The following is a 50,902-nucleotide window of genomic DNA, read 5'->3' on the forward strand; positions in this document are numbered from 1 at the left end:
CGGGCAGCCGCAGGACGTGCAGCGGCGGCAGCGGAGACGGCGGGACGGAACCCGCCGCGCGCCGGGCACGGGCGCGCGATGTGCCGAGGATGGACATGGGGCGGACCTCCTGGTGGGCGGGACCTCCGGGTGGGCGGGTCGGACCTCGTGGTGGGCCTTCCGGCTTGCGTCAGGCCGTGTAGGTGCTTCGCGTCAGGCCGTATAGGTGCCCAGCGGAGGGCGGCCGAAGCGCGGATCGCGCGGCGGCCCCGCCCCAGCCGGGCCGGATGACCGGAACGCGATATTCAGTGGCCGGTCGGCGACCGCCGGTCCAGGCTTGGCGCATGGCTTCCCGACCCGTCACCGCCCTGGACCTGCCGTGGCTCGGCACCCCGATCGACGCCCGCCCGCTCTTCGCCGCCGAGCACGCGGCACTGCTGGCGACGCTGCGCGCTCTGGAGCCCGCGGACTGGGGCCGGGAGGCCGTACCGGGCTGGACCGTGCGCGATCTCGCCGCGCACCTCGTCGGCGACTGCTACGGACGCCTCGCCCGCGACCGTGACCACCACGAGGGAGGGCCGCGCCCCGCGCCCGGCGAGAGCCTTGAAGCGTTCATCCACCGCGTCAACCAGGAGTGGGTCGACGCCTGGGCGCGCGTGAGCCCCGCCGCCCTCACCGACACCCTGGACCTGGTCGGCGCGCAGGTCACCCGCCTCTTCGAGACCGCGGACCCCGACGCCGCCTCGCTGGGGGTGTCCTGGGCGGGGGCCGACCCGGCGCCGATGTGGCTCGACTGCGCGCGGGAGTTCACCGAGTTCTGGACCCACCGCCAGCAGCTCCGCCACGCCGTGGGCCGGGACAGCGACTCCGACCCGCGGTTCCTCGGCGTGGTCCTCGACACCTTCATGCGGGCGCTGCCGCACACCTTGCGACACACGGAGGCGCCCGCCGGCACCCAGGTGCAGGTGCGTGTCGACGGTCCGTCCGGCGGCGCGTGGACGGCTACCGCCACGGGGGACCGCTGGTCCCTGGCCCTGCCGGACGCCGGACGGCCCGCCGCCGTCGTGGTGCTGGACGCGGAGGCCGCGTGGCGGCTGTGCACCCGCGGCACCTCCCCGGCCGCCGCCCTGGCCGGTGCCCGGACGAGCGGTGACCGCCGACTCGTCGAGGCAGTGGGCCGGATCGTGTCCGTCGTCCACTGAGTCCTCAGCCGAGGCGCGGCGCGGTCCTCAGTCGAGGCACGGTCAGTCGGTGGTCTCCGTCCGGGGCAGGGGCGGGTCCGTCGTCCCGTTCAGCACCTCCTCGGCGACCGCGGTGAGCAGCCGCCGCTGGGAGCGCGCGTGCCCGCGCAGCAGCGTGAACGCCTCGTCCACGCTGATCCGGTGGCGGTGCGACAGGGCGCCTTTGGCCTGCTCGATGACCACCCGGGAGTGCAGGGCCGTCTCCAGCTGGCTGACGATGACGCTCTGCCGGTGTGCGGCGCGCTGCTGGAGGATCCCGATGGTGGCCAGCCGCGCCAAGGCCTGGGCGAGCCGGAGCTGGGCGAGCGGCAGCGTCTCCGGCTGCCCGCGGAAGAGGCTGAGCGCGCCGATGGTCCGCCCTCGCAGCCGCAGGGGCGTGGCCGTGACGGAGGTGAAGCCGGACAGGAGCGCGTGCGGGGCGAACCGGGGCCAGCTCGCGTGCGGGCGGCCGTTCGCCAGGAGCGCGCCGTCGACCACCCGGCCGGAGCGGAAGCAGTCGAGCCCCGGCCCTTCGCCCCACTCGACGCCCAACCTCTCCAGGCGCCGGCTGTGTTCGTCGGACCCGGATGCCTCCAGGGACTCGCCCTCCGGCGCGGACAGGACGACGCCCGCGGCCGCGACGTCCAGGAGGTCGACGCAGCGCGTGGCGAGCAGTTGAAGGCAGCTGATGGCGTCGAAGTCGTCGACGAACGCGTCGGCGAGCTCGACGAAGGCGGCGGCGAGCCGTTCCTCACGCTCCTGCTCGGGCATCGCGGCTCAACGCTCCTTTCTCAGTCGGTCACCGGACCTGCGCACGGGAAGGGTGGCTGCGGAGGGAAGAGGAAGGGAGGAGAGGGGAGGGGAGAGGAACGGAGAGGAAGGGGAGGGAAGAGGGGGAGGGAAGGGGAAGGGGTGGCGGGAGATTTTGGGGACGAAAGCCGCAGAGCGGCTGCTTTCCTGACCACGCCTCATACGCAATGTAACCCTGGGGTGGATGCAGGGGAAAGCCCCCGGTCCGGTGCTGGTGAGGCCCGGAGCGTCAGCTGTTCGCTCCCGGGAGCCGGGCGGGCGCCGGCGGCAGACTGCCCGCGGACGGGGCAGGGACCATCGTGTACGGAGGGGTCCGCGGACGGCGTATGTCCTCCGCGTCGGCGAGGCCCTGGCTGCGCCGGACCTCGACACGGAAGTCGTGCAGCGCCTCCCTGAACCGCCCGTCGACCTCCTGGTACGCGCTCGTGTCCACGGTCAGGCCCCTGCCCACGGCGTCCCTGAGGTCCCGGAGTACGGCGAACGCGCGCTCACACGCCATCGTGACGTGCGACGGCGCGGTGACCAGCAGCAGCTGCCGCGAATCCGCGGTGCCCGCGTCGGCCATGAGGTCCCTGACGGTGCCGTAGTTCCTGTCGGCGGCCCGGTCCTCGCGACAGGCCACGTCGTAGAGCCCTTCGTAGGCGCGCATCAGCGCCCGGAGGAACTCCACGCAGACCTCCACCTGCCGGTCCCGCTGGTGGTCGGCCCGGTCCCGCTTCCACCGCACCCGATCAGCGACGACCGTCGAAGCGACACCGGCAGCCGTACCGCACAAGGTCGCCACAAGCGTGATCCACACACTGCCCCCCCGAACGAGCCATCGCTGTCGCACGGCCGAACTCCCGCACCAGCCAGGCGTATCCACACCCCTGAGCCCTGTCGGTGCCGTCGAGTACGGTGCCAAGAAGCACGACGCCGTGGCAACCGCGGCGCACGGCCGGGACGATCCCGGCCTCGGCCGCGCCCTGTGCATGCCGGGCGACACGGCGAACTCCTCGACCTACTTGATGCTCGATACGCGCGCTGCGCGCTCAGCTCGCGGCTGCCCCATGTCACGAATCAGGTACTTCTCCCTCGCGCCGCTCACGCAAGTCGCATCATGCGCAGACACAGCGCAACCGCCAAGGGGACACATGAGCAACACCACGCCACCGATGCCCTCACTCCCGCCGCAGCCGCAGCCGCCGCTTCAGAAGAAGAGTCGTACCAACGCCGTCATCATCGGGTCGGCCGCAGCAGTGATCGCGGCGGTCGTCGGCACAGGGGTCTTCGTCGTCAACAGCCGCGACGACGACAAGAAGTCGGAGAGCACGCGCACGACCGAATCGGAAGCGTCCGACGAGGTGTTCGCCGAGGACGAGGAACCGGCGGAGGACGAGCCGGAGCCGGAGGACGACGAGCCCCAGGTGTTCGGCCTGAACGACACCGTCACCTACAGCAACGACGTGGCGGTCAGCCTGTCCACGTTCTCGCGGGGCACGTCGAGTTCGACCGCCGCGCCGGAGAGCACGCCGTACCTGAAGTTCGATGTGCAGGTGGAGAACGGCGGTACGTCGACCGTCGACACGACGGCGTTCTCCGTGAACTGCGCGTACGGCGAGGACGGCAAGGAGGGCGAACTGGTCATCGACTCCGAGCGGGGACTGAACGGCGGCCCTTTGACGCGGCTCCTCGCGGGCCGGTCCCTCACCGTGACGTGGGCGTGCGCGGTGCCGAAGGCGGAGAGGACGGTGCAGATCGAGGTGTCGCCGGACTTCGAGACGGAGACGGCGATCTTCACGGGCGACGTGAAGTGAGGGCCCTGCGGCGAGCCCGCGGGCGCAGCGGTCCGGGCCCCTGGCGGCCGCTGCGGCGAGCCCCGGTCAGGCGGCCGCCACGACGTCCGCGCGCACCGCGGCTCCCCACTCGATCAACAGGCGCTCGTACACCACACGTTGGGCAGCCGAGAGCCTGACCCGGGGGTCTCCGCCCTGCCCTGCCCAGAGGGCACGGATGTCCTCGTTCACGACCGCGGCGGGGCGCACGGGGGCGGGGTTTTGGGAGCTGGGGGGCATGCTTGCCAGCGTAGGCGGTGGCACTGACAACCGGCACCGACCTCCTGCCAGGTTGCCCGCAATCGAGCCGGGTCAGCCTGCGTGAGCAATCGATCGCAATCCGCGAGCGTGCCTGCCGACTCGCGCGCATTCTGGTGTCTCAACCAGCGGAGACGGAGGGCCACATGACGCTCAGGCTCATCGGCACCACCAGTGACGACGGCGACTGCCCCACCCTCTACGAGATCGAGGGAACCGACGAGATCCTCGTCCAGGGCGACCGTGAGACCGACCCCCAGCACCTCGCCGCACTCCGCGACGTGAAGGAGTCCGAGACCTTCGTACGCGTGCCGCGCTCGCTGCTCAGCCGGTACGCCCCGCGCGCTGCTGTGCCTGAACTGGTGCCGTTCACGGAGATTTCCCATCTGTTCAGCGAGTTCCGCCACACCGCCTGGCGTCTGGAGACACGCCGGGGCTACGCCTCCGACCGCAAGAGCCCGAAGTGGCAGAGGTTCCTCGCGGGTGAGGACGTCGCGTCAGAGCCGGACAACGCCTGGCGGACGAACGTCCGCGAGCAGACCGCGCAGGGCAAACGATTCGAGCGAGTGCGGCTCGTCGACGAACCGCCCACCCAGGGGCAGCAGTTCCTCCTCGCCAGCGGACTCGGCAATGTCGCGGCAGGCGAGGACATCCGGAACCTCACGCGGGCCGAGGCCGCGCGCCTCCGGCTGCCGGACTTCGACTTCTGGCTGTTCGACTCGAAGGTCCTCGCGCGGTTCGCCTTCGACGACGAGGACACCACCCTGGGTGTGTACGTCACCGAACACCCGGCCGACGTCCTTGCCGCGTGTCAGGCCCGGGACGCGGCCTGGCACCACGCGATCCGTACCACCGAGTTCATCGAGAAGGTACGTTCGCCGACGTGAGCACGGACTTCCAGACAGCCAGAGAGGCCCTCGGCGCGCGCCTCCGAGAGCTGCGCGTCGAGGCTGGTATGGAAGGCAAGGAGATCGCCGCGCGGCTCGGGTGGCAGACATCGCGGGTCTCGCGGCTCCAGAACGGCAAACAGACCCCGACGCGCGAGGACCTCTCTGCGTGGGCCCGGACAGTCGGTCGACCTGATGTCACCGCGGAGTTGCACGGGCTGCTGGCCGCCCTGGGAATGAAGGAGCGACACCGATCCTGGCGGCGGCAGCTCGCAGGCGGGCACCGCGGGCGGCAGGAGGTCGGGGTCAAGCTGACCGACGCGACGAGACAGATCCGCGGCCTCGAAGTATCGCGGATCCCGGGCCTGTTCCAGACGCCGGAGTACGCACGTGTCGTCTTCGACGGACTCGCCGAGTTTCGTGGGATCCCGCCGACAACGGAGGACGCCGTAGAGGCGCGGATGCGTCGGCAGGAAACGCTTCGGGACCCGGCGAAGAGCTTCCACTTCGTGCTCTGCGAAGCCGCTCTCTACCATCGCCCCTGCCCGGCGGACGTGATGGCCGAACAGTTGGACCGCCTGTACAACCTCGTCGGCCAGCGGCGTATCGACCTGGGCATCATTCCGTTCGGCGCCCAGCTGCGCCGTACGGCCCCGCACGCTTTCTGGATCTACGACCGGCGCCTTGTCATCGTCGAGACCATCAGCGAGGAGCTGTGGCTCACGGGCGATGAGGACATCGCGGTGTACGAGCGGGCGTGGGACTGGCTGGCGGAGTCGGCCTCGGGCGGCCCTGCGGCCCGGCGACTGATCGGCCGTGCACGAGCTGCGCTCGACGTCTTCTGAGGAATCCGCCGCAAGCGGCCCGTCGGTATTCGCAATCACGTGCAATCGATCACCGGCGGCCTTCGCTGGCGTCCTAACGTGCTGGTCATGCACGCACCGACGCGCGCCGCACACTGCGGCACAGCCGACGCGTAGCTGGCCTCCAGTTCCCCGTGCTCCGAGAGCGTGCGCAAGGTCCGGGACATGGGCGGCCTCGTTCTCCCGCCAGCGGCACACACCGGCTCGCCACCGAGCCGGCCCTCGTGCTGGACGCTGCGGAGGAGTTCAGCGACGTACGCGCGCTCACCGTCCGCCCACCGGGCTGGATTCCCCACGTACCGCCCACGGGCTCCCCGCTCTGCGGCCGCTTCTGGCTGGAGCGCCCCGACGACAGACCGGCTCGCCCTGGGCGGCCCCAGACTTCCCGCGGAGGCATTCGGATGACCGTGCACCACGACCCCACACCACCCGCTCCCGCGCCCGTCGTGGAGCGCCTCCGGGCCTGGGGCGCCGGAGAGCTCGACCGCATCGCGGTGACGATGCTCATCGAGGAGCACGAACTCCTGGCGCGGCCCGCCATGCAACGCGTCCTGGTCGTACAGACCGAGGGCAGCGCGTACGCGGACTGGACCCACCTGTCCCTGCGCCTGGCGGAGATGGAGCTTTCTGATGGCGAGTACGCCTTCATGGAGGTGGTCCTCGCCATCGCACTGGGACGCCACGTCCTCCTCGACCGCGTCCTGCCCCTGGGCGAGCGCCGCCTGGCCGTCGTGTTGCGCGCGCTGGCCGCGTGGGCGGGCGTCGACTCCCTCGCGGTGGGGGTCCGGTCATGACGCTCACCCCGGACGGGACCGGGCTCGACGGCCTCTTGGAGGCGGCCATGTCCGCCTGCGGCACGCTGCCCTCTCCGGCGGAGACAGCCACGATCCACCGGCGCCTCGTCGCCGAGATCCGCCTCCGCCTGCCGGGCGCGGAACGGGCCATGGCCCGCGTGCCGGTGCGGAGCCGCGCCTGGTACGCGCATCAGCGAGTGATCGACGCGACCCGCGACGCACTGCTGTCGGGAGGCGTCGAGCCCGATCCGTCGGCCAGCCCGCTCGTCGCCGCGATGCGGGTGAGCGAGCTCGGCCGCCGCTTGCGGGATCTGTCGGTGTACCCGGCAGGAAGTGAGGACGCGTGAGCCAGGGATCGCGGCTGTGCTGGCGGTGCGACGAGCCGATCCGGCCGGGCGAGCGGACGGAGACGCTGCCGAAGGACTCGGCATCGGGCGCCGGAGCCGCGGCGGTCTGGCATGAGGCCCCGTGCCCGGTCGACGACCAGTACCCAGGGCCTTCGTGACGCTCGGGGGTGGACGGCTGGGAGCCGACTGGGAGCCGATCAAGGGCGACGGGCTCGTGGAGGCCCTGACCGGCTCCAGCGGCTAGTCGGCGGACTCGCCCGCGTGCGGGCTCAGCTCACCCATCCCCACCAGCACGAACAGCACGATGCCCAGCAGGATGCGGTAGTAGACGAAGGGCATGAAGCTCTTGGTCGTGATGAACTTCATGAACCACGCGATGACCGCGTAGCCGACGACGAAGGCGATGACCGTCGCGAAGATGGTCGGACCCCAGGAGACATGGCCCTCGCCCGCGTCCTTGAGTTCGTACGCGCCCGACGCGAGGACGGCCGGGATGGCGAGCAGGAAGGAGTAGCGGGCCGCGGCCTCGCGGGTGTAGCCCATGAGGAGGCCGCCGCTGATGGTCGCGCCGGAGCGGGAGACACCGGGGATCAGGGCCATGGCCTGGCACACCCCGTAGACGAGGCCGTCCTTGATGTTCAGCTGCTTGAGGTCCTTGCGGTCGCGCACGGCGCGGTGCTTCCCGCCGGCCTCGTCGCGGGCGGCGAGGCGGTCCGCGAAGCCGAGGACGATGCCCATCACGATCAGCGTCGTGGCGATGAGGCGCAGGTCCCGGAACGGGCCCTCGATCTGGTCCTTGAGCGTCACGCCGAGCACGCCGATCGGGATCGAACCGACGATCACGAGCCAGCCCATCTGCGCGTCGTGGTCGGACCGCGGCACCTTGCCCACCAGCGAGCCGAACCACGCGTGCAGGATGCGGCCGATGTCCTTGCGGAAGTAGATCAGGACGGCGGTCTCGGTGCCGATCTGCGTGATGGCCGTGAACGCGGCACCCGGGTCGTGCCAGCCCGCGAACGCCGCGGTCAGCCGCAGGTGCGCGCTGGAGGAGATCGGGAGGAACTCGGTCAGTCCCTGGACGAGTCCGAGGATGAACGATTCGAGCCAAGACATGAGAACTGCGCCGTCCAGTTACTGATCGTGCGCTGACCCGTGTGGTGGCGGTCAGAAGCGGTGAAGGGGGCCGGGGCGGCGAGGGGCGGTGCGGTGTGGTGCGGCCTGCGGGTGGTGGTCGGGCAGGAGGGGTGGAGCTGCATGGGGCTACGTGGAGCTAATACGTGGGGCTACAGGGGAACACGTGCCTCGCCGGGGGCAGCGTAGCGTCACAAAGTTACGCCCCCTCGCGAGGGCCGCGCCTTGACGGCCGAATGCCTTTGTCGAGCTGCGCCCGTGTGATTTGTGCACTGCGGCGCCCGTCATTCGTCACCTGTCGGCCGTCTGTCCGTCATCTGCCGCCCGTCAGCCGCCGCCATCCGTCGGCTGCCGGTCCGCCATCCGCTCGTTCGCCATCCGCTCGTTCGTCAGCCGTCAGCCGTCAGCCGTCAGCCGTCAGCCGTCAGCCGTCAGCCGTCAGCCGTCAGCCGTCAGCCGTCAGCCGTCGACGGGCTCGACCGTGGCCCGCCCGCCCGTCCGTCAGCCGCCCGAAGCCAGCCCCCGGCCCACCCTTCGCTCGGCGTCCCTCGTGCCCGACGCCCGCCCGGAGCCCTGCGTCCGCAGGCCCGCCCCGCCGTCACCGCCGCCGCGCCCGGCCCTGGCTCACACCCCCACAGGCCCCGTAACCGTCCACCCCGGCGCCTGCGGATGTGCCGTCAGGTCCTCGTGGTGGACCTCCGTGCCGCAGTGGGCGCAGGTGACCACGGGAGTGAGTGTCCGGCCGCAGGCGTGCTCGACGATCATCGGGGGGGCCTGGTCGGGGCGCAGATGGCGGTCGCCCCAGGCCATCAGGGTCATGAGGACGGACTCCAGTTCCAGGCCCGCCGGTGTCGGCCGGTACTCGAAGCGCTGGGGGCGTTCGCTGTAGCGGGCCTTCTCCAGGACGCCCGCTTCGACCAGGCGGCGCAGCCGGGCCGTCAGGACGTCGCGCGGGGCGCCCGTGTTGCGGGCCAGCTGGTCGAAGCGCCGGGCGCCGAGGAAGACCTCGCGCAGGACGAGCAGGGAGTACTTCTCGCCGACCAGGGCGAGCGTGTCGGCGATGGCGCAGGGGCGGGGGCCCTTCGTGGATGGCATGAAAGCCAGTCTACGGGTGGGTTGGAAAATCAAACTCGCTTGGTTACCGTGGAGTACGCAAGTGCGTCCAGTTTTCAAACTCATTCCACGGCCGCCGGGCTCACGGCCCGGCCTGTCCGAGAGGCACCCTCATGCGCGACGCCGTCATCGTCGAAGCGGTACGCACCCCGGTCGGCAAGGGGAAGCCGGGCGGCTCCCTCCACCACCTCCACCCCGTCCAGCTCCTCGCCCACACCCTGCGCACCCTCGTCGAGCGCAGCGGAGTCGACGCGGCGCGGATCGACGACGTGATCGGCGGCTGCGTCGACCAGGTCGCCGAGCAGGCCATGAACACCACCCGGTACGCCGCCCTGGCCGCGGGCTTCCCGGAGTCCGTGCCCGCCACCACCGTCGACCGCCAGTGCGGCTCGTCCCAGCAGGCCGTGCACTTCGCCGCGCAGGGCGTGATCGCGGGCGCGTACGACATGGCGATCGCCTGCGGCGTGGAGTCGATGAGCCGCGTACCGATGTGGTCGAACGTGCCCGCGGGCGCCGACCCCTTCGGCCCCGGCATCGCCGAGCGCTACCCCGAGGGGCTCGTCCCGCAGGGCGTCGGCGCCGAGCTCATCGCCGCGAAGTGGTCCATCAGCCGCGAGGAGATGGACGTCTTCGCCACCGGCTCGCACCAGAAGGCGGCCCGGGCCTGGGCGGGCGGCCTCTTCGACGCGGAGGTCGCGCCGCTCGGCCACGTCACCCGCGACGAGTCCATACGCCCCACCACCACGCCCGAGGTGCTCGCCGGGCTCAAGCCCGCCTACGAGGACCCGGCGTTCGCCGAGCGCTTCCCGCAGATCGACTGGTCCGTCACCGCGGGGAACACCAGCCCCCTCAACGACGGGGCGTCCGCCGTGCTCATCACCACCAGTGAGAACGCCGCCCGGCTCGGCCTGCGCCCGCTCGCCCGGCTGCACAGCTTCGCCGTCGCGGGCTCCGACCCGCTCCTGATGCTCACCGGCATCCTGCCCGCGACCGAGCAGGTGCTGCGCCGGGCCGGTCTGACGCTCGACGACATCGACCTGTTCGAGGTCAACGAGGCGTTCGCCAGCGTCGTCCTGTGCTGGCTGCGGGAGACCGGCGTCGACGAGCGGAAGGTGAACGCGCACGGCGGTGCCATCGCCCTCGGCCACCCGCTCGGCGCGAGCGGGACGCGCCTGATGACCACCCTCGTCCACGCCATGCGGGTCCGCGGGGCGCGGTACGCCCTGCAGACGATGTGCGAGGCAGGAGGCCTCGCCAACGCCACCATCCTCGAAGCCGTGTGACGTCCGGGGCCGCGCCCCTGCTGAGCCCGGTCAGTTCCCGCGCAGGCGGTGCCGCTTGCGCCAGGCCACGGCCGCGGCGCCGAGGCCCGACACCGCGATGAAGCCCATCGCGAGCAGGAACGCCGGGGAGGTCGGGGTGTCGGCGCGGGCGCCCGCTATCACGTACGCCGCCGTGTTCGGGACCGAACCGACGGCCGTGGCCAGGAGGAAGGGGAGCCAGCCCATGCGGGAGACGGCCGCGCAGTAGTTGGCCGCCGCGAACGGCACGCCGGGAAAGAGGCGCACCGCGAGCATCGAGCGGAAGCCGTGGCGGCTGAGCTGGCCGTCGGCCGCCTTCAGCCAGCGGCCGCGCAGCAGCGGCCGCAGCGCGTCCTGGCCGAGGATCCGGCCGAGCCCGAAGGAGGCACCCGCCCCGAGCACCGTGCCCGCGACCGCCGCGGCGAGCCCCGCCTGCGAGCCGAACAGCGCGCCCGCCGCGAGGTTGAGCAGCGGCCGCGGCACGAAAGCCACCGTGCAGGTGCCGTACGCCACCGCGAACACGCACACCGCGGCCGTCCCCGTCAGCTCCGGCGGCCAGCCGTCGGCGAGCAGCCGCTGCGGCTCGAAGAGCAGCACGCACGTGGCGGCCGCGGCCAGCAGCAGGACGAGCAGGGACAGTCGCGACCACGGCGAGAGGAGCGCCCGGGTGCAGCGCACGGCGAGGCCCTGCGGCGGAGTGGCAGCGGTGTCGAGCATCCGGGGAGACTAACCGACGGATGCGTCTGATCGCCGTATGGTGCGTCTCATGAGCGTCACAGTGCCGCGCAGCGCCCTGGCCGACACGGTCCTGGACCGGCTCACCGCGAGCTATGCGGAGGCGGTCGATCCGGTCCGGGCCGCGGAGATGCGCGCGTACATGAAGGACGTCGCGCCGTTCCTCGGCCTCCCCTCCGGGGTGCGCAGGGACCTCGCGCGAGCCGTCCTCGTGGGCACCCCGCGCCCCGACGAGGCCGACTGCACGGCGCTCGCGCTGCGGTGCTGGCGGCTGCCCGAGCGCGAGTACCACTACTTCGCGGTCGACTACCTGCGGCGGTACGTGAAGCGCTGCTCGTCCGGCTTCCTGCCGGTGGCCCGGCACCTCGTGACGACCGTCCCTTGGTGGGACACCGTCGACCTGCTGGCCGCGCACGTCGTCGGTGGGCTCGTCGCCGCCGATCCGGAGCTGGCGGCCGACATGGACGCGTGGAGCGCCGACGACGACCTGTGGGTGGTCCGCACCGCGCTGCTCCACCAGCTGCGCTACAAGGAGCGGACGGACACCGACCGCCTCTTCGCGTACTGCGCGCGGCAGGCCGGACACCCCGACTTCTTCATCCGCAAGGCCGTCGGCTGGTGCCTGCGCGAGTACGCCAAGACCGATCCGGACGCGGTACGGGCCTTCGTCGAGCGGCACCGCGACGCGCTGTCGCCGCTCTCCGTGCGCGAGGCCCTGAAGAACATCGGCGGCTGACGGGCTGCGGGGGCGTTCAGGGCACGTGGGGCACAGGGGATGTGTGAGGCCCATGGGCCACAACTGCCGTACGTGACCGGTGCGTCGCAGAAAATCATTCGACGCGGCGCGTTGTGTCAGCCATGATCGTCGACATGTTCCGGCACGCCTCTCCCACAGCTCCGACCGCGGTCGCGGTCGCTGCGAAGGCTGCCGCTGTTCCCTTCGACGGCGCCCGAAGCTGACTCTCCCCGGACATTCCGGCGGACCCCTCAGGGGGAGGGTCGGCCAGGCCCCAGGGGTCCCCGCCCGACGGCCGCGCGCCGCGGGCCTCACCTTTTCGAGTTCCGGAGAAGGAACCGCCATGTCCAAGACCGCTTACGTCCGTACGAAGCCGCATCTGAACATCGGCACGATGGGCCACGTCGACCACGGCAAGACCACCCTGACCGCCGCCATCACCAAGGTGCTCAGCGAGCGCGGCACCGGCACGTTCGTGCCCTTCGACCGCATCGACCGCGCGCCCGAGGAGGCCCAGCGCGGCATCACCATCAACATCGCGCACGTCGAGTACGAGACCGACACGCGCCACTACGCACACGTGGACATGCCCGGTCACGCCGACTACGTCAAGAACATGGTGACGGGCGCGGCCCAGCTCGACGGCGCCATCCTCGTGGTCTCGGCGCTCGACGGGATCATGCCGCAGACCGCCGAGCACGTGCTCCTCGCCCGCCAGGTCGGCGTCGACCACATCGTCGTGGCCCTGAACAAGGCCGACGCGGGCGACGAGGAGCTCACCGACCTCGTGGAGCTGGAGGTGCGCGACCTGCTCTCCGCGCACGGGTACGGGGGCGAATCCGCGCCCGTGGTCCGGGTCTCGGGCCTCAAGGCGCTGGCGGGCGAGCCCCGTTGGACGGGGGCGATCGAGGCGCTGCTCGACGCCGTGGACACGTACGTACCGCTGCCGGAGCGCTATGTCGACGCGCCGTTCCTGCTGCCGGTGGAGAACGTCCTGACGATCACCGGTCGCGGCACGGTCGTCACGGGCGCCGTCGAGCGCGGCACGGTCCGCGTCGGCGACCGCGTCGACGTCCTCGGGGGCGTGGGCGCCGACACGGAGACGGTCGTCACCGGTCTGGAGACGTTCGGCAAATCCATGGAGTCCGCGCAGGCCGGTGACAACGTGGCGCTGCTGCTGCGCGGCGTGCCCCGCGACGCAGTCCGCCGCGGACACGTGGTCGCCGCCCCCGGCAGCGTCCGGCCGAGTCGCCGCTTCACCGCGCAGGTGTACGTCCTGTCGGCGCGCGAGGGCGGTCGTACGACGCCGGTGGTGACGGGCTACCGGCCGCAGTTCTACATCCGCACCGCGGACGTGGTCGGGGACATCGACCTCGGCGAGGCCGCCGTGGCCCGCCCCGGCGACACGGTCGCCATGACCGTGGAGCTCGGCCGTGACGTCCCGCTGGAGCCGGGGCTCGGCTTCGCGATCCGCGAGGGCGGGCGGACGGTGGGCGCCGGCACGGTGACGGCTGTCGCCTGAGGTTCCGGTGAGGGGGGGTTCGGCCCGAGGGGGCCGGGCCCTCCTTCCGTTCGGTCGCTTCCCTTTCGGCCGCTGGCCCGCTTCTGGCCAGTGGGGCCGCTTGGGGCTGGTGTCCGCTCGTGGCCGGTGGGACCGCTTCCGGTCGGTGGGGCCGCTTGGCCGGGAGGTCCGCTTCCGGTCGGTGGTCCGCTCCTGGTGGGTGCGTCCGTGTTCGGCGGGGGTCGTGAGGGGGCGGGGGCGGGCACAATGGGGCGGTGGAACAGCCCGCCGATGCCCCCGACCCCACGTCGATATCCGACGCCGAGCAGCGTTCCGTGCCGGAGCCGGAGCCGGAGCCGGAGCCGGAGCCGGAGCCGGAGCCGGATTCGGAGCCGGGGACGGAGTCCGGGCTCGTGGCCGAGCCCGAGCCCGTGCCCGTCACGCGCGTCGTCGACCACGGCACCGCGAAGCTGCTGCCGGACGTGGACCGGCCCCGTGCCTGGCTCCTGACCGTCGACGGTGCCCCGCAGTCGTACGTCGACCTGGACGCGCCGACCCACTTGGAGTTCGAGTACGCGCGCAGGCTCGCCCACGTCCTGGACACGCGCGCCCTGCCGGGCCGCCCGCTGGACGCCGTCCACCTCGGCGGCGGCGCCCTCACCCTGCCCCGCTACCTCGCCGCGACCCGCCCCGGCTCCGGGCAGGACGTCGTCGAGGCCGACCTGGCGCTGCTGGAACTCGTCGCCGAGCACCTGCCGCTGCCCGCCGAATCGGGGATCCGCCTGCACGGCACGGACGCCCGGGCCTGGCTGGAGGCGGCTCCCGCCGACAGCGCGGACGTGATCGTGGGGGACGTCTTCGGCGGTTCGCGCGTGCCCGCGCACCTCACGTCCGACGCGTACGCCCGTGGTGTCGACCGGGTCCTGCGCGCGGACGGCGTCTACGCGGCCAACCTCGCCGACGGCGCCCCTTTCGACTTCCTGCGCTCCCAACTGGCGACGTTCGCCGCGTGCTTCGTCGAGCTGGCCCTGATCGCCGAGCCCGCGATGCTGCGCGGGCGCCGCTTCGGCAACGCCGTGCTCGTCGCCTCGCACGCGCCGCTGGACGTCGAGGCGCTGGTGCGGCGGGCCCGGGCCGACGCGTTTCCCGCGCGGGTCGTGCACGGGGGTGAGCTGCGGAGCCTGGTGGGTTCGGCGCGGGTGGTGCGCGACGGGGACGCGGTGGCTTCGCCGGAGCCGCCGGGCGGGGCCTTCAGCGTGGGCTGACCCGTACCGCTCCGGTGCCTGCGCGGGGAGAGGGGAGACGGGGAGACGCCGTCCCGCGGGACCGGCGGAGCCCCTCTGCCCTGGTGACGGCCTGCGTGCACCCTGGGCAGAGAGGCCGCGGCCCGTCACACCCGGGTGTCGTCGAAGTAGGTGCGGCGCGAGGCGATGAGGACGGTGCCCGCCTCTTCGGTCAGGTCGAAGAAGTCGCTGAAGGACAGGTCGGCCTGCGAGCCGCCGCGGAGGGTGCCGGTGAAGCGCCCCTCGACCGCCACCTGGCGGTCCGAGTGGAACAGCACTTCGATGGAGTGCTGGCCCTTCGCGATGACGCGACGGCTGGTGTAGAACTCGCGGAGCTCGGACATCCCCTCGATCACGGGGTAGCCGGGCCGCTTGTAGCGTATCGCCGGGTGGAACAGGTCGAACATTGCCGGGTCTTGGCGGTCGACGCACTCGTAGTAGCGGCGGATCAGACTTTCCGGCGTGCTGGCGGGAGCCGTCATATCAGGGTGTCTCCGTCCTTGGTTTCGTCAACTGGGGCAGCCTGGTTCTCGGGCAGCTCTAACGAAAGATGACGCGGTTCTCCAGTGCGGCGTCGATCTCGCACCTGGCCCGTACAAGTACGCGGAAGGCTAACAGGGGGGTGCTGCCCCATTCGGCGAGGTCGCTCTATTGCGTCGATGGGGCCTGGCCCAAAACCGGCAGTCGCCGTATGGCCGCTGGTGGCGCGGAAGTTGCCCGCATGTCACCGCGCTCGGATGCCGGGTCCGGCAGCTGTTTTCCGTGAACACTCGGATTTCTCACGGCGGTTCGCGCCGGTCAATCGAGTGCGTTGGCATGATCGCGCCATTCGGATGCGCTGATTCCCCCTTGTGTCGTTCTTCGGGAGCAGGTGAGCCCAAACCGACGAGCATAAGAGGGTTCTGCAATTTCGACTCCGCGTGACACCGAAAGGGAGAGGGCCCAGACGGAATTCTAACGGGCCTGCTCGATCGAGCTCGGATGGCGCGGGGCATTCCTGGATGGCCGGAAAGAGGCCGATGTTCGCTGCCGGTAACCGTGCTCGTGCGAAGGGGGCGCCTTGTCGCCGCCGGGCGGTGGTCCGGGCGTCCTCGTCGTCGCGGGCGCCCGGACTCGGGCAGGCCGGATCCCGTGCCGGGCTGTCCCGTCACGCAGGACATTTCTCATGGGGCGCCCGCCCTGGTGGATCATGTCATTTGCCCGTCAATTCGGGCGTAATACTTGGAAAGCGGGATGAATCTCCCGGACTCGATGCCTCGCGGATCGGCGCTTCGTGGATCAGCGGCGCGTGGATCAGCGGCTCGTGGATCGGCGGCTCGCGGCCGGGCGGTGAACGGACTCCGCCCACCTGCCCCGAAGCGGGGAGGTGGGCGGAGGGTGGAGAACAGCGGGCCCGGGGCCGGGGGCGTCAGGACTCGTTGGGCGCGCCGTGCAGGCGCACCGTGGCGAGGATCTGCTTCACCAGAGAGTCGGGCACCTCGCCCTTCACGCCCTTCGCGCCGTGCAGCGTCCATGCGACGTAGTCGCCGGCGTCGTTCTTGAAGGAGAAGGTCGTGGCCTTGCCGTTGGAGTCGCACTTGCCCGAGCCGGGGTCGCCGACCGACGTCGTGGTGACGACGCTGCCCTGGACGCCCGACTTGGTGGTGTAGGACTCCACCTTGCCGATCTTGATGTTCTTCTTGTCGGCCTTCTTCTGGCTGGTGTAGCCGCCGAAGACCCACCACGCGGAGTCGTTGCGGGCGACTTCCTTGGTGCTCTTGGCGCCGTTCTGGCCCTTGGTGCCGACGCTGGCGAGCGAGGAGTCGTTCACGCGCCCGTCCTTGTCCTCGTCGGACGAGCACCACTTCTCTTTGTAGAAGGCCGGGGCGGACATGATGATCAGCGGCTTGGAGCCGTCGCCCTTGTTGTGGTCCTCGTAGCCGACGAATGTGTCGGGGGTCTTGACCGTCCAGTCGGGCGGCACGTCGAAGGCGGTGCCCCACTTGGGGTTCACCACGACCTGCCAGCCGGGGACGGTCGGCTTGGGGTCGTTGCCTGTGCCGCGCGGGTTGTCGTCGTCCGACGGCTTGGGGCTCGGCTTCTTGGTGGCCGACTTGGACGGCTTGGGGGCCGCCGTGTCGGACTCGCCGTCGTCGCCGCCGAAGACCAGGAAGCCGGTCACGCCCGCGGCCACGACGACGGCGCCCGCGGCGACGAGGGCCGTGACCTTCGTCCGGTTGCCGCCGCCGTTGCCCCCGCCGCCGCCCGCGTCCGGGCCGCCGGGCCGCGCCGTCCCCATCGGGAACGTCGGGGCGCCCCACTGGGGCTGCCCGGCGGTGGGCGGGCCCGCCGCCGGCTGCCCCCCGGTCGGCTGCTGATACGGGTTCGGCTGCTGGTAGCCGGGCTGCTGGTACGGGTTGGGCTGCTGGTACCCAGGCTGCTGATATGGGTTCGAACCCGGACTTTGCGGGTTCTGCTCGCCCCCGGGCGGCTGCTGTTCTGGCCACATGGCGAGTAACCATAGATGGGCTCGGGCCCCAGGTGCCACGCCCGGTCGGCGGGCGGACGGGCACCGGGCAGGACCTCGTACGAAGCCGTGACGAAGTGGTGAAGAAGCGGTGGACGGGCGTCGACGTACGGCGTGGTACGTCAATGAATGCCCGTTGCCTCCGCTAGTGCCCCGGTACGTCAGGGATCGGTGCGGTTCACGACTCCGTCGCGTCGCCGTGCAGACGTACCGTGCTGAGGATCTTCATGATCGTCTCGGTCGGGATCTCCTCCTTGACGCCCTTCGCGCCGTAGAGGCTCCACGCCACGTAGTCGCCCTCGGCGTTCTTGAAGCCGAACGTGATGGCCTTGCCGTCCGACGCGCACTTGCCCTTCTGGGGCGTGTTCTGCGAGCGGGACCAGGCGATGCTGCCCTTGATGCCCGCCTTCGTGGTGTACGGCTTCGCCTTCTCGTCGAAGGACAGGCTCTTCTTGTCCGGCTGGGTGTAGCCGCCGAACACCCACCAGGCGACCTGGTTCACCGCGACCTCGTCGGTGTTCTTGGCGCCGTTCGCCCCCTTGGTGCCGACCGCGCCGAGCGCCTTGTCCTCGGTCCTGCCGTCCTTGTCCTCGTCGGAGGTGCACCACTTCGACTTGAAGTACGCGGGCGCCGACATGGTCATCAGCGGCTTGCCGGTCTTGACGTCCTCGAACGCGACGATCGCGCCCGGCTTCCTGACGTCCCAGTCCGGCGGCACGTCGAAGGCGGTGCCCCACCGCGGGTTCACCACGACCTGCCAGCCGGGGACGGTCGGCTTCGGGTCGCCCGCCGTGCCGCGCTCGCTGTCGTCGCCGTCGGTCGCGCCGGAACCGGGCTTCGCGGCGGCGGACCTGGACGGCTTGCCGTCGGCCTGCGGGGACTTCCCGCCCTTGTCGTCGTCCTTGTCGCCCAGGAGCAGGAAGCCGGTCACGCCCGCGGCCACGACGACGGCCGTCGCCGCGACGATGGCGATGACCTTGGTCCTGTTCCCGCCACCGCCACCGCTGCCGCCGTCGCCCGCCGGCGCCTGCGGCACGCCCGAGGGGGCCGTCGGCGCGCTCCACTGGCCGGGCTGCCCGGCCTGCTGGTACGGCGAAGGCTGCTGGTACCCCGGCTGCTGATAGGGGTTGGGCTGTTGGTAACCCGGCTGCTGGTACGGGTTCTGCTGCTGCGGGTTCTGCTCGCCCCCGGGCGGCTGCTGTCCTTGCCACATGGCCGGTAACCCTACGTGTGCCTGGCTGACGTGTTCACAACCACCCCGGGAGCGGTCCGTCAGCCCTTCTCCTGTGACCGGTACTCGCGCACCGTGCGCAGGACGGCGCGCACCGTTCGGTCGGGGATCTCCTCCTTGACGCCCTTCACGCCGTGGAAGGACCAGGAGAGGAACTCGCCCTCGGAGTTCTTGAAGCCGAACGTGGTGGCCTTGCCGTCCGTGTCGCACGCGCCCTTCTTCTCGACGCCGGAGGAAGTGGCCGTCACCAGGCTGCCCTTGAGGCCCGACGCGGTGGTGTAGGACTCCGCGGGGCCGGTGGTCACCTTCTTCTTGTCGGGCTGCGCGTACCCGCCGTAGACCCAGGCCGTCGCGTTCGTACGGGCGATCTCCGCCGTGCTGCGGGCGGTCTTGTTGCGCTTGGTGCCCGCGAGGCCGAGCGGTGTGTGCTCCTTGCTGCCGTCCTTGTCGTCGTCCGACGCGCACCAGCGCTCCTTGAGGACGGCGGGGGCGAGCATGGCGACGAGGGGCGTGTCCGACGGGTCGTCCTCCTCCGAGACCCAGGTGGCGAAGTCCGCCGACTTCAGGTCCCACTGCGCCGGCACGTCGAAGGCGAGCCCGTCCCTGGGGTTCACGACGGTCTTCCAGCCCGGCACCGTCGGCTCGGGCGCGCCGTCCGTCCCGCGGTCGTCGGAGTCCTCGGGCTCGGCGGGGCGGGGCGCCTTGCCGGTGGACCGGGTCGGACCGGGCGCCGCCGAGTCGTCCTCGTCGCCGCCGAGGAGCACGGCGCCGGTGACGGCCGCGGCCACGACGACCGCCGCCGCGGCGGCGATGGCGATCACCTTGGTCCTGGGGCCGCCCCCGCCCGGCGGGACGGCGGACGCCGTCGGCGCGTTCCACGGCTCCTGTGGCGAGGGGGCGGGGCCTTGCTCCTGGTACGGGTTCGGCTGCTGGTAGCCGGGCTGTCGGTACGGGTTCGGGTCCTGGCCCCGGCCGGGGCTCGGCTGCTGGGGTCCATCGGGTCGATCTTGTCCTGGCCACATGGGCGTCCACGATAGGCCCGAAGGGAACGGCTGTTCGCGCAAGCCTGGTCAAGCTCGGCTACTCGTGGGTAACATCCCGGTCATGAGCGCAGACCAGATGTCGATCGGCGAGATGCTCGCCGCCACCGTGCCGATGGCCCGGACCCTCAACCTGGAGTTCCTCGAGACGACGGCCGAGCGCGCCGTGGTCGTCCTTCCGGACCAGGCGGACTACCACAACCACGTGGGCGGGCCGCACGCCGGCGCCATGTTCACCCTGGGGGAGTCCGCGAGCGGGGCCATCGTGCTCGCCGCGTTCGGGGACCAGCTCTCGCGGGCCGTGCCGCTCGCGGTGAGCGCCGACATCGCGTACAAGAAGCTCGCGATGGGAGTGGTCAAGGCCACCGCGACGCTGGGGCGGCCGGTCGCCGACGTCGTCGCCGAGCTGGATGCCGGGCAGCGCCCCGAGTTCCCGGTGGCCATCGCCATCACCCGCGAGGACGGTGCCGTGACCGGCGAGATGACCGTGACCTGGACCCTGCGGCCCAACGAGCCGAAGTAGCGGCGACTCCTGGACCGGCCGGGCTCCCCGACTGCCGGGCTCCCCGACTGCCGGGCCAGGCCGGGTACTTCTGAGTAGGAGTACTCAGGCGGCCCCCGGCCGGGGGCCGCGAGGATCGGCGGCATGGACCTGCCGATCGCGCCGCCCGCCTTCGACGCCTCCGCCCGCACCCGGGCCGACACCGGGCCCGACGTCGGCGCGGCCGTCGGGCTCCTCGTGGCCGAAGTGCTCGTCCTCGCGGGGATCCTGGCGGTGTGGATCGCGAGCGGACTCACCTTCGACCCCGTGGCCCGCGCCGAGTACGACCGCCTCGACGGCCATCTCGTCGCCTCCGCCTGCGTGGGCGGTCTCGCGCTGCTCGCCACCGCCGTGGCGATCCGCGTCCGGGCCCCGGTGACCGCGTGGAGCCAGGGGTTCATGGTGGCGGTGATCACCGTGGCCGTCCTCGCCGGGTTCTCGTACCAGCGGCACGAGGACGAGGTGCGGCGGCCCGCGCCCGCCTGGACGGGGCAGACCGGCTGCCGCAGCGGCGGGGACAGCGACGAGTGCGCGGCCACGGGGCGCTGAGGCGGCGCGCGGGGGCCGATGCGTGAGCGGGTAGGCTTCCCCGGCGTGCGCGATCATCGCGCACGCCGGGGGAGTCATCCGCACACGGAAGGAACCGGGGTTGCACGTCCAGGAGTGGCTGGAGCACGTACCCGCCGTCAGCGTCTACGCGCTCGTCGGCCTCGTCATCGGCCTGGAGTCACTGGGCATTCCGCTGCCGGGCGAGATCGTCCTCGTCTCCGCCGCGCTCCTGTCGTCGCAGCACGGCGACGTGAACCCGGTGGTGCTCGGCATCTGCGCCACCGCGGGGGCCGTGATCGGCGACTCCATCGGCTACGCCATCGGCCGCAAGGGCGGCAGACCGCTCCTTGGCTGGCTGGAGCGGAAGTTCCCCAAGCACTTCAGCGCGGCGAACGTCGGCAGCGCCGAGCGCTCCTTCCAGAAGTGGGGCATGTGGGCGGTCTTCTTCGGCCGCTTCGTCGCGCTCCTGCGCATCTTCGCGGGTCCGCTCGCGGGCGTCCTGCGCATGCCGTACTGGAAGTTCTTCACCGCCAACGTGCTCGGCGGCATCATCTGGGCGGGCGGCACCACCGCCGTCATCTACTACATCGGCGTGGTCGCCGAGGACTGGCTGAAGCGCTTCTCCTACGTCGGCCTCGGCATCGCGGTGCTCATCGGCATCGGCTCGATGCTGCTGGTCAAGCGGCGGGCCAAGAAGGCCGCCGAGGAGTACGCGGCGAGCGAGGCCGCGGCCACGTAGGCATTCCGCACGGGCGGCCGGGGGCGGGCTCCGCTTCCGGCCGCCCGTGCGTGCGGCCGCACGTGCTCAGTCCTCCTGGGCGTGCGCGGCGCGGTGGGCCTTCGCGAGCTCCACGTACATCGCGCCGTTGAGCGAGATGCCCGCGCGCTCCTCCTCGGTGAGCTGCCGCTTCACCTTGGCGGGGACGCCCGCCACGAGCGAACCCGGCGGCACCTCCATGCCCTGCGGCACCAGGGCCTGCGCGGCGACCAGCGAACCGGCGCCGATCACGGCGCCGTTGAGGATCGTCGCGCCCATGCCGACGAGGCAGTCGTCCTCGACGGTGCAGCCGTGCACGACGGCGTTGTGGCCGACCGAGACCCGCTCGCCGATGGTGACCGGGAAACCGGGGTCCACGTGCAGGCTGCAGTTGTCCTGGATGTTGCTGTCGGCGCCGATCTCGATGGGCCCGCAGTCGGCGCGCAGGACCGCCCCGTACCAGGTGCTCGCGCCCGCGTGCAGCGTCACGTCACCGATCACCACGGACGTGGGCGCGGTGAACGCCTCCGGGTCGATCCGGGGGTCCTTGCCGCCGATGCCCATGACGAGTGCCTGGTGACTCATCGCTCTCTCCTTGGATCGTTGCGTCCGTCGCGCCTGAGCGAACCGTACGGGACCCCGGCCGCCGCCCGGCGGTGTGGGGCGAAGATCACAGGCGGTGGGAGTGCTCGCCCCGCGCGGGGCTGAGTAACGTGAGCGCGTGCCCCGGAACAAGAACGTGTTCTCATCCCTCGCCGCGTGGCGGCGCGGCGCCGCGCAGCGCGCCGTCCACGCGGGCTGGGCCTGGGTGCAGCGCACCGGCGCGGTGACCGCGCGGCGGCCGGGGCGCCTGGAGTTCGGCGCGATCGGCGAGGGCACGAAGCTCGCCTTCCCGCAGGGCACGGTCTTCGGCGCCCCCTGGATCCGGCTCGGCGCGCACTGCATCGTGGGCGAACAGGTCACGCTGACCGCCGGGTTGATGCCCGACCTCGACCTCGGCCCCGACCCGATCCTGCGCGTCGGCGACGGCGTGGTCCTCGGCCGCGGCAGCCATGTGATCGCCGATACGTCGGTGACGATCGGCGACGACTGCTACTTCGGGCCGTACGTGTACGTGACCTCGACGAACCACAGCTACGACGATCCGCACACGCCGATCGGCAAGCAGTGGCCGCGCATGGAGCCGGTGACGATCGGCTCCGGCTGCTGGATCGGCACGGGCGCGGTGATCCTGCCGGGCGCCAGGATCGGCCGCAACGTGGTGGTCGCGGCGGGCGCCGTGGTGCGCGGCGAGGTGCCCGACCACGCCGTCGTGGCGGGCGCGCCCGCGCGGGTCGTACGGACGTGGTGCGCGGAGCGGGGGTGGCAGCCGCCGCTGCGGACGCCCGCCCCGGTGCCGATCCCCGAGGGCATCACGCCGGAGCAGCTGCTCGCGCTCGGGGAGCTGGAGGGACTCGACGGCCTCGGCGAGCTGACCGACGTGCCGGACGCCGAGGGCCGCCCTTAGCCGCCCCGGCGTCGCCTCAGCCCGTGGCGAGCAGCACCGTCCCCACCAGGGCGAGGCCCGCGCCCGCCGCCTGCACTCCGCGCAGCCGCTCCTTGAGGACGCCGCGCGCGGCGAGCGCGGTGACCACGGGGTAGAGGGAGGCGAGCACGGCGGCGACGGTGACGGGGCCGCTGCGGGCCGCCATCGCGTACGTGCCGTTGGCGGCGACGTCCGCCAGGCCCACGAAGGCGAGCGCGGGGAGCGCGGCCCAGATGACGTGCATGCCGGCGCCCTCGGGGAGGGCCGCGCCGCCGCGCTTCACGGAGACGTACAGGGCGGTCCCGCCCGCGAGGACGTTGGTGACGCGCTGGACGAACAGGGCGAGGAACAGGCCCGTGACGGTGGTCGACGCCTCCGCGATCAGGGCCATGACGGCGCCGAAGCCGAAGGCCGCGAGCAGCGTGAGCAGGACCGCCTGGCGCTGCACGGGGGCGCCGCGCAGCTCGGGTCCGCCCGCGAGGACGATGCCGACGACGGCCACGGCGATGCCCGCGAACTGCGCGAGGCCCGGCCGCTCGCCGAGGAACAGGCCGACGCCCACCGGCACCACGACGCCGAGGGAGCCGAGCGGCGAGACGACGCCCATCGGGCCGAGCGCGAGCGCCTTGTAGAAGGCGAGCATCGCGACCGGTCCCACCAGGCCCGCGCCGACGGCGAACCACAGCTGCGGCCCCCACTCGGTCCACCCGCCGGTCGCGACCACCACGACGCCGAGGACGGCCACCGCGATGCACTGGGACGCCACGACCACCGTCAGGGCGGGGATGCGCCGGGTCAGCAGCCCGCCGCCGAAGTCGGCGAGACCCCACATCAGACTGGTGGCCAGGGCGAACGGAGCTGTCAGTCCTGACACGGGAACCTCGCAGTACAGTGTGGTGAACCATCGGGAGCCTTCGGGTGCACCACACCGTAGTTCAGTACAGTGAACCCTGTCATCCAAAATATTGGACGGAATGTGTCGGATCTCGACCAGCTCACGCAGTCGCTCGCGCGGAACCTGAAGCGCTGGCGCGGCGAGAGGGGCTTCACGCTCGATGCCCTCGCGGCCCGCTCCGGGGTCAGCCGCGGCATGATCATCCAGATCGAGCAGGCCCGCACCAACCCCAGCGTCGGCATCACCGTGAAGCTCGCCGACGCCCTCGGCATCAGCATCACCACGCTGCTCGACTACGAGCAGGGCCCGCACGTGCGCGTCGTGCCGCCCGAGCAGATGGTGCGGATGTGGTCCACTGACGAGGGCTCCAGCACCACGCTGCTCGTCGGCGCCGAGGCGCGCGGCCCCTTCGAACTCTGGTCGTGGCACCTGATGCCCGGCGACGGCAGCGACTCCGACGCGCACCCGCCCGGCACCATCGAGCTGCTGCACGTACGGGCCGGTGAGCTGACGCTCGTCGTGGACGGCGCGGAGCACCTCGTGCCCGCCGGCTCTTCGGCGACCTTCGAAGCCAACGTCCCGCACGGCTACCACAACAAGGGCGCGGAGCCGGTGGAGATGACCATGTCGGTGGCGGTGCCGCCCGCACACGCCGGGTCGTACTGAGGTCCTCGCCGGGTCGGGGCACCGGGCCCGGACGGGCGCGGAACCGCCCTGTTACGGTGCGGACATGCGCGCTCCTCTCGGAAACTTCGACGTCGTCCGCCCCGCCCCACAAGCCCTCGACCTGCTCGTCGCCCCCGTGGCCGACGCCGTGCGCGCCTGGAGCGGGCCCGTGCCCGCCGACGAGCTGATCCACGTCGACACCGAGCCGCAGTGGGCGGACACCGCCGCGTTCGTGGAGCACTACGGCCCCGAACTGCTCCAGGAGTCCGCGAACTGCGTCGTCGTCGCCGGGAAGCGTGGCGGCGAGAGCACGCTCGCCGCCTGCGTGGTCCTCTCCGGCACCCGCGTCGACGTGAACGGTGCCGTGCGCCGCCAACTGGGCGCCCGCAAGGCGTCGTTCGCGCCGATGGACACCGCCGTGGGCGAGACCGGCATGGAGTACGGCGGCATCACGCCGATCGGCCTGCCCGCGGCCTGGGCGCTGCTCGTGGACACGGCCGTGGTCGCCCTGCCGCACGTCCTGATCGGCAGCGGCAGCCGCCGCGGCAAGCTGATCGTGCCCGGCAAGGCCCTCGCGGACCTGCCGAACGCCGTGCTCATCGAAGGCCTCGGCGTGGCCTGAGCGTCACTCCAGGCCGCCCCGCGCGACGAGCTGACACACGATCACGTTCCGCTGGACCTCGTTGGTGCCCTCGCCCACGATCATCAACGGCGCGTCGCGGAAGTGGCGTTCGACGGCGAACTCCGTCGGGTAGCCGTGCCCGCCGTGCACGCGCACGGCGTCGAGCGCGATCCGCATGGCCGTCTCCGACGCGCCCGGCTCGGCCATGCCCGCTTCCCTTTCGGCGCGCCGCCGTCAGGGAAGTCGCCATGTCCGCCGGGTAGTTGCCGACGGACTGGTGCCGCCCCCGTGTGGCCGCCCATCGCGCCCGCGAGGCTCATCCAGCCGCGCGCCGAGCGCTTCGCTCGCATGGCAGTGACAGGCCGTCGGTCGTCTGCGGGACCACTCGGCTGGTCGCGCTTCAGGGCGCTGCCGAGCCGCATCGTCGCGACGATCAGGGCGCTCGGCGGGCGGCAGACCGTCGAGCGCGCTCATGCGCCCGCCGCCTCGGGGCGGGGCGTGCCGACCACGCCCCGCGCCCGCAGCCGGGCGACGTCGTCGGGGCCGCGTCCGAGCTCGGCCAGGATGTTCTCCGTGTGCTCGCCCGCCGCGGGCACCGGTCCCATGCGGGGGCTCACCCCCGAGAGCCCGGCGGGCGGCACGAGGGCCCGCATCGGCGGCGCGCCGTCCGGAAGGCCGACCTCCCGCCAGCGCCCGCGCTCGGTCAGCACGGGGTGCTCCAGGAAGTCGGCGACCGAGTTGACGCCCGCGTGGGCGATGTTGGCGGCGTCGAGCAGGGCCACCGCCTCCTCGCCGTCGAGCGCGGCGAACCGCGCCGCGACGATCCCGTCGAGCGCCTCGCGGTGCGCGACGCGGGCCGGGCCGGTGGCGAAGCGCGGATCGCCGGCGAGCTCCGGGCGGCCGAGGAACACCCGGCACAGCGCCACCCACTCCGGCTCGTTCTGCACCGAGAACAGGACGTCCTGGCCGTCGCGCGCGGTGAACACGCCGTACGGCGCGACCGTCGCGTGCCGGGCGCCGACGCGCGGCGGCTGGGTGCCGCCGTAGCGGGTGTAGTACGCGGGCTGGCTCATCCACTCGGCGAGCGCGTCGAAGAGCGACACCTCGACCGCCGGGGCGCGGCCGGTCGTCGCCCGCGTGTACAGCGCCGACAGGATGCCGCTGTACGCGTACATCCCGGCTGCGATGTCGGCCACCGAGATGCCGACGCGCACGGCCTCCTCCGGGGTGCCGGTGAGCGAGAGCAGCCCCGTCTGGCACTGCACGAGCAGGTCGTAGGCCTTGCGGTGGGCCCACGGCCCCGAGGTGCCGTAGCCGCTGATCGCGCAGGTGACGAGGGCGGAGTGGCGGGCCTGGAGCTCCTCGGCCGACAGGCCGAGCCGGGCGGCCGCGCCCGGCGCGAGGTTCTGTACGAACACGTCCGCTCCGGCGACGAGTTCGCCCAGCACCTCCCGCCCGGGCGCGGACTTCACGTCCAGCGTGATCGACTCCTTGGAGCGGTTCAGCCAGACGAAATAGCTGGCCTGGCCGTGCACGGTGGTGTCGTAGCGGCGCGCGAAGTCGCCGCCCGGCCGCTCCACCTTGATCACGCGCGCGCCGAGGTCGGCGAGCTGGCGGGTGGCGAAGGGCGCGGCCACGGCTTGCTCAAGGCTGAGCACGGTGATGCCGGTCAGGGGCAGGGGGTGCGGCATGGCGGGGCTCCATCCTCCCTCGGGCGTCCGTGACTCTTTGTACGGGACAACGACCCGACGCGGTACGGGGCGTCTGCCGGGCCTTGTACGGGGCGTCAGGCCCGGCCCCGTACGGGGCGCGCACCCGGCCTTGTCCGGGGGCGTGCGCCGGGCGCCCCTCAGTCCTGGTGGCCGCCCCGGTAGGCGTCGTGGAACTGCTCGAACGTCACCTCGTACCCGTCCGGGTCGAGCCCCACGAAGACCCGCGCCCAGTCCGTGTCCTCGGGCTGGGAGACGACGGGAAGGCCCTCCGTGCGCCACAGCTCGTACGCGGCGTCCAGGTCCCGTGTCGGCACGGCGAGCACGAAGCCGAGGCCGCGGGGGCCCGACCGCACCGCGGCGCCCCGCTCCTCGTCGTAGTAGTCGTGCCCGTCCATGGCGGTGAGGATCAGCCAGGTGTGGCCGAAGGTCAGATAGCGCAGGTCCGGCTGCGCCGAGGGGCCTTCGTTCGGCAGCTCGCGGAAGCCGAGGCGCAGATAGAGGTCGCCGGACCGCTTCAGGTCCCGGACCCGCAGGCCGATCTTGAGCTGCTTGCTGCCCATCATTGACGTGACTCCTCCTGTGGCGCGGCCGCCGCCGTTCACCTGATGCTCACGAGGGTCGGCCCGATCCGCCGCGCGGACCTCGTACGCAGTTCAGCCGGGGCGGTCACCGTGCTGAGTGGGTGCCCTGCCCGTTCCCTCCGTCGCAGTTCAACGAAGCGTTCCCACCGGACCGTTCCCCTTGAGGCCCGTCGTTTTCAGGCCCGTCGCCTTCAGGCCTGCCGTCCTGAGGCCGCTGTCCTGAGACCCGTCGTCCCCGTCCGTACCCGTCCGTCCCCGTCGAACGGAGAACGTACTGTCATGCCCGCGACACCCGCGACCCCCGTGACGCCGCTGCCGTCCACGCCCGCTCAGGCTCCCGGCCCGGCCCCCGCCCCGGCTTCCGGCAGCCGTCCCGCCTACGTCCCCTCCATCGCCCACTCCGAGGAGCAGATCCGCGCCGCCCAGCGCCTGCGCTTCCAGGTGTTCGGCGAGGAGATGGGTGCCACCCTCGACACGTCCCTGCCCGGGCACGACGTCGACGCCTTCGACGCGCTCGCGGACCATCTGATCGTCACCGAGACCGCGAGCGGCGCCGTCGTCGGCACCTACCGGCTCATCCCGCCCGGCCGCGGCGAACTCTCCTACTCGGCCGGTGAGTTCGACTTGAGCGCCCTGGGCCCGCTGCGGCCCGCGACGATCGAGGCCGGGCGGTCCTGCGTCCACCCCGACCACCGCTCCGGCGCCGTCATCAACCTGATGTGGTCGGCGCTCGCCCGCTACGTCCTGCTCTCCGGCCACCGCTACCTCGCGGGCTGCGCCTCCGTGCCGCTGGCCGACGGCGGCGCCGCGGCCGCGAGCGCCTGGCTGCTCGGCACCGCCAAGCACGCATCGCCGCCCGAGCTGCGCGTCCACCCGCACCGCCCGTGGACGCCGCCCGACGAGCGCGCCGGACACCGGCCGACGTACGCCGACCTGCCGCCGCTGCTGCGCGGCTATCTGCGCCTGGGGGCCTGGATGTGCGGGGCGCCCGCGCACGACCCGGACTTCGACTCCGCCGACTTCTTCGTGCTGCTCGACACCGAGCGGCTCAACGAGCGGCACCGGCGCTTCTTCCTCGGCGACGAGGGACCCCGGGGGTCCGGGTGAACCCCTGGTCCGTGGACGCGGGCTGTCCGCGGACCTGCGCCCGGCCGGCCGCGTCCCGCACGGGCGCCGCCGAGGCCGCGCGGCGGTACGCGGCGCTCGCGCACGAGGTCGGGCGGAGCCTGGCCCTGGGGGAGCGGCTCGGCGACGGCGACGCCGCGCGGGTCGGGGCGCGGCGGGTCCTTGGGGCGCTCGGCGTGCGGCTCGACGCGGGGCCCGTGCCGCTGACCGTGCCCGGCGGGGGCGCGGGCACCCTCGTCGTCGCCAACCACATCTCCTGGCTGGACGTGGTGGCGCTGCTCGCCGTCGAGCCCGTCGCGTTCGTCGCCAAGCGGGAGGTGGGCCGGTGGCCCGTCGTCGGGACGCTCGCGCGGCGGCTCGGCACGCAGTTCATCGACCGGGAGGGCGGCCGCCGCGAGCTCCCGCTGATGGTGGGGGAGCTCGCGAAGACGCTGGCCCAGGGGCGGTCCGTGCTCGTCTTCCCGCAGGCCACGACCTGGTGCTCGGTCTCCGGCGGCCGGTTCAGGCGGGCGGCGTTCCAGGCCGCCCTGGACGCGGGGGCGGCGGTGCGCCCGGTGACCGTGGCGTACGAGGCGGCGGGCGCGGGCAGCACGGCGGCGGCGTTCCTGGGCGACGAGGGGTTCGGGACGTCCTTGCGGAGGGTGGTGGGGGCGCGCGGCCTGAGCGTGCGGGTGCTGGCGCACGCGCCGCTGTACGGCAGTGACCGCAAGGGCCTGGCGGAGGAGGCCTGGGCCGCGGTCACGGGCCGCCGCCCACTGCCGGGACCTCCGCGCGGCTCCGCGCACTAGGCGCCACCCCCCTTTTCCGGAGGCGTCCCGCGTCCCACCACTGTCAGGCGCAACGGCTCAGGAAACGGGGCAACTGCATCCCCAATTGTTCGCGTCCCGATCATTCGTGGCAGCCAGGCGAGACTCGTCTGCAATGGCGAAATCCTTCTCTGGCGGCCCATGCAAGTTGACGGCAGAATCACCATTCCAGTGACGTTCGATTCACTGTCCAAGCTCACGTCGGAAAACAGCGCAACGAGCGTGTCGAAAAACGACGAGAGGACGGTCGATGGACGCGTTAACCCCTGCGGAAGGCACCTTTGCCGAGGCCCTGGCCGCGCGGCCGCAAAGTGCCCTCATGTCAGGTCAGTTCCGGATCAAGCTCTTCTACCCCGACAAGGAGTTCAGGGGCTATCTGAACAGGAACGGCGACAACTGGGCCATCATCAGCCAGGATCCGCTCACCCTGGAATTCTATGAGTGGAACGGCGTGACGTACTACAAGATTCCGGGCGAGAGCCGGTATCTGTCGGTGAGCAACAACGCGTACGGCGGCTTCTACGGCTGGTCCGGCGCGTCGAGCTTCCGGCTCAACGACGACAGGGAACTCGTCTCGAACTACAACGAGAAGCTGGCTTCGTACCGCAACGGCGAGCCGTGGGATTCTTCTGGGACGAGTACAAGATCTTCAAGGTGGAGTTCGAGAAAGTCTGACCCACCCGGAGGGGGCCTGCCGAGCGGGCCCCTTTTCGTCGGTGGTGCGAGGCTGGTGGCATGCGGAATCCAGCACCGGGCACCGGCACCGGCAGGCGCGTCCTCGTCGTGGACGACGACCTCACCGTCGCCGAAGTGGTCACCAGCTATTTGGAGCGCGCCGGGTACGCCGTCGACCGTGCGGTCGACGGGCCCGGCGCGCTGACGAGCGCCGCGGCGCACGAGCCCGACCTCGTCGTCCTCGACCTGATGCTGCCCGGCATGGACGGCCTGGAGGTCTGCCGCCGCCTTCGGGCCCGCGGCCCCGTACCGGTGATCATGCTGACCGCGCGGGGCGACGAGGACGACCGCATCCTGGGCCTGGAGATAGGGGCGGATGACTACGTGACCAAGCCGTTCAGCCCGCGCGAGCTCGTGCTGCGGGTCGAGTCGGTGCTCCGCCGCAGCCGCCCCGCCGACCCTGCGTTGCGCCCCGGGGCCTGTCTGAGCGCCGGGGCCCTCGCCCTCGACCCGACGGCCCGCCGCGCCACCAAGAACGGCGCCGAGCTCGCCCTGACCGTCCGTGAGTTCGACCTGCTCGCCCACTTCCTGCGGTACCCGGGCCGCGCGTTCGGACGTGAGGAGCTGATGCGCGAGGTGTGGGGCTGGGACTTCGGCGACCTGTCCACGATCACGGTCCACATCCGCAGACTGCGCGGCAAAGTGGAGGACGACCCCGGGGCGCCACGGCTGATCCGGACGGTGTGGGGGGTCGGGTACCGGCTGGAAACCGGAGAGCCGGGTGAGCCGGGAGAGCCGGGTGGGCTGCGGGATCGGGGTGAGCCGGGAGCGGCGGCCCCGGCGGCGGGCGGCGACCCCGCCGACGGCGAAGGCGGCCCGCGCCCGTGACCGACATCCTGCTCATCGCCCTGTACGCCTTCCTCGGCGCGGCGGCCGCCGGACTGCTCGGCGCCTGCGCGCTGCGGCTGCTGCGCCACCGTTCGCTCGTCGTGTCCCTGTCCGTCGTCGTCGCGGTGGCCGTCACGGCCATGCTCGCCGGGACGCTCGCCGTCGCCTGGCAGATGTTCCTGTCCCGGCACGACCTGACCGTCGTCACCGTCGTCGTCGCCATGGCCGCCGTCGTGTCGTTCGCCGCCGCGCTCCTGCTCGGCCGGTGGGTCGTCGCCCGCAGCGAGGCCCTGGCGCGGGCGGCCCGCTCGTTCGGCACCGGCGGCAGCTTCGCCGCTCCCGTCGAGCCCACCACGGCCGAACTCTCCGCACTCACCCAGGAGTTGGAGCACACCAGCGCGCGCCTCGCCGAGTCCCGCGAGCGGGAACGGGCCCTGGAGGGCTCGCGCCGCGAACTCGTCGCCTGGATGTCGCACGACCTGCGCACCCCGCTCGCGGGCCTGCGCGCCATGGCCGAGGCCCTGGAGGACGGCGTGGCCGCCGAGCCGGACCGCTATCTGCGCCGGATCCGCACCGAGGTCGAGCGCCTCGACGGCATGGTGGGCGACCTGTTCGAACTCTCCCGCATCCACGCCGGGACCCTCGCCCTCACGCGCGCGCGGATCTCCGTCCACGACCTGGTGGGCGACGCCCTGGCCGGAGCCGATCCGCTCGCGCGCGAGCACGGCGTACGGCTCGTAGGGCGGCGCGTCGACGCCGTACCGGTGGAGGTCGACGGCAAGGAGATGAGCCGGGTGCTCGGCAATCTGCTGGTCAACGCGATCCGCAGGACCCCCGCGGACGGCACGGTCGCCGTCGCGGCGGAGCGCTCGGACGACGGGGTCGTCCTGTCGGTGACGGACGAATGCGGCGGCATCCCGGCGGAGGACCTCGCGCGGGTCTTCGACACGGGCTGGCGGGGCACGCACGCGCGCACCCCGCCGGCGGGCGCCGGGCTCGGCCTCGCCATCGTGCGCGGCATCGTCGAGGCCCACCAGGGCCGCGCGGCCGTGCGCAACGTCCCCGGCGGCTGCCGTTTCGAGGTGGTCCTGCCCCCGGCCGGGGCGGCGTAGGACCGCGGCTCCCCGCGGCGCGACGTTGCCGTACCCCGGCCGTCAAGGGGGCGCCGTCCGGCATCAAGAAAGCATAAAGATTGCCGGAAAATGGCAGTGCGCCGAGGCGTCCGGACAGGTCAGGATGGAAAGGCAGGAACGGGGGGCGAGGCCCGGGTGCCGGATCACGGAAACGAGGTCCGGCACCCGAGTGGGGACGACCCCCGGATGACCACCGGTCAAGGGGGCGGGGGCATGGGGGAGTTGTTCGGCGCGGTGGTGGGGTTTCCAGGGGTGGTGTTCACCTCGGCCCTGGCCGTCGTCGTGTGTTTCTGGCTGTTGGTGGCGGTGGGTGTCACCCGCACCGACTGCTTCGACGAGGACGCGGACCTGGACGCCGTGGGACTCGGGGGAGTGCCGGTGTCCGTGGCGGCCTCGCTGTTCACCCTCGTCGGGTGGGCGGCCGGTGTCGCGGGCTCCGCTGCGACGGCCCGGGCGGGCCTGACGGGCATGGCGCACGCGGCGGTCGACCTGGGCCTGCTGCTCGCGTCCGCGTGCCTCGGCTGGGGCGTGACCGGGGTGCTGGTGCTCGCGCGGGCGCGGCTCTCCTCCGGCACGTCCGACTCCTCGACCCTGGACCTCCTCGGCTCGGTCTGCACGGTCCGCACGGCCGGGGTGAGCGCGGATTCCGGCCAGGCCGAAGTCGCCACGCGCGAGGGCGCCGTCGTGGTCGTGGAGGTCCGGCAGGACCCCTCCGCGCGGACCGCGGCCCTCACCCGCGGCAGCGCCGCGGTGCTGTACGCGTACGACGCGTCCGGCGCACACTTCTGGGCGGCCCCGGCGGCGGTCCGGCTGACCCCGGGGCAGCACCCGCCGCGTGCGCACGAGCACCCGCGGGAGCGCTCGTCCGCAGGCCACGACTGGCCCTGCGCCGACTGCGCCTGAGCCCTGTCATGCAGAGGTTTCCCCTGGTCAGTGAGGTGGGAGTGGAGCGCCCCGACGTCCCACCCCCATGCCTGCCGCCGAGCTCCCATGCGTTAGAAAGACGGAGAGGTCTGAGCAGAAAATCGGGGGCGAACGTGGCGAGTCGGGACATACCGGATGAGTTCTTGGACGGCTATACGCGGATACTCGCCGACGCCTCCGCGACCGGGCGCGGACTGACCCGCGAGGAGCTGGACTCGCGCCGCGCGCTCGGCGAGCGCGCGGCCGACGCGGGGTACGGACTGCGCGCCCTCGTGGGCGCGCACCTGGCGCGGGCCCGGACGTTCGCCGCCGCGCCCCGCGCGCACGGGGCGCCGGGGGCCGCCGCGCCGCCCGTGTCCGCCGAGGCCGTACTCGCCGCCGTCGAGCAGGCCGTCGACGCCTTCGCCGAGGGCTATGAACGCGCGCAGCGCCTGGCGATCCGTCAGGAGGAGGCCGCACGGCGCGAGTTCATCGACGACCTGCTGCACGGGCGGAGCGACTTCGGCCTCCTCGGCGAGCGCGCGGAGCGGTTCGGCCTCCGCCTGTCCGTCGCGCACGCGGTCGCCGTCGCCCAGGGCGCGTGCGTCTACGAGGACGGCGACGACGCCCCGCGCGAGGTGGAGCGGGCGCTGACCGGCCGCTTCGGCGACCGCAGCCCGCTGATCGCCACCAAGGACGGCCGGCTGGTCTGTGTGACCACGGCCGACCGGGGGGACGTCCTCGACTTCTTCGCCAAGCAGGCGCACGCCGCGACGGACGGCGGCCGCGTGGCCATCGGCCGCCCGCAGCCGGGCGCGGGCGGCGTCGTCCAGTCGTACGAGGAAGCCCTGAGCACCCTGGACCTGGCCGCGCGCCTGGATCTGCGCGAACCGGTCCTGCGCGCCGCCGACCTGCTCGTCTACCCCGTCCTGACCCGCGACCGGCAGGCCATGGCCGACCTGGTCCTGAACACCCTCGGACCGCTGCGCGACGCCAGGGGCGGCGCCGAGCCGCTCATCGAGACCCTCGCCGTCTACTTCGACGCGGGCTGCGTGGCCGCGCAGGCCGCCCGCCGGCTCAGCCTGAGCGTGCGCGCCCTGACGTACCGGCTGGAGCGCATCCACCGCCTCACGGGCACCAACCCCGCCGATCCGATGCACCGCTACACCCTCCAGACGGCCGTCATCGGCGCCCGCCTCCTGAACTGGCCCGCCCGGCAGTTCTGACCCGGTGCTAGCGCGGCGCCGGGCCGAGCCGCGGGATCTCGATGGCGGGGCACCGGTCCATCACCATGTCGAGCCCCGCCGCCCGCGTCCGTTCGTACGCCGCCTCGTCGACGACGCCGAGCTGGAACCAGACGGCCTTGGCGCCGATGCCCACCGCCTCGTCGGCGACGGCTCCGGCGAGGTCGCTGTTCACGAACACGTCCACCACGTCGACCTCGAAGGGAATCGCGTCGAGCGAGGGGTATCCCTGCTCGCCGTGGACCGTCTCCGCCTTCGGATGCACGGGCACGACCCGCTTCCCGTACCGCTGCAGCACCTCGGCGACGCCGTACGCCGCCCGCCCCTGATTCGACGAGAGCCCCACGACCGCCCAGGTGTCCCCGAGCTCGGTGAGGATCTTGCGGACCGTTCCTGAGTCGCCGTACACGTTCGGCCTCCTGGTGGCTGGTGCGGGGTACTGCGCGACACAACAGCGGACACGGCACGCTGATTCCCCGCGCCCGGCCGTCAGCCGTCTCGCTCCATCCTCAACACTGCGTGTCAGAGAACGCCGCATGCCGGGGAGCGCGGATGCGTTCCCCGGCATGCGGCGTCGGTGCGGGGCGGGCCCCGGTGTGCGGGCCGGTCCTCAGACGTTGACGCCGAAGTCCGATGCGATGCCGCGCAGGCCGGAGGCGTAGCCCTGGCCAACGGCGCGGAACTTCCACTCCGCGCCGTGGCGGTAGAGCTCGCCGAAGACCATGGCGGTCTCGGTGGAGGCGTCCTCGGAGAGGTCGTAGCGGGCGATCTCCCGGTTGTCGGCCTGGTTCACGACGCGGATGAAGGCGTTGCGGACCTGGCCGAAGCTCTGGCCGCGGTTCTCGGCGTCGTGGATGGAGACCGGGAAGACGATCTTGGTGATGTCGGCGGGCACGGCGGCCAGGTTGACCTTGACGGCCTCGTCGTCGCCCTCGCCCTCGCCGGTGAGGTTGTCACCGGTGTGCTCGACCGAGCCGTCCGGGCTGGTGAGGTTGTTGTAGAAGACGAAGTGCTGGTCGGAGACGACCTTGCCCGAGCCGTCGCAGAGCAGCGCGCTGGCGTCGAGGTCGTAGTCCGTGCCGGTCGTGGTCCGCACGTCCCAGCCGAGGCCGACCAGAACGGCGGTGAGGCCGGGCGCCTCCTTGCTCAGCGAGACGTTGCCGCCCTTGGCGAGGGAAACTCCCACGGTGTCCTCCTGTGGTCCTCTGCGGAGATGGTCCTGTTGGAAAACCGGCCCCGTCCGTGACCGGACCGGGACTTAGAATCTACATGACTGTAGAAGTTGCCGTGACGGCCGTGGCGGAGCCCGTCGGGCCGCCTTCCCCGTGTGGCCGTTACGATGTGACGCTCCCCAGTGACGTGCCTGACATGCGTGCGGTACGCGGAGCGCTGACGGCGGGCTGAGCGCGCGGCGTACGGACGACGGCAGGCGAGGACACGGCATGGAGCGGCAGGAACGCGACGGGCGGGAGCCCCGGCCGCGCAGACGGGGCCAGGGCGAGCTGGAGGCCCAGGTGCTCGCGGCGCTGCACGAGGCGCCGGGCCCGGTCGGTGCGGCCTGGGTGCAGGAGCGCGTCGGTGGCGACCTGGCGTACACGACCGTGATGACGATTCTCACCCGGCTCCTAGCCAAGGGCGTGGTGAGCCGCGAGCGCGCGGGCCGCTCCTTCCACTGGCGGTCCACCGCCGACGAGGCGGGCCTGGCCGCGCTGCGCATGCGCAAGGTGCTCGACAGCGAGCGCGACCGCGGGGCCGTGCTCGCCAGCTTCGTGACCACCCTGTCCGCCGACGACGAACGGCTGCTGCGCGATCTGCTCGGTGACGCGGGCGGCGGGGCGGCGGAGGGCTGACCGGACGCATGGGCCTCTTCGTCTTCCTGCCGCTCGTCCTGCCGCTCACCGCGTGGCCGGTCGCCCGGCTCGCCGCGCAGCACCTGCACCCGCGCACCGCGACCCGGCTGCTCGCGGGCGTCGCCGCCGTGATGGCCCTGTGCAGCACCCTGTGCCTGGCCCTGCTCATGGTCGTCGGCACCGCCCAGCTGCCCGGCAATCCGCTGCCCGACGCCTGGTCCGACCCCGCGGTCCGCGCCGCCCTGCCGTACGACGAGATCGCGGGCAGGGCGGCGATCCCGGCGCTGCTCGGCGTGTGCGCGGCCGTGGGCCGCACCGTGTGGCGGCACCTCGCGGTGCGCCGCCGCGCGGCGCGGGCCGTCGTGGGCCTGCCCGGCACGTCGGTGGCGGTCCTCGACGACGGGGCCGAGGCGGCGGCCTACGCGTACGCGCTGCCCGGACCGCCCGGCCGCTCCCGAGCGGGGCGCGTCGTCGTCACGCGCGCGCTCCTCGACCGGCTCGGTCCTGCCGAGCGGCGGGCCCTGTTCGCGCACGAGCGGGCCCATCTGGCCGCGCGCCACCACCGGTTCCTGCTGGTGACGCAGATCGCCGCGCGGGCGAACCCGTTCCTGGTGCCGCTGCGCACAGCCACCGCGTACACGGTCGAGCGGTGGGCCGACGAGGAGGCGGCCCGGGTGGTGCGGGACCGGCGCGTGGTCGCGCGGGCCATCGGCAAGGCCGCCCTGGTGGCGGCGCGCGCCCCCGCACCGACCCTCGCCGGGCTCGCCGCGGCGGGCCCGGTGCCGCGCCGGGTGGCCGCGCTGCTCGCACCCGCCCCGGCCGCGCGCACCCGCCCCTCGCTGTTCACGGCGGTGGGCCTCGCCCTGTGGTGCGCGGCGGGCGGCACCGCCGTGTCCGCGATGTCGTCGGCGAACGCGGCGGTCACGATGGTGCTCGTGCTGCGGGCGGCGACGCCCCTGTGAGGTGCGCCGCCGCCCGCGGTGGTGCTGGAGCCCTCCGGGGCGTCCGTCAGAGGTCGAACTCGTGCGGCGGCAGGTCGAGGGCGTAGCACGCCTCCCGCACGACGGCCTGCTCATCCTTGTCGAAGTCGCCGTCGGCGCCGCCGATGACGATGCCGATCTGCACCACGGCGCGGGCCTCGGCGGGCTTCTTCTTGGCCTTGGCCACCTCCTGCAACACGCTGACCTTGCCGAAGTCGAAGTCGGTCGTGAGCTTGTTCACGTACTCGTCGAAGCGGCGGCGCAGGTCGTCCGCCGGGAAGTTCTGGAGCACGTCGTTCGACGCGATGAGCTGGGCCACGCGCTGGCGCTCGGCCTGGTCGACGGTGCCGTCGGCGGCCGCGACCAGGGCGCACATCGCCATGCTCGCGTCGCGGAAGGAGCCGCTCTTGAGGTCGTTCTTCTTCGCGAGCAGCTGGGCCTGCATCGTCGAGGCGGATTCCTTGAAGCGGTCCCACAGGGCCATGGAAAGTCTCCATCGGGTTGGTGCTCATGAGCGGGCGTCAGACGGCGCCGACGCGACGCATCAGTTTCTACAACGATGTAGAAACTAACACCTGGGCGGGAAAGTTCCGCAAGGACGGGGGAGAGGTACACGGAGGACGTACGCGAGGGACGCGCGGCGACGCGCCCGCGGCGTACCGGGACCGGGACGGACACGACGGAAGGGGTGTCTCCGATGACGCCGACGAGCCGAGGACGGCGGGAGCCGTCCGACGGGCGGCCGCACTTCACGGCGCAGGACCTGCTGGCCCGCGCGGCGGCGGAGCTCCTGCCCGCGCCCGGCGCCAACCCGTTCGTGCCGCTCGTCGCCGACGGCACGGCGGGGCGGGGCGCCGTGGCCGCGCTCGCCCTGGAGCAGTGCCGGGTCATCCCGGCCGACCGGCGTTCCTTCCTGCACCTGGCCGCCCGCTCGGCGCGGGCGGACCTGCCCGCGGGCGCCGCCTTCTTCGCCTCCCTCGCCGAGGGCGAGAAGCTCGCGGCCGACCGGCTCGGCGCGCTGCTCGCCGCCTGCCGGGTGAGCGCGGAGCAGGAGCGCGCATACGAGCCGAGGGCGGGCTGCCAGGCCTACCCCGCGTACGTGGCGTGGCTGGCCCTCAACGGCGAACCGGCCGACGTGGTGCTCGCCCTGACCGCCAACTTCGCGGCGTGGGGCGGCTACTGCGCGACGCTCGCGGGCGCGCTGCGCACGCGCTACGGCTTCCCTGACGAGGCCTGCGCGTTCTTCGACTTCTTCGCCGCGCCGGCCCCCGACCTCGACCGCGAGGCCCTGGCCGCGCTGGAGGAAGGGGTGTCCGGCGGCGGCGTCACGCCCCGGACGGCGCTGCGGCAGGGGCGGCTGCTCCAGGAGTACGAGGGGATGTTCTGGACGAGCCTCGCGGAGCGGGCGGACGCCGAACGGCCGTGACCCCCGGCGCCGGGCGCCACCGCCGCACGGGGCGCCCGGTCACGTCGGAGGGCCGCACGCGGCGCCCGGTCACGTCGGGCGACCGCACGGGACGCCCGGTCACGCGGGGCGCAGCACGATGGCCGTCGCGATGATCCCGTCACGCATGGTCCACACCCCGTCGAGCCCGGTCAGCTCCGAGCCCGCGACCAGCGGGCCCTCGATCAGGATCTTGGCGGAGAAGGTGCCGTCGGCGCGGATGTCCAAGTGCGCGTCCTCGAAGCCGAGCCAGCGCCGCGCCAGCGGGAACCACGTCTTGTAGACGGACTCCTTGGCGCTGAACAGCAGCCGGTCCCAGGGCACGGACGGCTGCTCGGCGGCGAGCGCGGCGAGCGCGGCGCGCTCCGACTCGTCGCTGACCAGGTCGAGCACGCCCGGGTCCGAGAGCCGCTCGGCGGGCTCCGCGTCGATGCCGAGCGAGGTCACGGCGGCGGCGTCGGCGACGACCGCCGCGCGGTAGCCCGCGCAGTGCGTCATGGTGCCGACCACGCCGTCCGGCCACACCGGCTCGCCCTTCTCGCCGCGCGGAATGGGCCCGGGCGGCACGCCGATGCGGGCGAGGGCGGTGCGGGCGCAGTGCCGCGCGGTGGTGAACTCCCGCCGCCGCTTGTCCACGGCCTTCGCCACGTGCGCGGCCTCTTCGGGGTACAGGACCGCGTCGGCCGGGTCCTCGCGCGTCTCGCAGACGGCGACGGGCTGCCCGGCCAGGAGCGTGCTCAATATGCGGGTCCCGCCCAGGGCGTCGGCCGCCGCGTTCGAAGGTGAGTTCACGGCGGATCACTCTACCGGTGGCCCCGCGCCCCCGACAGGGCCGCAGGGGTCGCCCGCGCCGTGCTGGTCACCGTATAGGTCACATATAGCGGCCGAACCGACGCTCGACTCATTCGAACGATTGAGGGGGGCTTCACGTGGAGTCGGACCAGGGGGCCGGGCGTACGGCCGGGCAGCAGGGCAGGGGGCAGGAGCCGCGCGTCGCGCTGGTGACCGGGGGCTCCCGGGGGATCGGCCGCGCGGTGGCGACCCGGCTCGCGCGGGACGGCTTCGACGTGGCGCTGTGCTACCGCTCGGACGAGGCCGCGGCCGACGTCGTGGCGAAGGAGGTCGAGGCCGCGGGCCGCCGCGCCCTGACCCGCAAGGCCGACGTCGCCGACGGGGCGGCGGTGCGCGAGCTGGTGGCCGAGACCGAGGGGGAACTGGGGCCGCTGCACGCCGTGGTGGCCTCCGCGGGCATCACCAGGGACCGGCCGCTCGGCCTCATGACCGACGACGAGTGGGACGGGGTCGTCCGCACCAACCTCGACGGCACGTACCACCTGCTGCGGTCCGTGGTGCGGCCCCTGATGGGGCGGCGCGGGGGATCGATCGTCACGCTGTCGTCGGTCTCGGGCGTCGCGGGCAACTCCGGACAGGCCAACTACGCCGCGTCCAAGGCCGGGATCATCGGCCTGACCCTGTCGCTCGCCAAGGAGGCGGGCCGCTACGGAGTGCGGGCCAACGTGGTGGCGCCCGGCTTCATCGACACCGACATGGTCGCGGGCCTCCCGGACAAGGCGGTGCAGGGCGCCCTCACGGCCATCCCGCTGCGCCGCTTCGGCCGCGCCGACGAAGTCGCCTCACTCGTCTCGTACCTGGTGTCCGACGAGGCGTCGTACGTCACCGGTCAGGTGCTGCGCATCGACGGAGGCATGGCCCTGTGACCGCGCCGGAGGAGCCGGGCCGCTGGTTCCACCGCGCCCCCGGGCCGCCGCACCCGCCGCGGCTTCGCCTGGTGTGCTTCCCGCACGCGGGCGGCACCGCGCGGCTCTTCGACGGCTGGCGGCACCGCCTGCCCGCTTCCGTCGAGGTGCTCGCGGTGCGCTACCCGGGACGGCAGGAGCGGCTCGACGAGCCGTGCGTGGAGTCCATGACCGAGCTCGCCGACCGCGTCACCGGGGCGCTCGCCGCCCACGACGACGTGCCGCTCGCCCTGTTCGGGCACAGCATGGGCGCGACCGTCGCCTACGAGGTCGCGCGGCGCCTCGAAGCGGGCGCGGGCCGCGCGCCCGTGCACGTGATGGTGTCCGCGCGGGCCGCCCCGGGCTACGGCGGCCGGACCACGCTGCACCGCGCGGCCGACGAGGTCCTGCTCGCCGCCGTGCGCCGCCTCGGCACGCTCGGCGGCGCAGACCCGTTCGCCGAGCCCGAGCTGAGGGAGCTGCTGCTGCCCGTGCTGCGCAGCGACTACCGGCTCATCGAGACGTACGCGCCCGCCGCGGAGGCGGCCCCGCTGCGCGCGCCCATCACCGCCTACCTGGGTGACCGCGACCCGGGGTGCACGGGCGACCGGGTCCGCGCCTGGGAGGGGTTCACCACCGGTGACTTCGCGCTGCGGGCGTTTTCAGGAGACCACTTCTACCTCGCCCCCAGGGAGGCGGAGCTGACCTCGGACATCGCCGAGCGGCTCGCGCCCGCCCCGGTGGCAACCGCGAGAGGAACGACAGCGACATGACGCGATCCCAGACCTGGGCCCCGCACGAGGTACGGGCGGCCGACGGCGGCGGCGCCGGCGAACTGCTCGCCCGCATCGACGAGCTCGACGGCGGCCTCGACGCCGCCCTCGTACGCGAACGGGCGCTGGTGTTCCGGGGGTTCGAGGTCGGCACGGACGAACTCGACCGGGTCCTCGACCGGCTGCTGCCGCACCGCCTCGCCTACGTGCACGGCAACTCGCCGCGCACCAAGGTCGGCGGCAACGTCTACACGTCCACCGAGTACCCGCCCGAGTTCACCATCTCCATGCACAACGAGATGAGCTACGCGCACGTGTGGCCCGCCCGGCTCGCCTTCTACTGCGCGATCCGGCCCGGCGGCGGCGGCGCCACGCCCGTCCTCGACGCCGCCCGCTGGCTGGCGTCCCTCGATCCGGAGGTGCGCGAGGCGTTCTCCGGCGGCGTGCGCTACATCCAGAACCTGCACGACGGCTACGGCCTCGGCAAGAGCTGGCAGGACACCTTCGAGACCGCCGAGCGCGGCGTCGTGGAGGACTTCCTCAAGGGCTCGGGCGCCGAGTGGGACTGGCGGCGCGACGGCTCCCTGCGCGTGGAGTCCGTGCGGCCCGCCACCACCCGGCACCCGGTCACCGGCGCCGAGGTGTGGTTCAACCAGGCCGACCAGTGGCACCCGGCCGGGCTCGGCGACGAGACGGCCGCCGAACTCGCCGCGATCCTGCCCGAGGACCAGATGCCCCAGATGGTCACCTTCGCCGACGGCGGCCGCATCCCGGGCGAGTACGTCGCCCAGATCCGCGACCGCGGCCTCGAAGCCGCCGTCGACGTCGACTGGTACCGGGGCGACCTGCTGCTCATCGACAACGTCCTGCTGGCGCACGGGCGCCGCCCGTTCACCGGCGACCGGCGCGTCCTCGTCGCCATGTCGGACTGACCGCGCCGGGCCCAGGAGAGCGAGAGAGCGAGACAGCCATGAGCCACCAGGTCGAAGAGGTGCCCGCGGGCTGGGCGGGCGCCGGCACCCTGCCCGGCCTTCACCGGCCGCAGACCCCGGGAACCCGGATCCAGGACTACATCCACACCCATCGGGCCGCGCTGCGCGCGCAGCTCACCGAGCGCGGCGCCCTGCTCCTGCGCGACTTCGACGTGGCGGGGGTCGACGGGTTCGACGGGGCGGTGCGCGCCTTCTCCGGCACGCCGCCGCTCGCCTACGCCGAGCGGTCCTCGCCCCGCAGCACCATCAAGGGCCAGGTGTACACCTCGACCGACTACCCGCCGGACGAGGAGATCTTCCTGCACAACGAGAACTCCTACCAGGCCGTGTGGCCGCGCACCCTGTACTTCTACTGCGTCGAGCCGCCCACCACGCAGGGCGCGACGCCGCTCGCCGACACCCGGCAGGTGCTGCGCTCCCTCGACCCGGAGGTCCGCGACGAGTTCGAGCGGCGCGGCTGGCAGGTGGTGCGCAACTTCCACCCGGGCTTCGGCGTGCCCTGGCAGGAGGCCTTCAACACGACGGACAAGGCGGCCGTCACCGCGTACTGCGCGGAGCACGACATCACCGCCGAGTGGCGCCCCGGCGGCGGACTGCGCACCACCGCGGTGCGGCGGGCCGTGCACCGCCACCCGGGCACGGGCGAGCCGGTGTGGTTCAACCACGCCACGTTCTTCAACCTCACCACGCTCGCCAAGGACGTGAGCGCGGGCCTGAGGGCCATCTTCGACGACCCGGACCTGCCCACCCACACCTACTACGGCGACGGCGGCGCGATCCCCGACGCCGTCACCGACCAGCTGCGCGCCGCCTACCGGGCCGCGACGGTCCGCTTCGACTGGCAGCGCGACGACGTGCTGATCGTCGACAACATGCTCACCGCGCACGCGCGTGAGCCCTTCACCGGCCCCCGGCGCATCGCCGTCGCCATGGCCGAGCCTTCGGACTCCTGAGCGCCGCGAGCGCCGAGGACATTCAGAGAAGTCGAGGAAGACATGCCCCTGGCAGACCTGTTGCAAGACGAGCGCACCTACGGCTCGCGCATCACGGGCATCGCCGCCTACCGGCCCGCCCGGCTGCTCACCAACGAGGAGCTGGCGCCGCTGACGACGGTGTCCCCCGAGTGGATCGAGCAGCGCACGGGCATCAAGACCCGCTACCACGCGGGCGAGGGCGAGGACCTGGTCGACATGTCCGTGGCGGCCGGGGAGAAGGCGCTCGTGCACGCCGACGTCGACCCCGCCGAAGTGGACCTCACCATCGTCGCGACCGCGACCCGCAAGCGCCGCATGCCCGGCATCGCCCCGGAGGTGGCGAGCCGCATCGGACTGCCCAACTCCGGCGCGTACGACCTGAACGCGGTCTGCGCCGGCTTCACCTACTCCCTCGCCATGGCGTCCAACGCGGTGCGCCTCGGCGAGGCCCGCACCGTCCTGGTCGTCGGCGCCGAGCGCACCAGCGACTGGATCGACCCCCAGGACCCGGACACCTTCGTCATCTTCGGTGACGGGGCCGGCGCCGCCGTCGTCTCCCGCTCCGCCGAGGTGGGCGTCGGACCCGCCGTGTGGGGCAGCGACGGCGCCCGGCACAAGGTGCTCGGCATCACGGAGAAGGCCGACGGCCGCGAGTACGTCCAGATGAACGGGCCGCTGGTCTACAAGTGGTCGACGGCCACCATGCCGGACGTCGCCCACCGGGCCTGCGCGGCCGCGGGCCTGACCATCGACGACGTCGACTGGTTCGTGCCCCACCAGGCCAACAACCGCATCATCAGGACCCTCACGCACGAACTGGGGCTGCCCCCGGAGCGCGTCGTCAACGACGTCGTCGTCACCGGCAACACCTCGGCCGCGTCCGTCCCGCTGGCCCTCAGCAGCCTCCACGACAGCGGCCGCAGCACACCGGGCGACATCGTCCTGCTCCTCGGCTTCGGCGCGGGGCTCACCTACGCGGGCCAGATCGTGCGGATGCCGTAACGGGCCTCCGCACCGCACCACCCATCGCAACCAGTCACGTCCCCAACCGCACGGAGAAGAGGTCACCATGGCCAGAGACGTACTCACCGCCGACGTCGTCCGCCTCGTTCAGGACACCGCCTTCGACCTGGACGGCGAGGTCACCGCCGAGTCCAGCTTCGAAGAGCTCGGCATGGACTCGCTCACCCGCGTCGATCTGCTCGCCGCCGTCGAGAAGACGTACCAGCTCTCGGTGCCCGACGACACGGTGGCGACGCTGCTGCGCGTACGCGACGTCGTCGACTTCCTCGTCGAGGCCAAGGCGGGAGTCTGACGCATGGACCGCACCGACCCCTTGGCCGGGACGCTGCCCCTGTCGGTGGGGCAGGAGGGGCTGTGGCTGCTGCACACGCTGCACCCCGAGTCCACCACCTACAACCTCGCGGGCGGCGGGCGGATCACGCCCGCGCCCGACCTGGCGGCCCTGGACCGGGCCTGGCGGGCGCTGCTCGCCCGGCACCCGATGCTGCGCTCGCGCTACACCGAGGTCGCGGGCCGGCCCCGGCGCGTCGTCGACTCCCCGGAGGAAGCCGCGCAGATCGCGGTCGTCGAGGTGCCGGACGCCACCGAGGAGGAACTGCGCCGACGCGTCAACGCGGAGGTGCGCAGGCCCTTCCGGCTCCGGGACGAGGGGGCGGTGCGGGCCACGCTGCTGCTGCGCCGCACGGACGCGCTGCTGGTCGTCGTCACCCACCACATCGCGACCGACGCCATCTCGCAGTGGCTGCTGTGGCGCGACCTGTTCGCCGCCTACGAGGCGGAGGTCGCCGGGCGCGAGCCCGACTGGCGGCCCGTCGCACACGACTACGACGAGTTCGTGGGGCGCGAGCGGACCCTGCTCGACTCGCCGCGCGGCACCGGCCAGGGAGAGTTCTGGCGCGCCGAGTGCGCGGGCTCCACCCCGGCCGAACTGCCCACCGACCGGCCGCGCCCCGCCGTGTCCTCGCACACCGGGGCCAGCCTGGTGCGCAGGCTGCCCGACGCGCTCGCGCAGGCGGTGTCCAAGGCCGCCGCCGAGCGCCACGTGTCACCGTTCGCCCTGATGGTGGGCGCCTTCCAGGCCATGCTGCACCGCTGCACGGGACAGAGCGACTTCCTCATCGCCTGCCCGGCCTCCACCCGGCGCGCGGCGGCCGCCGACATCATCGGCTACTTCGTCAACCCGGTCCTGATCCGGGCCAGGTTCGACCGCGAGACCACCCTCGGCGACGCCGTGCACGCGGCCGCCGACCGCGTCCGGCAGGCCACCGCACGCGTCTCCTATCCGTTCCCGCTGGTCGCGCAGGGCTCGTCCGGGCCGCTGTTCCGGATCTCCGTCACCATGGTCGCCACCGACCGGTTCGGGCACGGCATGGAAGGCCTGGTCGCGGGCGAGAAGGTGACCCTCGCCGGACACGAGCTCGGCTACGTCGAGATCCCGCACCTGGAGGGCCAGTGCGACCTGGCCCTGGAGATCACCCGGGACGCGCACGGCCTCACCGTGGCCCTGCGCTACGACACCGACCTGTTCGAAGAGGCCACCGCCCAGCGGTTCTTCGACCAGTTCCAGCGGTGCGTCACGGCCGCCGTCGAGGCGCCGGACACGCGCGTCGCCCGGGTTCCGCTCACCGACGACACCGAGCGGAACCTGCTGCTCGCGCTGAGCGGCGGGCAGGCGTGAGCGCCCGCACCGCGGTCCACGACAGCATCCTCGACGCCGTCGGTGGCACCCCGCTCGTGGAACTCGGCGGGCTCCTGCCGAGCTTCGGCTCCCGGGTCTTCGCCAAACTGGAGTCCGCCAACCCGGGCGGCAGCGTCAAGGACCGCTCGGCGCTCTCCATGCTCCTGGGCAAGATCCGCGCCGGGGAACTGCTGCCCGGCCGGTCCACCGTGGTCGAGTCCAGCTCCGGCAACCTCGCGATCGGCATCGCGCAGATCTGCCGCTACTACGGCATCGACTTCACTTGCGTCGTCGACCCGCGCACCACCCGGCAGAACCTGGCGATCCTGCGCGCCTACGAGGTCACCGTCGACATGGTCACCGAACCCGACCCGGAGACCGGCGCCTATCTGCCGAGCCGACTCGCGCGGGTCCGCGAACTGGTGGCCACGACGCCCGGCGCGTACTGGCCCAACCAGTACCGCAACCCGCTCAACCCGCGCGCCCACGTGCGCACCATGCGGGAGATCGACGAGGCGCTCGACGGCAGGGTCGACTACCTCTTCTGCTCCACCGGCACCGGCGGCACCCTGCGCGGCTGCGCCCAGTACATCCGCGACCGCGGGCTCGCCACCACGGTCGTGGGCGTCGACGCGCTCGGCAGCGTGCTGTTCGGCGGGCCGCCCGGGCCGCGCCTGCTGCCCGGGCACGGCGCCGCCGTGCGCCCCGAGCTCTTCGACCCCGGCGCCGCCGACGAGGTGGTCCTCGTCTCGGACCTGGAGTGCGTCGTGGGCTGCCGGACCCTGACGCTGCGCGAGGCGATCCTCGCAGGCGGCTCGTCCGGCGCCGTCACCGCCGCGCTCGGCAAGCTCGCGGACCGCGTTCCCCCGGGCAGCACCTGCGTGCTGGTCTTCCCGGACCGCGGCGACCGCTACCTCGACACGATCTACGACGACGACTGGGTGCGACGCCACTTCGGCGACGTCGAGCACCTGTGGAAGGAACAGGGACACACCATGGCGGTCGCAGCATGCTGATCCTCGGACACGGCGCGGTGGAGGGGCTGCTCGCCGGGCGCGAGCGGGAGCTCATCGACCTGGTCGCCGACGCGTACACCGCGCACGACGAAGGCCGCACCAGCCTTCCGCACTCCGTGTTCCTGCGCTTCCCCGACCGGCCGAAGGACCGCATCATCGGGCTGCCCGGCTACCTCGGCGCGAGCGCGACGGCGGACGGCGAGCAGGGCGACGACGACGTCGCGGGAATGAAGTGGATCGCCTCCTTCCCCGACAACGTCGCCTCGGGCCTCCAGCGGGCCAGCGCCGCGATCCTGCTCAACTCCCTGCAGAACGGCCACCCCGAGGCGCTGATCGAGGCCTCGATGATCTCCGCTCGGCGCACCGCGGCCTCCGCGGCGCTCGGCGCCCGGCTGCTGCTCGGCGACCGCAGGCCCACCGGCGTCACGCTCGTCGGCTGCGGCGTCATCAACCGCGAGGTCCTGCGCTTCCTCGCCGCCGACCGGCCCGAACTGACGGACCTCACCCTGTACGACAGAGACCCCGAGCGGGCCCGCTGCTTCGCCCGGGACAACGCGCGCCTGCTGCCCGGCGTCAAGGTGCGCAGGCGCGAGCGGCTCGACGACGCCCTCGCCGACCACGACCTGGTGTCCTTCGCCACGACCGCGGCGACCCCGCACACCGGCCTCGCCGCCTGCCCGCCGTCGGCCGTCGTGCTGCACGTCTCGCTGCGGGACCTGACCGTGCCCGCGATCCTCGGCGCGCACAACGTCGTCGACGACGTCGACCACGTCTGCCGCGAGCGCACCTCCATCCACCTGGCCGAACAGGAAACCGGCGGGCGGGACTTCATCGAGGCCAGTGTCGGCGAGCTGCTGCGCGGCCGGGCCACGCTGCGCCCCGCCCCGGGCAGGCCGCTGGTGTTCTCGCCGTTCGGCCTCGGCGTCCTGGACCTGGCCCTGGCCCGCTTCGTCCACGACAAGGCGCGCCGCTGCGGCATCGGCACCGTCGTCAGCGACTTCCTGCCGGCGCCGGCCCTCTGACACCGCGGCTCGACCACTCATACGGAGAAACAGACATGACCGTCCCGCTCCATCAGCTCATCGCCGCCCGGGCCGCGTCGACGCCGCGGTCCGTCGCGGTCGAGGACGACCTCGGCTCCTTCACCTACGCACAGCTCGACCGGCGGGCGGGCGGCGTCGCGCGGCTGCTCGTGGCGCGCGGCGTCGCGCCCGAGGCACGCGTCGCGGTGTGTCTGCCACGCGGGCGCGACCTGCTCGCGGCGCTGCTCGGCGTGTGGCGGGCCGGCGCGGCGTACGTGCCCCTCGACGCGGGGCACCCGGCGGAGCGGAACACCTGGGTGACCCGGGACAGCGGGGCGGCCCTCGTCCTGACCACGCGGGCGTCGGCGGGGCTCTTCGAAGCCGCCGTGGCAGGGCGCGTCGCCGTCCTGGACGAGGAGGACGCCTTCGACGGGGTCCCCCAGGAGGACGTGGCGGTCGAGGTCTCCGCCGACCACGCCGCGTACCTCACCTACACATCGGGCTCCACCGGCCGCCCCAAGGGCGTCGTCATCCAGCACGGCGGCATCGCCAACCGCGTGGCCTGGTCGCTCACCCACCAGGGGCTCTCGGCGCGGGACCGGGTGCTGCAGAAGACCGTGATCACCTTCGACGCGGCGGCCTGGGAGCTGTTCGCGCCGCTCGCCGCGGGCGGCACCGTCGTGATGGCGCCCGCGGGCGCCGAGTCCGACCCGGCGCTGCTGGCCCGCACGGTCGCCGCGCGCCGCGTCACCGTCCTGCAGGGCGTCCCGTCGGTGCTGCGGATGGCCGTGCAGGAGCCCGCCTGGGCCGACTGCGGCGCCCTGCGCCTGGTCGCCTCCGCGGGAGAGCCGCTGGACGCCGCGCTGTGCCGGCGCCTCGCTGAGCCCTCGGGGGCGCAGGTGTGGAACACCTACGGGCCCACCGAGTGCTCCATCGACGTCAGCGGCCAGCTCTTCGACCCGGAGCGGCACACCGACGCCGTGCCGATCGGCCGCCCCCTGGACAGGATGCGGGCCTACGTCCTCGACGAGGAGTTCGCACCGGTGCCGATCGGCGTCGTCGGCGAGCTGTACGCGGCGGGCGTGGGCGTCGCCCGCGGCTACGCGGGCAACCCCGCGGGCACCGCCGACCGGTTCGTGCCCGACCCGCACGGCCCGGCGGGCAGCCGCATGTACCGCACGGGCGACCTCGCCCGCTGGCGCTCCGACGGCGCCCTCGACTTCCTCGGCCGCGCCGACCACCAGGTGAAGGTCAACGGCGTACGCATCGAGCCCGCCGAGGTCGAGGCCGCGCTGACCGCCCACGAGGACGTGCGCGGCGCCGTCGTCGCCGCCCGCGAGACCCTCGGCGCGAAGCGGCTCGTCGCCTACCTCACCACCGGCCGCCGGGTGCCGCGCGACGAACTGCGGCGCTTCCTGCGGGGCCGCCTCCCCGAGGCGATGATCCCCGCGCTGTTCGTCACCGTCGACTCCTTCCCGCTCACCACGAGCGGCAAGGTCGACCGCGCCGCCCTGCCCGACCCGGTCGACGAGCAGGGCGGCGCCCAGGGCACGTACACCGCGCCGCGCACGCCCGCCGAAAAGCTCGTCGCCCAGGTGTGGGAGGAACTGCTCCAGGTCGAACGGGTCGGCGCCGACGACGACTTCTTCGCCCTCGGTGGCTCCTCGCTCGTCCTGACCCGCCTCGCCGACGCGCTGCGCACCGCGTCGGGCGGCGACGTGCAGCTGCGCGGCCTGTTCGGCGCCTCCACCGTCGCGTCCCAGGCGCGGCTGCTCGAAGAGGCGCGGCCCGCCGTGCCGCCGGTGACGCCCGTCCCCCGCGCGGAGCCGCTGCCCCTGTCGTTCGGCCAGCACCGCCTGTGGTTCCTGGACCGCATGCACCCGGGCAGCCCCGAGTGGGTGGCGCCCATGTTCCTGCGCCTGCCCGTGGGCACCACCACGGCCGCCGTGCAGGAGGCCCTGGACACGCTGGAGACCCGGCACGAGTCGCTGCGCACCCGCTATGTCCTGCGCGGCGAGGAGCCCCGGCAGGCCGTCGCGGCCGCCGCCCCCGTGGAACTGCGGGTCGAGAACGCCGGTGAGGACGAGCTGGAGACCCTGTTCGGCGAACAGTTCGCCCGCGGCTTCGACCTCGGCGAAGGACCCCTGTGGCGGGCCCTGCTCGTCCACGTGCCGAAGGGCGGCCCCGTGCTGCTCGTCACCACCCACCACATCGCCACCGACGGCTGGTCGACCGTACTCCTGGAGCGCGAGCTGCGGGAGCTGTGCGCGGCCCGCGCCGAGGACCGCGCGCCGGACCTCGCGGAGCCGTCCGTCCAGTACGCCGACTACGCCGCCTGGCAGTTCGAGCGCGCCGACGACCCGGCCCTCGACCGCGAACTGGACTACTGGAAGGATCAGTTGGCCGACCTCGCGGAACTCCAGCTGCCGACGGACCGGCCCCGGCCCGCCCGGCGCGACGCCCACGGCGCGGGGGTGCGCTTCACCATCCCCGCCGGGCTCGCCGACAGCCTCACCGGCGTCGGCCGCCGCCACGGCGCCACCCCGTACGTCACCTTCCTCGCGGCCTTCGCCGGGCTCCTGGCCCGCTACTCCGGGCAGGACGACATCGGCGTCGGCAGCCCGGTCACGGGCCGGACCCGCCCCGAGACGCAGGACACGGTCGGCTTCTTCCTCAACTCGCTCGTCCTGCGCTGCGACACGAGCGGCGACCCCGCGTTCACCGAGCTGCTCGACCGGGTGCGCACCACGACCCTCGCCGGGTTCGCTCACCAGGAGCTGCCGTTCGAGCGCCTCGTGGACGAGCTCCAGCCGGTGCGCGACCTCTCCCGCACCCCGCTCTACCAGGTGGCCTTCGACCTCCAGGACGAGGGCGCCACCGCCGTCGCCACCGACGACGTCCTGATGGACGCCTTCCAGGGCGCCTGGCGGGTCGCCAAGACGGACCTGACGCTGTTCATGTGGCGGCAGGCGGACGGCTCCCTGGTCGGCGCCTTCGAGTACGCGACCGCCCTCTTCGACCAGCCGACCGCGGCCCGCATGGCCGAGCACTACGTCCGCCTCCTGGAAGGCGTGGCCTCCCACCCCGAACTGCCCCTGTCGGCCCTCGACATCTCCTCCGTCCAGGAGCGCCGCCTGCTGCGCGCGTGGGGTGGTTCGGAGTCGGTGGCGGTGGTGTCCGGGGTGTCGGTGCCGGAGTTGGTGGCGCGTCAGGTGGTCCGGGTTCCGGATGCTGTGGCGGTGG

At 73.0% G+C, this 50,902-nt stretch carries 55 protein-coding genes and 1 pseudogene (1 of these 56 running past the window's edge); 36 read left to right on the forward strand and 20 right to left on the reverse strand.

Annotation, left to right across the window (positions count from 1 at the left end; genetic code table 11):
* On the reverse strand, positions 1–97 hold the 5' portion of the coding sequence (locus tag IG74_RS0119410; RefSeq protein ID WP_051855028.1) for an SMP-30/gluconolactonase/LRE family protein. The gene continues 914 nt to the left of window position 1, outside the view; the window shows 97 of its 1,011 coding nt (coding positions 1–97); its start codon is at positions 95–97; its stop codon lies beyond the left edge, outside the window.
* 226 nt (positions 98–323) lie between these two features.
* On the opposite strand from IG74_RS0119410, the gene IG74_RS0119415 reads away from it, so the two are divergent.
* The gene (locus IG74_RS0119415; protein ID WP_030678436.1) at positions 324–1,181 is read left to right on the forward strand and encodes a maleylpyruvate isomerase family mycothiol-dependent enzyme; all 858 of its coding nucleotides are present in this window, start codon (positions 324–326) and stop codon (positions 1,179–1,181) included.
* 42 nt (positions 1,182–1,223) lie between these two features.
* On the opposite strand, the gene IG74_RS0119420 is transcribed toward IG74_RS0119415, so the two are convergent.
* Both IG74_RS0119420 and IG74_RS0119425 read right to left on the reverse strand, forming a co-directional pair.
* The gene (locus IG74_RS0119420; protein WP_030678438.1) at positions 1,224–1,970 is read right to left on the reverse strand and encodes an ANTAR domain-containing protein; all 747 of its coding nucleotides are present in this window, start codon (positions 1,968–1,970) and stop codon (positions 1,224–1,226) included.
* A 268-nt stretch (positions 1,971–2,238) separates the two neighbouring features.
* Positions 2,239–2,736, reverse strand: coding sequence for a hypothetical protein (locus IG74_RS0119425; RefSeq protein ID WP_158857692.1), 498 nt, complete (start codon positions 2,734–2,736; stop codon positions 2,239–2,241).
* 406 nt (positions 2,737–3,142) lie between these two features.
* Here IG74_RS0119425 and IG74_RS0119430 point away from each other — a divergent pair, with 406 nt between their 5' ends.
* On the forward strand, positions 3,143–3,805 hold the full coding sequence (locus IG74_RS0119430; RefSeq protein WP_030678444.1) for a hypothetical protein: 663 nt from the start codon (positions 3,143–3,145) through the stop codon (positions 3,803–3,805).
* A gap of 66 nt (positions 3,806–3,871) precedes the next feature.
* On the opposite strand, the gene IG74_RS0119435 is transcribed toward IG74_RS0119430, so the two are convergent.
* Positions 3,872–4,063 (reverse strand): hypothetical protein, encoded by a 192-nt coding sequence (locus IG74_RS0119435; RefSeq protein ID WP_030678446.1) that lies wholly within the window; start codon positions 4,061–4,063, stop codon positions 3,872–3,874.
* Positions 4,064–4,227: 164 nt separating this feature from the next.
* Between IG74_RS0119435 and IG74_RS0119440 the strand changes: the two genes are divergently transcribed.
* From IG74_RS0119440 to IG74_RS0119455, 4 genes are all read left to right on the forward strand, one after another.
* Positions 4,228–4,968, forward strand: a complete 741-nt coding sequence (locus IG74_RS0119440) for a DUF6879 family protein (protein WP_030678447.1) — start codon at positions 4,228–4,230, stop codon at positions 4,966–4,968.
* Complete coding sequence (locus IG74_RS0119445; RefSeq protein WP_030678449.1) at positions 4,965–5,813, forward strand: helix-turn-helix domain-containing protein; 849 nt, start codon at positions 4,965–4,967, stop codon at positions 5,811–5,813. Before IG74_RS0119440 ends, IG74_RS0119445 begins: the two co-directional genes overlap by 4 nt.
* 419 nt (positions 5,814–6,232) lie before the next feature.
* Positions 6,233–6,625, forward strand: a complete 393-nt coding sequence (locus IG74_RS0119450; protein WP_030678451.1) for a hypothetical protein — start codon at positions 6,233–6,235, stop codon at positions 6,623–6,625.
* On the forward strand, positions 6,622–6,972 hold the full coding sequence (locus IG74_RS0119455; protein ID WP_051855030.1) for a DUF6415 family natural product biosynthesis protein: 351 nt from the start codon (positions 6,622–6,624) through the stop codon (positions 6,970–6,972). The genes IG74_RS0119450 and IG74_RS0119455 overlap by 4 nt, the downstream gene beginning before the upstream one ends.
* A 240-nt stretch (positions 6,973–7,212) precedes the next feature.
* On the opposite strand, the gene IG74_RS0119470 is transcribed toward IG74_RS0119455, so the two are convergent.
* Positions 7,213–8,085 (reverse strand): undecaprenyl-diphosphate phosphatase, encoded by an 873-nt coding sequence (locus IG74_RS0119470; protein ID WP_030678457.1) that lies wholly within the window; start codon positions 8,083–8,085, stop codon positions 7,213–7,215.
* A gap of 642 nt (positions 8,086–8,727) precedes the next feature.
* Positions 8,728–9,198, reverse strand: coding sequence for a winged helix-turn-helix transcriptional regulator (locus IG74_RS0119475; RefSeq protein WP_030678460.1), 471 nt, complete (start codon positions 9,196–9,198; stop codon positions 8,728–8,730).
* A 131-nt stretch (positions 9,199–9,329) separates the two neighbouring features.
* On the opposite strand from IG74_RS0119475, the gene IG74_RS0119480 reads away from it, so the two are divergent.
* Entirely contained in the window at positions 9,330–10,499 is a 1,170-nt protein-coding gene (locus IG74_RS0119480; RefSeq protein WP_030678463.1) for a thiolase family protein, read from the forward strand.
* A 30-nt stretch (positions 10,500–10,529) separates the two neighbouring features.
* Here IG74_RS0119480 and IG74_RS0119485 read toward each other — a convergent pair whose 3' ends face one another.
* Positions 10,530–11,234, reverse strand: coding sequence for a TVP38/TMEM64 family protein (locus tag IG74_RS0119485; RefSeq protein WP_030678466.1), 705 nt, complete (start codon positions 11,232–11,234; stop codon positions 10,530–10,532).
* A gap of 49 nt (positions 11,235–11,283) precedes the next feature.
* Here IG74_RS0119485 and IG74_RS0119490 point away from each other — a divergent pair, with 49 nt between their 5' ends.
* The 3 genes from IG74_RS0119490 to IG74_RS0119500 all read left to right on the forward strand — a co-directional run bounded on the left by IG74_RS0119490 (position 11,284) and on the right by IG74_RS0119500 (position 14,754).
* Positions 11,284–11,988, forward strand: coding sequence for a DNA alkylation repair protein (locus IG74_RS0119490; protein WP_030678476.1), 705 nt, complete (start codon positions 11,284–11,286; stop codon positions 11,986–11,988).
* A 343-nt stretch (positions 11,989–12,331) separates the two neighbouring features.
* Positions 12,332–13,510 (forward strand): elongation factor Tu, encoded by a 1,179-nt coding sequence (gene tuf / locus IG74_RS0119495; protein ID WP_030678477.1) that lies wholly within the window; start codon positions 12,332–12,334, stop codon positions 13,508–13,510.
* A 392-nt stretch (positions 13,511–13,902) separates the two neighbouring features.
* Positions 13,903–14,754 carry a spermidine synthase gene (locus IG74_RS0119500; RefSeq protein WP_030678478.1) on the forward strand — a complete coding sequence of 284 codons (852 nt, stop codon included), beginning with the start codon at positions 13,903–13,905 and terminating at the stop codon, positions 14,752–14,754.
* Between the two features lie 125 nt (positions 14,755–14,879).
* Here the strand turns inward: IG74_RS0119500 and IG74_RS0119505 are convergent, their stop codons facing one another.
* The 4 genes from IG74_RS0119505 to IG74_RS0119520 all read right to left on the reverse strand — a co-directional run bounded on the left by IG74_RS0119505 (position 14,880) and on the right by IG74_RS0119520 (position 19,531).
* Entirely contained in the window at positions 14,880–15,254 is a 375-nt protein-coding gene (locus tag IG74_RS0119505) for a nuclear transport factor 2 family protein (protein ID WP_030678480.1), read from the reverse strand.
* 926 nt (positions 15,255–16,180) lie between these two features.
* Positions 16,181–17,260 (reverse strand): hypothetical protein, encoded by a 1,080-nt coding sequence (locus IG74_RS0119510; protein ID WP_030678482.1) that lies wholly within the window; start codon positions 17,258–17,260, stop codon positions 16,181–16,183.
* Between the two features lie 196 nt (positions 17,261–17,456).
* Positions 17,457–18,491 carry a hypothetical protein gene (locus tag IG74_RS0119515; RefSeq protein WP_030678484.1) on the reverse strand — a complete coding sequence of 345 codons (1,035 nt, stop codon included), beginning with the start codon at positions 18,489–18,491 and terminating at the stop codon, positions 17,457–17,459.
* Positions 18,492–18,550: 59 nt separating this feature from the next.
* Positions 18,551–19,531 carry a hypothetical protein gene (locus IG74_RS0119520; protein WP_030678486.1) on the reverse strand — a complete coding sequence of 327 codons (981 nt, stop codon included), beginning with the start codon at positions 19,529–19,531 and terminating at the stop codon, positions 18,551–18,553.
* Between the two features lie 82 nt (positions 19,532–19,613).
* On the opposite strand from IG74_RS0119520, the gene IG74_RS0119525 reads away from it, so the two are divergent.
* The 3 genes from IG74_RS0119525 (at position 19,614) to IG74_RS0119535 (ending at position 21,378) form a co-directional block, all read left to right on the forward strand.
* Positions 19,614–20,072: a DUF4442 domain-containing protein gene (locus IG74_RS0119525; protein ID WP_078868893.1), complete on the forward strand. Its 459-nt coding sequence runs from the start codon at positions 19,614–19,616 to the stop codon at positions 20,070–20,072.
* 123 nt (positions 20,073–20,195) lie between these two features.
* Positions 20,196–20,639, forward strand: a complete 444-nt coding sequence (locus IG74_RS0119530) for a DUF6234 family protein (protein WP_037825741.1) — start codon at positions 20,196–20,198, stop codon at positions 20,637–20,639.
* A gap of 100 nt (positions 20,640–20,739) precedes the next feature.
* Positions 20,740–21,378, forward strand: coding sequence for a DedA family protein (locus IG74_RS0119535; protein WP_030678500.1), 639 nt, complete (start codon positions 20,740–20,742; stop codon positions 21,376–21,378).
* Positions 21,379–21,444: 66 nt separating this feature from the next.
* Here the strand turns inward: IG74_RS0119535 and IG74_RS0119540 are convergent, their stop codons facing one another.
* The gene (locus tag IG74_RS0119540) at positions 21,445–21,981 is read right to left on the reverse strand and encodes a gamma carbonic anhydrase family protein (protein ID WP_030678503.1); all 537 of its coding nucleotides are present in this window, start codon (positions 21,979–21,981) and stop codon (positions 21,445–21,447) included.
* A 136-nt stretch (positions 21,982–22,117) separates the two neighbouring features.
* Here IG74_RS0119540 and IG74_RS0119545 point away from each other — a divergent pair, with 136 nt between their 5' ends.
* Positions 22,118–22,903 (forward strand): acyltransferase, encoded by a 786-nt coding sequence (locus IG74_RS0119545; protein ID WP_030678506.1) that lies wholly within the window; start codon positions 22,118–22,120, stop codon positions 22,901–22,903.
* A gap of 16 nt (positions 22,904–22,919) precedes the next feature.
* Here the strand turns inward: IG74_RS0119545 and IG74_RS0119550 are convergent, their stop codons facing one another.
* The gene (locus tag IG74_RS0119550) at positions 22,920–23,786 is read right to left on the reverse strand and encodes a DMT family transporter (RefSeq protein WP_030678509.1); all 867 of its coding nucleotides are present in this window, start codon (positions 23,784–23,786) and stop codon (positions 22,920–22,922) included.
* 111 nt (positions 23,787–23,897) lie between these two features.
* Between IG74_RS0119550 and IG74_RS0119555 the strand changes: the two genes are divergently transcribed.
* Together IG74_RS0119555 and IG74_RS0119560 are read left to right on the forward strand one after the other, a co-directional pair.
* Entirely contained in the window at positions 23,898–24,482 is a 585-nt protein-coding gene (locus IG74_RS0119555) for a helix-turn-helix domain-containing protein (protein ID WP_030678512.1), read from the forward strand.
* Between the two features lie 64 nt (positions 24,483–24,546).
* Positions 24,547–25,104 carry a YbaK/EbsC family protein gene (locus tag IG74_RS0119560; RefSeq protein ID WP_030678515.1) on the forward strand — a complete coding sequence of 186 codons (558 nt, stop codon included), beginning with the start codon at positions 24,547–24,549 and terminating at the stop codon, positions 25,102–25,104.
* Positions 25,105–25,107: 3 nt separating this feature from the next.
* Here the strand turns inward: IG74_RS0119560 and IG74_RS0119565 are convergent.
* From IG74_RS0119565 to IG74_RS0119575, 3 genes and pseudogenes are all read right to left on the reverse strand, one after another.
* Positions 25,108–25,387 (reverse strand): annotated as a pseudogene (locus IG74_RS0119565) (acyl-CoA dehydrogenase family protein); the annotation flags it as partial.
* Between the two features lie 187 nt (positions 25,388–25,574).
* Complete coding sequence (locus tag IG74_RS0119570; protein WP_030678521.1) at positions 25,575–26,795, reverse strand: CaiB/BaiF CoA transferase family protein; 1,221 nt, start codon at positions 26,793–26,795, stop codon at positions 25,575–25,577.
* 158 nt (positions 26,796–26,953) lie between these two features.
* Positions 26,954–27,379, reverse strand: a complete 426-nt coding sequence (locus tag IG74_RS0119575) for a VOC family protein (RefSeq protein ID WP_199818859.1) — start codon at positions 27,377–27,379, stop codon at positions 26,954–26,956.
* A 297-nt stretch (positions 27,380–27,676) separates the two neighbouring features.
* On the opposite strand from IG74_RS0119575, the gene IG74_RS0119580 reads away from it, so the two are divergent.
* The 7 genes from IG74_RS0119580 to IG74_RS0119605 all read left to right on the forward strand — a co-directional run bounded on the left by IG74_RS0119580 (position 27,677) and on the right by IG74_RS0119605 (position 34,153).
* Complete coding sequence (locus IG74_RS0119580) at positions 27,677–28,504, forward strand: GNAT family N-acetyltransferase (protein WP_030678527.1); 828 nt, start codon at positions 27,677–27,679, stop codon at positions 28,502–28,504.
* Positions 28,501–29,310 (forward strand): lysophospholipid acyltransferase family protein, encoded by an 810-nt coding sequence (locus IG74_RS0119585; protein WP_234334376.1) that lies wholly within the window; start codon positions 28,501–28,503, stop codon positions 29,308–29,310. Before IG74_RS0119580 ends, IG74_RS0119585 begins: the two co-directional genes overlap by 4 nt.
* 268 nt (positions 29,311–29,578) lie before the next feature.
* Entirely contained in the window at positions 29,579–30,208 is a 630-nt protein-coding gene (locus tag IG74_RS53445) for a hypothetical protein (protein ID WP_234334377.1), read from the forward strand.
* The gene (locus IG74_RS0119590) at positions 30,139–30,891 is read left to right on the forward strand and encodes a response regulator transcription factor (RefSeq protein WP_234334380.1); all 753 of its coding nucleotides are present in this window, start codon (positions 30,139–30,141) and stop codon (positions 30,889–30,891) included. Before IG74_RS53445 ends, IG74_RS0119590 begins: the two co-directional genes overlap by 70 nt.
* Positions 30,888–32,003: a sensor histidine kinase gene (locus tag IG74_RS0119595; protein ID WP_030678544.1), complete on the forward strand. Its 1,116-nt coding sequence runs from the start codon at positions 30,888–30,890 to the stop codon at positions 32,001–32,003. The genes IG74_RS0119590 and IG74_RS0119595 overlap by 4 nt, the downstream gene beginning before the upstream one ends.
* A 234-nt stretch (positions 32,004–32,237) precedes the next feature.
* Complete coding sequence (locus IG74_RS0119600; RefSeq protein ID WP_158857694.1) at positions 32,238–32,927, forward strand: hypothetical protein; 690 nt, start codon at positions 32,238–32,240, stop codon at positions 32,925–32,927.
* A 134-nt stretch (positions 32,928–33,061) separates the two neighbouring features.
* Positions 33,062–34,153 (forward strand): PucR family transcriptional regulator, encoded by a 1,092-nt coding sequence (locus IG74_RS0119605; RefSeq protein ID WP_030678550.1) that lies wholly within the window; start codon positions 33,062–33,064, stop codon positions 34,151–34,153.
* 7 nt (positions 34,154–34,160) lie between these two features.
* Here the strand turns inward: IG74_RS0119605 and IG74_RS0119610 are convergent, their stop codons facing one another.
* Complete coding sequence (locus tag IG74_RS0119610) at positions 34,161–34,580, reverse strand: CoA-binding protein (protein WP_030678553.1); 420 nt, start codon at positions 34,578–34,580, stop codon at positions 34,161–34,163.
* Positions 34,581–34,781: 201 nt separating this feature from the next.
* A complete protein-coding gene (locus tag IG74_RS0119615) occupies positions 34,782–35,357 on the reverse strand; it encodes a TerD family protein (protein ID WP_030678556.1) in 576 nt (191 codons plus the stop codon).
* A gap of 256 nt (positions 35,358–35,613) precedes the next feature.
* On the opposite strand from IG74_RS0119615, the gene IG74_RS0119620 reads away from it, so the two are divergent.
* Both IG74_RS0119620 and IG74_RS0119625 read left to right on the forward strand, forming a co-directional pair.
* A complete protein-coding gene (locus IG74_RS0119620; RefSeq protein ID WP_030678558.1) occupies positions 35,614–36,021 on the forward strand; it encodes a BlaI/MecI/CopY family transcriptional regulator in 408 nt (135 codons plus the stop codon).
* Positions 36,022–36,029: 8 nt separating this feature from the next.
* A complete protein-coding gene (locus tag IG74_RS0119625; RefSeq protein WP_030678561.1) occupies positions 36,030–36,983 on the forward strand; it encodes a M48 family metalloprotease in 954 nt (317 codons plus the stop codon).
* Positions 36,984–37,029: 46 nt separating this feature from the next.
* Here the strand turns inward: IG74_RS0119625 and IG74_RS0119630 are convergent, their stop codons facing one another.
* Complete coding sequence (locus IG74_RS0119630; protein WP_030678563.1) at positions 37,030–37,485, reverse strand: tellurite resistance TerB family protein; 456 nt, start codon at positions 37,483–37,485, stop codon at positions 37,030–37,032.
* 213 nt (positions 37,486–37,698) lie between these two features.
* Between IG74_RS0119630 and IG74_RS0119635 the strand changes: the two genes are divergently transcribed.
* Positions 37,699–38,427 carry a hypothetical protein gene (locus IG74_RS0119635; protein ID WP_030678568.1) on the forward strand — a complete coding sequence of 243 codons (729 nt, stop codon included), beginning with the start codon at positions 37,699–37,701 and terminating at the stop codon, positions 38,425–38,427.
* Positions 38,428–38,526: 99 nt separating this feature from the next.
* On the opposite strand, the gene IG74_RS0119640 is transcribed toward IG74_RS0119635, so the two are convergent.
* Complete coding sequence (locus IG74_RS0119640) at positions 38,527–39,189, reverse strand: 4'-phosphopantetheinyl transferase superfamily protein (RefSeq protein ID WP_030678570.1); 663 nt, start codon at positions 39,187–39,189, stop codon at positions 38,527–38,529.
* A 185-nt stretch (positions 39,190–39,374) separates the two neighbouring features.
* Between IG74_RS0119640 and fabG the strand changes: the two genes are divergently transcribed.
* The 10 genes from fabG to IG74_RS54210 all read left to right on the forward strand — a co-directional run.
* Complete coding sequence (gene fabG / locus IG74_RS0119645) at positions 39,375–40,163, forward strand: 3-oxoacyl-ACP reductase FabG (protein WP_078868895.1); 789 nt, start codon at positions 39,375–39,377, stop codon at positions 40,161–40,163.
* Positions 40,160–40,954 (forward strand): thioesterase II family protein, encoded by a 795-nt coding sequence (locus IG74_RS0119650; RefSeq protein WP_051855033.1) that lies wholly within the window; start codon positions 40,160–40,162, stop codon positions 40,952–40,954. The genes fabG and IG74_RS0119650 overlap by 4 nt, the downstream gene beginning before the upstream one ends.
* The gene (locus IG74_RS0119655) at positions 40,951–41,886 is read left to right on the forward strand and encodes a TauD/TfdA family dioxygenase (protein ID WP_030678579.1); all 936 of its coding nucleotides are present in this window, start codon (positions 40,951–40,953) and stop codon (positions 41,884–41,886) included. Before IG74_RS0119650 ends, IG74_RS0119655 begins: the two co-directional genes overlap by 4 nt.
* A gap of 38 nt (positions 41,887–41,924) precedes the next feature.
* Positions 41,925–42,899 (forward strand): TauD/TfdA family dioxygenase, encoded by a 975-nt coding sequence (locus IG74_RS0119660; protein ID WP_078868896.1) that lies wholly within the window; start codon positions 41,925–41,927, stop codon positions 42,897–42,899.
* A gap of 42 nt (positions 42,900–42,941) precedes the next feature.
* Complete coding sequence (locus tag IG74_RS0119665) at positions 42,942–43,922, forward strand: beta-ketoacyl-ACP synthase III (protein WP_051855034.1); 981 nt, start codon at positions 42,942–42,944, stop codon at positions 43,920–43,922.
* 67 nt (positions 43,923–43,989) lie between these two features.
* On the forward strand, positions 43,990–44,235 hold the full coding sequence (locus tag IG74_RS0119670) for an acyl carrier protein (RefSeq protein ID WP_030678588.1): 246 nt from the start codon (positions 43,990–43,992) through the stop codon (positions 44,233–44,235).
* 3 nt (positions 44,236–44,238) lie between these two features.
* Positions 44,239–45,621, forward strand: a complete 1,383-nt coding sequence (locus IG74_RS0119675) for a condensation domain-containing protein (RefSeq protein WP_030678590.1) — start codon at positions 44,239–44,241, stop codon at positions 45,619–45,621.
* Complete coding sequence (gene sbnA, locus IG74_RS0119680) at positions 45,618–46,637, forward strand: 2,3-diaminopropionate biosynthesis protein SbnA (RefSeq protein ID WP_030678593.1); 1,020 nt, start codon at positions 45,618–45,620, stop codon at positions 46,635–46,637. Before IG74_RS0119675 ends, sbnA begins: the two co-directional genes overlap by 4 nt.
* Positions 46,631–47,659: a 2,3-diaminopropionate biosynthesis protein SbnB gene (gene sbnB / locus IG74_RS0119685; RefSeq protein ID WP_030678595.1), complete on the forward strand. Its 1,029-nt coding sequence runs from the start codon at positions 46,631–46,633 to the stop codon at positions 47,657–47,659. The genes sbnA and sbnB overlap by 7 nt, the downstream gene beginning before the upstream one ends.
* Before the next feature lie 35 nt (positions 47,660–47,694).
* Positions 47,695–50,902, forward strand: a 3,208-nt coding sequence (locus IG74_RS54210) for a non-ribosomal peptide synthetase (RefSeq protein WP_030678598.1), incomplete at its 3' end; no start/stop codon positions are given.

This window comes from Streptomyces sp. NRRL B-1347 (assembly GCF_000720325.1).
GTDB lineage: Bacteria > Actinomycetota > Actinomycetes > Streptomycetales > Streptomycetaceae > Streptomyces.

Excerpts from the sequence above, each read along its gene's own strand:
- IG74_RS0119620 (WP_030678558.1), top strand. The coding sequence starts at position 35,614 with ATGGAGCGGCAGGAACGCGACGGGCGGGAGCCCCGGCCGCGCAGACGG.
- IG74_RS0119415 (WP_030678436.1), top strand. The coding sequence starts at position 324 with ATGGCTTCCCGACCCGTCACCGCCCTGGACCTGCCGTGGCTCGGCACC.
- IG74_RS0119450 (WP_030678451.1), top strand. The coding sequence starts at position 6,233 with ATGACCGTGCACCACGACCCCACACCACCCGCTCCCGCGCCCGTCGTG.
- IG74_RS0119455 (WP_051855030.1), top strand. The coding sequence starts at position 6,622 with ATGACGCTCACCCCGGACGGGACCGGGCTCGACGGCCTCTTGGAGGCG.
- sbnB (WP_030678595.1), top strand. The coding sequence starts at position 46,631 with ATGCTGATCCTCGGACACGGCGCGGTGGAGGGGCTGCTCGCCGGGCGC.
- IG74_RS0119570 (WP_030678521.1), bottom strand. The coding sequence starts at position 26,795 with ATGCCGCACCCCCTGCCCCTGACCGGCATCACCGTGCTCAGCCTTGAG.
- IG74_RS0119630 (WP_030678563.1), bottom strand. The coding sequence starts at position 37,485 with ATGGCCCTGTGGGACCGCTTCAAGGAATCCGCCTCGACGATGCAGGCC.
- IG74_RS0119475 (WP_030678460.1), bottom strand. The coding sequence starts at position 9,198 with ATGCCATCCACGAAGGGCCCCCGCCCCTGCGCCATCGCCGACACGCTC.
- IG74_RS0119560 (WP_030678515.1), top strand. The coding sequence starts at position 24,547 with ATGCGCGCTCCTCTCGGAAACTTCGACGTCGTCCGCCCCGCCCCACAA.
- IG74_RS0119575 (WP_199818859.1), bottom strand. The coding sequence starts at position 27,379 with ATGATGGGCAGCAAGCAGCTCAAGATCGGCCTGCGGGTCCGGGACCTG.
- IG74_RS0119530 (WP_037825741.1), top strand. The coding sequence starts at position 20,196 with ATGGACCTGCCGATCGCGCCGCCCGCCTTCGACGCCTCCGCCCGCACC.
- IG74_RS0119435 (WP_030678446.1), bottom strand. The coding sequence starts at position 4,063 with ATGCCCCCCAGCTCCCAAAACCCCGCCCCCGTGCGCCCCGCCGCGGTC.
- IG74_RS0119490 (WP_030678476.1), top strand. The coding sequence starts at position 11,284 with ATGAGCGTCACAGTGCCGCGCAGCGCCCTGGCCGACACGGTCCTGGAC.
- IG74_RS0119430 (WP_030678444.1), top strand. The coding sequence starts at position 3,143 with ATGAGCAACACCACGCCACCGATGCCCTCACTCCCGCCGCAGCCGCAG.
- IG74_RS0119505 (WP_030678480.1), bottom strand. The coding sequence starts at position 15,254 with ATGACGGCTCCCGCCAGCACGCCGGAAAGTCTGATCCGCCGCTACTAC.
- IG74_RS0119525 (WP_078868893.1), top strand. The coding sequence starts at position 19,614 with ATGAGCGCAGACCAGATGTCGATCGGCGAGATGCTCGCCGCCACCGTG.
- IG74_RS0119515 (WP_030678484.1), bottom strand. The coding sequence starts at position 18,491 with ATGTGGCAAGGACAGCAGCCGCCCGGGGGCGAGCAGAACCCGCAGCAG.
- IG74_RS0119600 (WP_158857694.1), top strand. The coding sequence starts at position 32,238 with ATGGGGGAGTTGTTCGGCGCGGTGGTGGGGTTTCCAGGGGTGGTGTTC.
- IG74_RS0119440 (WP_030678447.1), top strand. The coding sequence starts at position 4,228 with ATGACGCTCAGGCTCATCGGCACCACCAGTGACGACGGCGACTGCCCC.
- IG74_RS0119510 (WP_030678482.1), bottom strand. The coding sequence starts at position 17,260 with ATGTGGCCAGAACAGCAGCCGCCCGGGGGCGAGCAGAACCCGCAAAGT.
- IG74_RS0119675 (WP_030678590.1), top strand. The coding sequence starts at position 44,239 with ATGGACCGCACCGACCCCTTGGCCGGGACGCTGCCCCTGTCGGTGGGG.
- IG74_RS0119480 (WP_030678463.1), top strand. The coding sequence starts at position 9,330 with ATGCGCGACGCCGTCATCGTCGAAGCGGTACGCACCCCGGTCGGCAAG.
- IG74_RS0119665 (WP_051855034.1), top strand. The coding sequence starts at position 42,942 with ATGCCCCTGGCAGACCTGTTGCAAGACGAGCGCACCTACGGCTCGCGC.
- IG74_RS0119655 (WP_030678579.1), top strand. The coding sequence starts at position 40,951 with ATGACGCGATCCCAGACCTGGGCCCCGCACGAGGTACGGGCGGCCGAC.
- IG74_RS0119635 (WP_030678568.1), top strand. The coding sequence starts at position 37,699 with ATGACGCCGACGAGCCGAGGACGGCGGGAGCCGTCCGACGGGCGGCCG.
- IG74_RS0119470 (WP_030678457.1), bottom strand. The coding sequence starts at position 8,085 with ATGTCTTGGCTCGAATCGTTCATCCTCGGACTCGTCCAGGGACTGACC.
- IG74_RS0119520 (WP_030678486.1), bottom strand. The coding sequence starts at position 19,531 with ATGTGGCCAGGACAAGATCGACCCGATGGACCCCAGCAGCCGAGCCCC.
- IG74_RS53445 (WP_234334377.1), top strand. The coding sequence starts at position 29,579 with ATGGACGCGTTAACCCCTGCGGAAGGCACCTTTGCCGAGGCCCTGGCC.
- IG74_RS0119580 (WP_030678527.1), top strand. The coding sequence starts at position 27,677 with ATGCCCGCGACACCCGCGACCCCCGTGACGCCGCTGCCGTCCACGCCC.
- IG74_RS0119660 (WP_078868896.1), top strand. The coding sequence starts at position 41,925 with ATGAGCCACCAGGTCGAAGAGGTGCCCGCGGGCTGGGCGGGCGCCGGC.
- IG74_RS0119625 (WP_030678561.1), top strand. The coding sequence starts at position 36,030 with ATGGGCCTCTTCGTCTTCCTGCCGCTCGTCCTGCCGCTCACCGCGTGG.
- IG74_RS0119670 (WP_030678588.1), top strand. The coding sequence starts at position 43,990 with ATGGCCAGAGACGTACTCACCGCCGACGTCGTCCGCCTCGTTCAGGAC.
- IG74_RS0119485 (WP_030678466.1), bottom strand. The coding sequence starts at position 11,234 with ATGCTCGACACCGCTGCCACTCCGCCGCAGGGCCTCGCCGTGCGCTGC.
- tuf (WP_030678477.1), top strand. The coding sequence starts at position 12,332 with ATGTCCAAGACCGCTTACGTCCGTACGAAGCCGCATCTGAACATCGGC.
- IG74_RS0119420 (WP_030678438.1), bottom strand. The coding sequence starts at position 1,970 with ATGCCCGAGCAGGAGCGTGAGGAACGGCTCGCCGCCGCCTTCGTCGAG.
- IG74_RS0119540 (WP_030678503.1), bottom strand. The coding sequence starts at position 21,981 with ATGAGTCACCAGGCACTCGTCATGGGCATCGGCGGCAAGGACCCCCGG.